Below are 54,052 nucleotides of genomic sequence, written 5' to 3'. Positions count from 1 at the left end.
ATCGCGCCGTCGCTGGCGGCGGGGGGCATGATGTCGTTCGCGTTGTCCCTGGATGACCTGGTGCTGGCGAGCTTCGTTTCCGGTCCTGGCTCGACCACGTTGCCGATGGAAGTGTTCTCGGCGGTGCGCCTGGGTGTGAAGCCGGAGATCAACGCCGTGGCGAGCCTGATCCTGTTGGCCGTGTCGCTGGTGACCTTCCTGGTCTGGTACTTCAGCCGCCGCGCCGAAGAAAGCCGCAAGCGGGCGATCCAGCAAGCCATCGAAGAAAGCGCCGCCGACTCCTGGAAACAACCAGAAGTACGCCGGGCTGAGACCGCGCCGGTCTAACCTGACACTGGCGCCAAATGGGGGAGCGAGCTTGCTCGCGAAGACGGAGGTACATCCAACATTCATGTTGGCTGATGCACCGCTTTCGCGAGCAGGCTCGCTCCCACAGGTTTTTTTGTTGCTCAACAATCCGTGAACCACCGCAGATCCGTTGTGGGAGCGAGCTTGCTCGCGATAGCGGTGGGGCGTGCTGGCTACGAATGCCAAGGCGAAGAGCGGATCACCTCCACGAAGTTCATCGGTTTGAACCCGGGTTCCTGATCCACCAGTACGTCGGTCTTCACATTGCCAAAGGTGGTCTGCGGACGATGCCGCAAACCGTCGGCGAAGGCGCAGATGATGCATTCCTTGAACCCTTCCCCGCGCGGATGAGCGTGCACCACGGCGTCGCGCTGCGCTGCCGGGAACGCGGTATAGTCCATTCCCAGCACGTCCATCTCCACTCCGGCCGTCACCAGCGTCACCGTGGGACGCAGATATTTGGGGACGCCCGGCGTAGTGTGCAGGGCAATCGACAGCCATACCTGCTCAATGTCGTCATCGCTCAACCCGTAGGGCTTGAGGAACGCTGAGGCCGCGTTCGCACCGTCCACTTCGAAGCGCTCGTTGTCGCTGCGATAACCCTCCACCAGACCCAGATCGTGGAACATCGCACCGACATACAGCAACTCCGGGTTATAGGCCAACTGCCGACGCTGGCCACTCAAGGCGCCGAACAGAAATACCCGGCGAGAGTGATGGTACAGCAGGTCGGACTCGATATCGCGGATGTACTCGGTGGTGGCGCGGGCGAGGGTGCTGTCGGGGATCTTGATGCCGGCGATGCTGTTCATGCTGTTCTCCTCTTGACGATGGGCCAGTGCGGCGCCGAGGGGTTCAGTCTGTTCGCCGCAAGGTACCGGAACAATGTTCCTATGGCTGCGATCTTTGCCAATAAGCCTGGGTTTCGTGCCAGATGGCTTCCGGGACGCGAATTGGCTAGGGTGCTGGAGTCGTTCTACTCGAAGGCAAGCGAGCACCATGCAGAAAATCGTCTCCGTCGTGGTATTCCCTGGCGTCCAGTCGCTGGACGTTACCGGGCCCATGGACGTGTTCAGCGAAGCCAATCGGTTCCTGGTCGCCGAGGATCACTATCGCCTTGAAGTGATCGGCGCCGAGCGAGGCGCGATGTCCTGTTCCAACGGTTTGTCCCTGAATGCCCATCGGCATTTCAGCGAGGCTTGGCAGGCCTATGACCTGCTGTTGGTCGCGGGCGGGCCGCAGTTGCCGTTCATGCACCTTGGCGCAGAATTCGATGCTTGGTTGCGGGAGGCCTGTGGTCGGGCCCGGCGCTTTGGGTCGATCTGCAATGGCGCTTTCATGCTGGCCCGGGCTGGATTGCTGGAGGGGCGAACTGTTACCACCCATTGGGGTGACGCCGCGGCGCTGGCGCAGCTGTGTCCCTCGACCCGGGTCGAAGCGGATCGTTTGTACGTGCAGGACCGCCAGCTCTACACCTCCGCCGGGGTCAGCGCTGGCATCGACCTGTCGTTGTTCCTGCTGGCCCAGGACCATGGCCCGGACGTTGCCCTGAGTGTCGCCAAGCGGCTGGTGGTGTTCACCCAGCGCGCGGGCGGGCAGTCGCAATTCAGCCCTTTTCTTGCACCCCATGCTGAGCCGACATCCACCGTGGCCCAGGTCCAGGCCTATGTACTGGCGCACCTGAACGGTGACCTGACCATCGCCGATCTGGCCAATGCCGCGAGCATGAGCCAGCGTAACTTCTCGCGGGTGTTCACCCGGGAAGCGAAGATCACGCCCGCGGAGTTCGTCGAGCAGGCCCGGGTGGACGCGGCGCGGGTGATGCTCGAAAGCACCCGCGCCCCGCTCAAGACCGTGGCTTGGCAATGCGGCTTTCGCGATGCCCAGCACATGCGCAGCGTATTCAATCGCAGGCTGGGCGTAACGCCGCAGCAATTCAGGCTGAATTTCGGCGCGCTGGCGTAAGTGTCAGCCTCTCACTTCTTCAACGCGTCATGGGCTTCCAGCGCTCGCAGGGAGTAGATGTACGCCGCGCCAGCGTTCAGCGACACCGCGGTGGCCAGGGTGGCGGCGATTTCTTCGCGGGTGGCGCCGGCCTTGATGGCGGCGTCGGTGTGCACGCCGATGCAGCCGTCACAGCGGGTGGTGATCGCCACGGCGATAGAGATCAGTTCACGGGTCTTGGCATCGAGTACGTTATTTTCGGCGGCGGCTTCATCCAGGGCCATGTAGGCCTTGACCATTTTCGGGTTGCTCTTGCCCAGGGCGCCAAAGGCACTTTTGATGGTGGGCAGCAGTTCGGACCAGTTGTTGAACATTGCGTGACTCCTGTGACGAGGGCGGGTTGTTGAACCCTTGTAGTCTTGACCATCCATGACGATCAAGTCTGTTGGCGATGAAAAATACCCCACAAACTCAGGGCGCGGCCCTGGCCGGCAACAGCTTCAGGGTCGCGCGGGTATTGGCCATCACTTCTTCCTCGACCAGGTGCGCCTGGTGATATACCCCTTCGATGTAAGCCTCTGCCTGGTCCTCGTAATGCTTGTCGAACGGCACGCCGCTCTGGCCGACCGGATTGATGGTGACGCTGTGGGCCGGGTCGGCGAAGTCTATGATGCGTCGGGTGGACGGGCCGTAGGTCACCGGCCAGGGCGCCGGGCCGATTTTGGCCGAGAGGTTGTTAGGCACTTCGTGGGTGCCCGGGGCAGCGAACGGACCGACATTGAAGATCCGGTCCAGCGGCTTTTGCAGGCCCAGCGGATGGCCGTGGGTCAGGGTGTGGGCCTTGCCCCACTGCCATTGCGTGGCATCGTCGCCGAGGGTGGCCTTCAGGTGCGCCAGGCTCTTGCTCCAGGCTTTTTTCACGGTGTCGGCCCGGGTTTGCGTACCCAGTGTCGAGCGGTCGTCCCACCATGGTGAGTCTGCCGCTGCCGCCAGGCGTGGAAGGGCCGCGTCGATCACCCGGGTCGACAGCGCGGTGTTGAAGAAGCCGTCACCCAGTTCATCGCGCAGGGCCGCGTCGGCCAGGTCGAACAAGAACTGGTTGAACAGCGTAGCGCTGGTGGAGTCCAGCGGATAATCGCCTTGCCATTGGGCCAACTGCTCCACCCACTTGCGCTCCTGCGGATCACTGACCACCTCACGCAGCACCGGCAGCAAAGGCGCGAGCAGACGCGGGCCGTAGGCGGTGGTGGTGCCCAGTTGCAGTTTCTGGGAGGTCTCGATGTCCCACTTCGCCTGCTTGTCGCTGAGCTGGAGGTTGAGTTGCTGGCCACGGTCGGGGAGGTTGTAGTAACCCGGGATCTCGATGCCACTGGCCGGCACCGGCTGGAAGTTGGCCGAGATAATGTAGCCTCGTGCCGGGTTCTCTTCCTGGGGGTTGCTGCTGAAAGGGTAGAAGCCTTCCTTTTCTGCTTCCGGACTGCTGCCATCGAGTATGAACCCGGGCTTCACGCCGGCCGGCCTCTTGGGCAATTGCGCCGCAGCCCACCAGCCGATATCGCCCTTGGCATTGGCCCAGACAACATTCAGCCCGGGTGCATGGATCTTGGCTGAGGCGCCACGAGCCTTGGCCAAAGTGTCGGCGCGGTTGAGCTGGTAGAAGGCTTCGAGGATCGGATTTCGACTTTCCAGGAAACCCCACCACATGGCGATCGGCGTCTTGCCGGCGTTAGCACCAAGGACATCGTTGACGATCGGGCCGTGGGGCGACTGGCGCAGCACCAGTGTCACTGGTGCCTGGCCCTTGACCGCGATCTGCTGTTCGCTGCGGGTCATGTCCACCCATTGGCCTCGATACCAGACCTGTTCGGGGTTGTCCGGGTTGACCTTCTCGGCGATCAGGTCGAGGTCGTCGTTCTGGAACATGGTGATGCTCCAGCCGAAATTCTTGTTCATGCCCAGCGTCGCAAAGGGCATCAGCGCCTGGTACTGCCCATAGAGTTCGAAAGCCGGCGCCGACAGGTGCGCCTCATACCACACCGAGGGCGTGGAAAAACGGATATGTGGGTCACCCGCCAGCAGCGGTTTGCCGCTGTGGGTACGGCTGCCGGCGAGCGCCCAGGCGTTGCTGCCTTCGAACTGCGGCAGGCCGTGATCGGCCAGGGCCTGCTCGCTCAAGCGGGCCAGGGCGTTGAGATCTTTCCAGTCGGCAGCGGCCAGTGGCAGGGCGCTCTTGCCGCCTTTGGCGAGCACGCCCAGGGGCTGCCAGTCGAGGTCGAAGATGTTCAGGTAATCAGCGCCCAATTGGTCGCGCACATAGGTCAGTAGCGGTTCGGTACGAAAGGCAGCGGCGAAACTGTAGGCCATGTAACCGGTAATGCTCACGGTATCTTCGGTGGTGAAGGGGCGCTTGGGAATGCCCAGCACATCGAACTCCAGCGGCCGGGTGTGGCTGTCCTGATAGCTGTTGATGCCGTCCAGGTAAGCCTGCATGGCGAGCCAGGCCGGGGATTGTGGGTCTTGTTCGGTGACATAGGTCGCGGCGCGCTCGCGGATACGCAGGCTGCGCATCAGCTTGTCGGTGTCGAGCAGCTTAGGCCCCAGCACCTCGGCCAGTTCGCCACGGGCGAGCCGACGCATCATCTCCATTTGAAACAACCGGTCCTGGGCATGGACATAGCCGAGGGCGCGGTACAGGTCGGTTTCGTTCTCGGCGCGGATATGCGGCACGCCGCGTTCGTCGTAGCGCACGGTCACCGAACCGTGCAGCCCTTGCAGTTGCACCATGCCCTGGCGGGTGGGCTGCTTGCTGTAGAGGTAGCCGCCCGCGACGATGATGGCGGTGACGACCAGTGACAGGAAGGCGAAGAGGGTGCGTTTCATGGAGATTCCTTATTGAGTGACAGCGACCCCATGGTCTCGCTGTTTATTCCCTGTTTAGCATGCCGCTGCTTACCTGCGCATCGCCCCTCGGAGGGATTTCCCCCGGCTGGCTATTCTTTGGCTGATGTGTCCTGGGTCCACGGGCAATAACACCCCACCGCCAGCGTATGGGTCGCATCGACCGCCCGGCCAACGCTCAATGCCTCGAGAATCGGCTCGATGAAGCTGTTGCTCGAGTTGCAGGTCAGGCCTTCGCTGTAGGGGCCGAAATACGCCAGTTTGCCGCTACGATCCCAGATCGCCACGGCCGGGCTGGCAGGAATCTGGCTCGAACCGGGGAGTACCGAGAGGGTTTTGAGATGGCTCAGCGTGGTCGGTAAGCGACCTTGGCTGCCGGCCTTTTGTACCGCATAAAATTCGACGCCTTGCGGTACATATTTATCGATCAACTCGGCCAGGTGTTGCTGATTGCCGACGTTGCACGGGCACGCCGGGTCCCAGAAATGCACCAGACGGATCGCGCCAGGGCCGGCTAGGTCAGCAGGCAGGCGCAGTGGGTCGCCGGAAAACACCGCCGTATGTTGGCTGAACGTGCGCAGAAAGCGCCCCTGGAACCAGTCGTAGGCGACCCACAGCATGGCGGCGCACCCGAGGGCAAGCAGGCTGGCAAGCAAGGTCGTGCGGTGGGGCGAACGCATGAAGTCGATCCTCTGGGGCCGGCTAGCTTGCCATGACTGTCGCGACAGATGAATATCGCAGGCCTATAAAGTCCGTTTCGCGCGCTGCGCTTTGCCTGGGAATATTGATGCCTGCCACTTTCAACCCCGATCACCTGCGTGCCAGCCTGCAACCCTTGGCACAGTGGCAACCTCTCTCGGAGCAAGCACAGACCTATCAGCGCTTCTATGGACTGGATTTCCCCCAACACCCATTGCGCAAGGGACTGGGGCGTTTCGAGATAGACGGGTATGAGGTGGTCGCCCAGGTCTGGTGGCCGGAAAAAGCCGTGGCGACGATGTTCGTGTTCCATGGTTACTACGATCACATGGGGCTGTACCGGCACTTGATCGAGTGGGCGCTGGAGCAGAAATTCGTGGTGATCGCCTGCGACCTGCCGGGCCATGGCCTGTCCAGCGGAGAACGCGCCAGCATCGGTGATTTCGCTGAGTACCAGGCAACGTTGCAAGGGCTGCTGAGGGAGGCCGCGACGCTGGACCTGCCGCAACCCTGGCATCTATGCGGACAAAGTACCGGCGGGGCCATCGTGGTCGATCATGTGCTCAACCAGGGCGCAAACAGCCCGGCCCAGGGCCAGGTCATTCTACTGTCGCCCTTGGTTCGGCCACGGGCCTGGGGCTGGTCGCGCCTGAGTTATTACCTGCTCAAACCCTTCGTGACCGGCATCGCCCGGCGTTTCAGCGAGAACTCCAACGATCCGCAATTCCTGTCGTTCCTGCAAGCCGACCCCCTGCAACCGCTGCGCCTGCCCACGGCGTGGGTGGGGGCGTTGGGACAATGGATCAAACGCATCGAAGCCGCCCCGAGCAGTCCGCGCCAGCCATTGATCGTGCAGGGGCAGGCGGACATGACGGTGGATTGGGGGCATAACCTGCAAGTGCTGCGCAGCAAATTCGCTCGGCCGCAGGTATTGATGCTGCCCGAGGGCCGGCATCACCTGGCGAATGAGACGCTGGCGATACGGCAGGAGATGTTTGGGTTTCTGACCGAGCGAATGAGTCGGGTTCAGCGGTGACTGATCAATTGCTTTCGCGAGCAAGCTCGCTCCCACATTGGACCGTCAGCGCTCGCGAAACCTGAGTTCACTCAATACCCTGTGGGAGCGAGCTTGCTCGCGATGGCGGTGTTATGGGCGCTGAAGATCTACTGCCCGAGATTCTGCCCCACCGCCAAGCCCGCCCGAATCGCCGCCAAGGCCGCCTGATAATACGCCTGGCCCTCGGTCGACTCGGCGAAGGTGGAAAACTCTTCCAGCTCGGTATCCGTCAGGTCACGGTAGACATACAACAGCGTGTTGTTCAGGTCGGTGCCGATCTGTTCCATCAGCCGCTGGCGCTGACCGTTGAGCATGCCCTGGGCCTGGCCACCGCCCAGCAGGCCGGGGATCATCGAACTCAGGCTGTCGGCCGCCACGCCGGCAATCGCCAGGCTGACTTCAGCACCGGCCTCGCGGGCGGGCAGGGCCTGGGCCAGGTGGCCGATGATCAACAGGCGGTTGTCGCTGGCTTGCATCTTCGGTAGGCCCTTGGCGTTTTTCGCCAATTGATCGCGGCGGGTTGCCAGCAGCTCGGCGGCCACGACTTTGCGGCCCAAGGGCGATTGGAAAAAGCTCAGGGCTGGCTGAGGGTCGCGAAGATTCTTGCGCATTTGCGCTTCGGCCCGCTGGTCCATGGCCTGGGGGGCGAAACGTTGATTGCTGTTGTTCACCAGTGCCTGGAACACCGCTGGTGGCAGGCTGTCCTGGTAGCGCTGCTGCGCGGCGCTCAAGGCGTCATTGAAATGCGCCCGCTGTTGCGGCCAGCCGGCGACCTTGTACAACTGGTCGTAGCTGTCTGCCCAGGCAGGCAATACGCAGAACATCAACAGTGAGAAAAGCAAACGACGCATAGGGACTCCTGTCAGCAGCCGACTATTCTCCGTGGGGTGTGGGGTCTTGTCGAGAATTCGTATCAAGTTCGTACGGCGGTGCTATCTGGCAGCAAAAAACCTGCTGAGCGTCGCTGTCGGTTTTGCAGGCACAGGAATACTATGCGCGCCATGCAAATACCTTCTGATCACCCGCTGCTGTTACGTATCGTCGACGACCTGGCCGAGCGCGGCTGGTCGCAGCAGAACATTTTCCTGCCGGATGCACTGACCCGCGCCCTGGCGGCCGAATGTCGCCAGCGTGCCGCCGAGGGCGAGCTGGCCCCGGCCGCGGTCGGGCGCGGGCCATTTTCGGAGATTCGTGAAGGCATTCGTGGTGATCGTATCCAGTGGATCGAACCCGGCCAGGCGCAAGCCTGCGACCGTTACCTGGGGTTGATGGACAGTCTGCGCGAAGCGATGAATCGCGGGTTGTTCCTGGGCCTGGAAGATTTCGAAAGCCATTTCGCCCTGTACCCGCCCGGTGCGTTCTACCTCAAGCACGTCGACCGCTTCCGCGATGACGACCGGCGCATGGTATCGGCGGTGCTGTATCTCAACGACGCCTGGCTGCCGGAACATGGCGGCCAGTTGCGCATGTACCTGGACGATGGCGTGGAACATGACGTGGTGCCCTCTGGTGGCTGCCTGGTGGTGTTCCTGTCGGGGCAAATACCCCATGAAGTCCTGCCCGCCACCCGCGATCGCCTGTCCTTGACGGGATGGTTCCGCCGCCGTGGCAACGAGTTGTTCTGAGCATGGAAAAAATTCTGGTCAGTCGCTGCCTGCTTGGGCACCGCGTGCGCTACGACGGCGGCGCCAGCGGGCCGTTCGACCAGCTGCAGCAATGGCTCGACGAAGGTCGTGTCGTGCCGTTGTGCCCGGAAGTCGCCGGCGGCCTGCCCACGCCTCGGGCGGCGGCGGAGATTCCCGGTGGGCAGGGCGGGCACGTACTCGACGGCCAGGCGGCGGTGATCACCACCGAGGGCGAGGATGTGAGTGCGCAGTTCCTGTCCGGTGCGAATCAAGCGCTGGAATTGGTGTGTGCCCATGGCATCCGGATCGCCGTGCTCAAGGCCAATAGCCCGTCGTGCGGCAACCTGCTGACCTATGACGGGACGTTCAGTGGCGTGAAAATCAGCGGCGAAGGCGTGACGGCGGCCTTGCTCAAGCGTCATGGGGTGAAGGTGTTCAGTGAGTTGGAGTTGCCGGAAGCTGCTGCGGTGCTCAGGGCCTTGATCGAGGAGTAACTACGGGGCAGCACTGCTCTCTTGTGGCGAGGGGATAAATCCCCTCGCCACAAGAGAGCACCATGTTCCCAAGCAGGTTTTGTGTCATCTAGAGCTGCTGCGCCAACTGCTCGATCTGCTCCTGCCGCTCCGCCTGGCTCAGCCGTTGCTGAGGATTCAGCGACGACCACTGCGGATACGCCCGGGCCTTGTTCAGGGCTTCGGGCAGTTTGCCTTCGCGCCAGGTCTTGTCCTGGGGCGTGGCGATGCGGATGCTGTCCATGGCCGCATGGCCGCGCAGGTTGAGGGCTTGCAGCAATTGGCGTTGGCGTAGGGCCAGGAGGCGCAGCACGCTGTCGTCCACCGTCAATTCCCGCTGACCCTTGAGTTTGCCCATCAGCCGGTTGCCATAGCTGCGGGCGGTTTGCAGGGTGCCGCCGACAATGGCCCCGGCCAGGGCGGCGGCACCGAGGGTCAGGCCACCCACCAGCAGATCCACACCGGCGCCGGCCGCCGCGCCCGCCGCGATCCCGCCACCGACCCGTACGCCCAATTGCTTGAGGGTTTCAGGGTTGAACAGGTCATCGCCCCAACGGCCATCGAGCAGCGGCAGGTCGCTGGCGGCCGCGTCCTGGGGACGGAAGGCGTAGAGCTTGAGCAGCGCATCGACGCAGCGCTGTTCACGCTGACGCACCGCGTTGCGCAGTTCGCTGATGGCTTGGCGTTCCAGTTCGGCATCGCTGGCCACGCTGCGTCGGCAGGCGGCGCAGTCGATCAGCAATTCTGCAACCAGTCGTGCCGCGCTCTGCTGGCGAGCCAGGCGTTGGGCCTGTTGATCGGCGACCAGGCGTTCCAATGGCCCGCGGGCGCTTTCCAGCAACAGCGCGAGGCTTTCATACAAGCGCCGCTCGCCGTCCTGGGGCGGGGCGACGCTGTCAAAACGCACCAGGGCGTGTAGCCCCAGCCGCGCCAGGGCCTCGCGCCAGTCAGGCTCGCGGTGGTTGGCGCTGCTGACGAAGTTCAATACCGGTAGCAGCGGTTTGCCGCAGCTGGCGAGGACTTCCAACTCATCGCGGTACTTGGCCAGCACCGGCTCGCGGGCATCGATCACATAGAGCCCGGCATCGCTGGCGAGCAGTTGCCGCAGCACCTTGGCTTCCTGTTCGAAGCGTTGCCGCGCCTCGCTGCCATCGAGGAACCGGGCCAGCCGTGCCGGGCCGTCCAGGCGTTCACCGGGCCGCTCCAGGCGCTCGAGATAATCGAGCAGGGCGATGGCGTCTTCCAGGCCCGGCGTGTCGTACAGCTCCAGCAGCGCTTCGCCATCCACCGACAGGCGCGCACCCTCGACGTGGCGGGTGGTGCTCGGGCGATGGGATACTTCGCCGAAGCCGACGTCCCGGGTCAAGGTACGCAGCAGGGACGTCTTGCCCACGTTGGTGTGGCCGACCACGGCCAGTTTCAGCGGCTTCATGGGCTCAGTCATGGCCAGTCTCCAGCCAATTCAACGGCGCGCAGTCGGCGAAGGGCAATTGCAACTGCTGCAGCGCGTTGTGCCAGTCGCCCAGGCGTTCGGCGTCCAGCGCTTCGCCAGGCGGCGCCTGCAACAACCAGACGCGGGTGGCACTGGCGCTGCGGGCCAGTTCGGTGATCAACGCCAGGCTGCCGCGGTCCGGTGAGCGCCGAGGGTCGCAGGCAATCGCCAGTCGCGCCGGGGGAAAACGTGACAGTTGTTCGAGGAGTTTGTGGCGCGACTCGCGGCTGTCGAGGACGCCGGCGTTTTTCACGGTGGTTGGCAGCTTCGGCGGCCAGGGTCGATCATCCAGTTCAATGGCCACCAGCAACGCGCCATCGCTTTCCATCGCGCTGACCGCACTTTCGATGTGATGCAGTTGCGCGGGCGCGGCGTCGTTGACGCCCAGGCGTTCGCTGCTGGGCATCAGCCGCTCGCGCAGTTGGGCATAACCCGGCAGGTTCAGGTCCAGGCGCAGCGTGGCCCGGCCGCGTTGCCAGCGCCACAGGCACAGCAGCGCCAAGCACAGGCGCGGCAGCACGCCATACACCAACAGCACGCCCACCAGCCAGGCGGCCCAGGCCTGGCGGGCGCTTTCGATATTCAGCGCGGTATCGCCACTGGCGCGGATCATCTCCTCAGTCGGCACGCTGAAACCCAACAGCGCGGGCAACGCGCCGAGGGCCTGGGTCATGGCGACGAAGGTTTCGCCACCGAGAATCGTGGTTTCCCAGACGAAGCCGTAGCGCCGGGTCGCCATCAGCATCAATACGATGACCAGCGCGCTGAGCATCGCCAGCAGCCACAAACCGTTGACCAGTGCGCCGAGGGCCCAGCGATTGAGCTTGTGCCGCTGCAGCAACAGCAGCAGGGCTGGCGCCAGTTGGGCGGCCTTGGCATCGCGGGCCAGTTTTTCGCTGAGCCACAACCACAGGCGCCCCAGGGCGGCGCCTTGCTCGCCAGTGAATATCAGGCCCAGCACCCAGCCGATTAGCAGGATCAGGTCCAGTCCCAAAAGACTGCCCAAGGCCCAGAACACATTGACCGGTGTTTGCCCGTCGCCGAGGGCGGCAAAGCCCAGGCCGGCGCCGCTGATGAGCGCGAGCACCGCCAGTAAGATCAGCGCCAGGCGCGCCCCTTGCAGCCAGTGGCGCAAGGCTTGGGTAAGGCCATCACGTTCGGCCAGCCAGCGGGCGCGGTGGTGGATGCGGCTGGATAAATCGCCGCCTGCCGCACGGGCCAGGCGATTGGCTTCCTGGTCCTCGAGCGGGCCGGCGTGTTCTTCACGCAGGCGTACCGTCTCGGTCAACCAGAGGTTCTGCAGTTCTGTCACGGGCGCTTCCGTTGCTCGAATGAGGGTTGAGCATAACCGCTGTGGCGCTTGTCGGGGTACGTTGCCAGGCGTCGAGCCTCTGGTATCCTCGCCGCCATGAAAAAAACTCTCCCCCTAAGCCTGATTGCAGCCCTCGGTGAAAACCGTGTGATCGGCGTCGACAACAGCATGCCCTGGCACTTGCCGGGGGATTTCAAATACTTCAAGGCCACCACCCTGGGCAAGCCGATCATCATGGGGCGCAAGACCTGGGACTCCCTCGGTCGACCGTTGCCCGGGCGGCTGAACATCGTGGTCAGCCGTCAGCCTGGCCTGGCGCTGGAGGGCGCGGAAGTTTTTTCCACGCTGCAGGCTGCGGTGGAACGTGCCGAAGCGTGGGCGTTGGAACAGGGCGTCGACGAGCTGATGTTGATCGGTGGTGCCCAGCTATACGCCCAGGCCCTGGAGCAGGCGGATCGCCTGTACCTGACCCGCGTGGCGCTGAGCCCGGAAGGGGATGCGTGGTTTCCGGCGTTTGATTCGAGCCAGTGGACATTGGTGTCGAACCAGCCGAACCCGGCCGAAGGGGACAAGCCGGCCTACAGCTTTGAGGTGTGGGAAAAGCGCTAAAAGCATCGCGAGCAAGCTCGCTCCCACATTGGGTTTTTGGTGAGCACAATATCTGCGATCACCGCTGACCACTGTGGGAGCGAGCTTGCTCGCGATGGCGATTTAGCAGGTACTCCCCATCAAGCGTGCACCAACTCCCCATGCTCCTCGGCATCGAGCAACGCCTTGTCGGTCTGCTGCATCACCTGGCTGGTAATTGCCCCAGCGGTGATCGAGCCGCTGACGTTCAACGCCGTACGGCCCATGTCGATCAGCGGCTCGACGGAAATCAGCAGTGCCACCAGCGAGACCGGCAAGCCCATGGCCGGCAGCACGATCAGTGCGGCAAACGTCGCGCCGCCACCGACACCGGCCACCCCGGCCGAACTTAACGTCACGATTGCCACCAGCGTCGCGATCCACACTGGATCCAGCGGGTTGATGCCCACCGTCGGTGCAACCATCACCGCCAGCATCGCCGGATAGAGGCCGGCGCAACCGTTCTGGCCGATGGTGGCGCCGAACGAGGCGGAGAAGCTGGCGATGGAGCGGGGGATGCCCAGGCGACTGGTCTGGGCTTCAATGCTCAACGGGATGGTCGCGGCGCTGGAGCGGCTGGTGAACGCGAAGGTCAGCACCGGCCAGATCTTGCGGAAAAAGCGCAACGGGTTGATTCCGGCCGCGGACACCAGCAAGCCATGCACCACGAACATCAGGCCCAGCCCCAGGTACGACACCACGACAAAGCTGCCGAGCTTGATGATGTCCTGCAGGTTGGAGCCAGCCACCACTTTGGTCATCAGGGCCAGCACGCCGTACGGGGTCAGCTTCATCACCAGGCGCACCAGGCGCGTCACCCAGCTTTGCAGGGTGTCGATGGCGTTGATCACTTTCTGGCCTTTCTCCACGTCATCCTTGTGCAACTGCAACGCCGCAACACCGAGGAACGCCGCAAAAATCACCACGCTGATGATCGAAGTCGGCTTGGCCCGAGCCAGGTCGGCAAAGGGGTTCTGCGGAATGAACGAGAGCAGCAATTGCGGAATGTTCAGATCGGCGACCTTGCCGGCGTAGTCGCTCTGGATCACTTGCAGGCGCGCCAGCTCCTGGGTGCCGGCCACCAGGCCTTCGGCGGTGAGGCCGAACAGGTTGGTCAGGCCGATGCCGATCAGGGCGGCAATGGCTGTGGTGAACAGCAGCGTGCCGATGGTCAGGAAGCTGATCTTGCCCAGGGACGAGGCGTTGTGCAGGCGGGCCACGGCGCTGAGGATCGAGGCGAAGACCAGCGGGATGACGATCATTTGCAGCAGTTGCACGTAACCGTTGCCCACCAGGTCGAACCAACCGATCGAGGCTTTGAGCACCGGGTTGCCGGCGCCATAAATCGTGTGCAGGGCAAGACCGAACAGCACGCCCAGCACCAGTGCCAGCAGCACTTTTTTGGCCAGGCTCCAGGTGCGGTGACGGGTTTGCGCCAGGCCGAACAGCAAGGCGAGGAATACCAGCAGATTGAGGATCAGCGGCAGATTCATCAAAGAGACTCCGATAAGACTTGTGCCAGTCGCTTGGAGCCGCGACTGCGAACCGGGGAGCCTAACAGCCTGATAACTAATGAATTAATACTAAAAAGGCATGTAGATTGTCGTTTATGGAATAAGGCGGCGGCGTTTACGGACATGTCGCTGGCGTTATCAGGACGCAAGCCGTCGCGGGTAGGCGAGGACTGTCACACGCATTTGTTAGCGTCGGGTTCTTTGAACCTGGGAGAAATGCCGATGAAGCTCGTACCTCGTTTTCTCGCTGTCGCCTTGAGCCTGGGCCTTGCCGGCCAAGTGCTCGCCACCGAACTCAAACACTGGCCGGCGGAACAGGCCAAGGCCCTGGACGCGATGATCGCGGCCAATGCCAACAAGGGTAACTACGCGGTGTTCGACATGGACAACACCAGTTACCGCTACGACCTTGAAGAGTCGTTGTTGCCGTTCATGGAGAACAAGGGCCTCATCACCCGTGAAACCCTGGACCCGTCCTTGAAACTGATGCCGTTCAAGGACACGGCCGACCACAAGGAAAGTCTGTTCAGCTATTACTACCGCCTGTGCGAAGTGGATGACATGGTCTGCTATCCATGGGTGGCCCAGGTGTTTTCCGGCTTTACCCTCAAAGAACTCAAGGGCTATGTCGACGAGCTGATGGCTTCTGGCAAACCGGTGCCGACCACGTATTACGATGGTGACAAGGTGGTCAACTACAACGTCAATCCGCCGAAAATCTTCACCGGCCAGGCCGAGCTGTACAACAAGCTGATGGAAAACGGCATCGAGGTCTATGTCATGACCGCGGCGTCGGAAGAGCTGGTGCGCATGGTCGCCGCCGATCCGAAGTACGGCTACAACCTCAAGCCGCAGAACATCATCGGTGTGACCACGCTGCTCAAGGACCGCAAGACCGGCGAATTGACCACCGCACGCAAGCAGATCACCGCTGGCAAATATGATGAGAAAGCCAACCTCGGCCTGGAATACACGCCTTATCTGTGGACCCCGGCGACCTGGATGGCCGGTAAGCATGCGGCGATCCTGACGTATATCGACGAATGGAAAAAACCGGTACTCGTGGCCGGCGACACCCCGAGCAGCGATGGCTACATGCTGTTCCACGATGTAGACGTGGCCAAAGGCGGCATCCACCTGTGGGTCAACCGCAAGGACAAGTACATGACCCAGATTAACGGCATGATGGCCAAGCACGCCGCTGCCCAGGCGAAGGAAGGACTGCCGGTGACGGCGGACAAGAACTGGGTGATCGTCAAGCCGGAAGACATTCAGTAAACCCGCACAAGAGGAAAAGCTGCAGGTACTGCTTTTGTGAGCGCTTCGCACTCAAGCGGGAGCAAGCTCCCTCGCCACGGAGATATTATTGACCCAATAAAAATGCCCCGCACTTGGCGGGGCATTTTTATTGCGGCTATCGACGCTTACAGGCCGTCGAGCATCGCCTTGTTCCGCACCGCGCCTTTGTCGGCGCTGGTGGCGAGCAGGGCATAGGCCTTGAGGGCGGTGGTGACTTTACGCGGACGCACTTCCACCGGTTTCCAGCCTTTCTTGTCCTGCTCGACGCGGCGCGCGGCCAGTTCTTCATCGCTGATCAACAAGTTGATCGAACGGTTCGGAATGTCGATCAGCACCTTGTCGCCATCGCGCACCAGGCCGATGGCACCGCCGGCAGCTGCTTCTGGCGAAGCGTGGCCGATGGACAGGCCCGAGGTGCCGCCGGAGAAACGACCGTCGGTGAGCAAGGCGCAGGCTTTGCCCAGGCCCTTGGACTTCAGGTAGGACGTGGGGTAGAGCATTTCCTGCATGCCCGGGCCGCCTTTCGGGCCTTCGTAGCGAATGATCACGATATCGCCAGCTTTCACTTCGTCGGCGAGGATCCCGCGCACGGCGCTGTCCTGGCTTTCGAAAATCTTGGCGTTGCCTTCAAACACGTGGATCGACTCGTCGACGCCGGCGGTTTTCACCACGCAACCGTCCAGGGCGATGTTGCCGTACAGCACGGCCAGGCCGCCTTCTTGGGAATACGCGTGCTCGACGCTGCGGATGCAGCCGTTTTCACGATCGTCGTCCAGGGTTTCCCAACGGGTCGACTGGCTGAACGCGGTTTGCGTCGGAATACCTGCCGGGCCGGCCTTGAAGAAGTGATGCACGGCTTCGTCGGTGGTCTGGGTGATGTCCCACTTGGCGATGCCTTCGGCCATGCTCTTGCTGTGCACGGTCGGCAGGTCGGTGTGCAACAGGCCGCCACGGGCCAGGGAACCGAGGATGCTGAAGATCCCGCCGGCGCGATGCACATCTTCCATGTGGTACTTCTGGATGTTCGGTGCGACCTTGCACAGTTGCGGTACGTGACGAGACAAACGGTCGATGTCGCGCAGGTCGAAATCGATCTCGGCTTCCTGGGCGGCCGCCAGCAAATGCAGGATGGTGTTGGTGGAACCGCCCATGGCGATGTCCAGGGTCATGGCGTTTTCGAACGCCTTGAAGTTGGCGATATTGCGCGGCAGCACCGACTCGTCGTTCTCACCGTAGTAGCGCTTGCACAGCTCGACGATGGTCCGGCCGGCCTGCAGGAACAGCTGTTCGCGGTCACTGTGGGTGGCGAGGGTCGAACCGTTGCCCGGCAAGGCCAGGCCCAGAGCTTCGGTCAGGCAGTTCATCGAGTTGGCGGTGAACATGCCGGAGCACGAACCGCAGGTCGGGCAGGCGCTGCGCTCGTACTCGGCAACCTTCTCGTCAGAGGCGCTGGAGTCGGCGGCGATGACCATGGCGTCCACCAGGTCCAGGCCGTGGCTGGCGAGCTTGGTCTTGCCGGCTTCCATCGGGCCGCCGGAAACGAAGATCACCGGGATGTTCAGGCGCAGGGCGGCCATGAGCATGCCTGGGGTGATCTTGTCGCAGTTGGAAATGCACACGATGGCGTCGGCGCAGTGGGCGTTGACCATGTATTCGACGGAGTCGGCGATGATCTCGCGGCTCGGCAGCGAATAGAGCATGCCGTCGTGGCCCATGGCGATGCCGTCATCCACGGCGATGGTGTTGAACTCTTTCGCAACGCCGCCGACGCGTTCGATTTCCCGGGCAACCAGTTGGCCGAGGTCCTTGAGATGAACGTGGCCCGGTACAAACTGGGTGAAGGAGTTGGCAATGGCGATGATCGGCTTCTTGAAGTCGTCATCCTTCATCCCCGTGGCGCGCCACAGTGCACGGGCGCCGGCCATGTTGCGGCCATGGGTGGATGTTTTCGAGCGGTAATCAGGCATGGAGCACTCCGGGCGGCTAATCAGGTACTTATCAGGTATCAATGGGGAAGTGAGCTTCTGTTGACGTCTGGAACACCCGGGTTTGGCCGTGTGTCCGGAAGTGGCCGATGACTTTGCAGGATCGCTGCGTGCCTCAGCATGAGCTCATAAACCCGCCGGGGATGAATGGCGATGAATGTCGCGATTCTACACCGCTGGCGCCAGGATGAAATGACGCAAAGCGCTGATCGGGCGCCAATGTCGCGCTTGGGATGACGACTGGCAGCGTTCAGCCGGGCAACAGGCCCCTGTGACGATGTCGCGCCAGGGTATTGAGCCCCAGCCCCAAGAGGCTGAGCATTATCAGGGAGAGGGCCAGGGTGATTTGCAGGTCAAGCGGCGTGAGGCTGATCGCGGCGCTGGTCAGCCCACCGATGATGAAGATCAGCACGCTGCCGGCCGAGGCGGACGTACCGGCTTGCTTGGGGAATATATTCATGGCCTGGGTGTGGGCTGCCGCCCGGGCAATGGTCGTTCCGGCGGTGCATACGATCATGGGCAGCAACAAGGTGGTGACCGACAGGCCGAGATGGCTGCTGAGCCCAAGCATCAAGGCCCCCGCGGCCAGGATCAGGCACAGGCCTGTGATGATTTGCGTCTGTGGGTCGATTCGAGTGCTCAGTACGGTCGCGACCGCTCCCCCGCCGATATAGGCCAATCCGTAGCCCAGCAGCGCCCACGAAAAGGCCTCGGGTGAGAGTTGCAGCTGGTCGATGAGTACCAGTGGTGAAATGACGATAAACGAGAAATGGCAGGAGAAGGCCAGCGCCGATGTCAACCAATAGGCCATGAAGCTGAAGTCACCGCAGACCTTTCGATAAGCCGCAATGAGCGCCAGACGCTTGGGTTGGTGACCTGCCGGAGAAGAGGGGAGTAAACGACTCGCGCGGATAAACACACCGACGGCCAGGGCAATGAACACCAGGAAGCTGCCGCGCCAGCCCATCCAGCTTTGCAGGCCGGTACCGGCCAGGGGCGACACGGAAATGAAAATACCGCCGCAGGTGACCAGGAAGATCCGCAGTCGCTGCTGTTCGCGGCCGGTGAACAGGTCCTGGATCAACGCCTGGGACAGCACGAAACAACCGCACCCCAAGGCCTGGACGACACGAAAGAAAACAAAGGCCCCGTAGCCGTTGGCGAGCACGCAACCAGTTGCGCCGAGGGCTGAAACGGTGATCCCGATCAACAGCAGGTTTTTTCGCCCCATGGCGTCGGAGAGCGGGCCGATCAGCAACTGCGAAAGGGCGATACCCACAGCGAACAGGCTGACAGACAGGGCGATATCGGACGATGGGTGCTGAAAGTGCTCGGACAGTGCAGGGAACGAGGGCAGCACCACATCGATCGGGAACACGCCGAGCAAGGTCAGGGCCAGCAGCAAACCGACCGCGGCGGGTTTGCGTGCCTCCGGCAGGTCTTTGGTGTCAGTCATCGATGAACCCCGCTTGAGAGAAAAGCCGTCGATTGTGTTCGCTGTCGAAGAAGCTCGCCTTGCGCATGGCTGCGAACGTCGATGCCGCCCCCGAGCGAATCCGTCGGGCATGAGCATCGGGTTGCCGGAGTCCGGCAATGATCCGCTGGGATGACTGCTCGTCGAAGCCGACGCTGGCGAGGCTGCGCATCAGCCAGGGCACGTCTGGTTCGAAATAAAGGCCGATGATTTCCAGCAGCATCCTTGCGGCCAGGTCGCGTTGGGTCGATGCCATGGCGGCCCATAGATACTGGAACACCTCGCTGAAGTAGCGACTGTGGCGTGCTTCGTCCTCAAGATGATTGCTCAGCATCCTGTACACCGTGGAAACCAGGCTTTCGCGGGTGATGGCCAGCAGTTCCTTGGCGATGATCGTTTCGGAGACGAACCCCAACAGGAACCACGCCAGGCTGCGATCAGCGGGGCTCGCGGCCTCGATCACACCCAACAGCCGGTCGATGCGCCTGGGGAACGGGCGGTCGCGGATGTCATACAGAGCGGCGATCTGCTCGGCCACTTCATTGGAGAACAGCGCGTGATAACCCTCGTCGGTATACAGCTGCAGGGCGGCGGTTTTCATTTGCCTGGGGATTGTCACGGCCAGGTCGCCGTGAACGATGATTTCCACGGCGCGATTGACGACCTGATGTTCGAGCACAGTGGTGTAGTCGAGGAAGTACACCAGGTGATTCGCCGCCAGGCGCTGGGCAATGGAGCGTCCCGCCCTGCCGATCAAGGGGTGCTCGATATAGGGAATGAAGGCCGGCGGAAACCAGTCTCGACTTGTCAGTTGCTGCTTCAGGTCGTCGGGCAGGCGATAGTCGTTTTTGCGCACGCGCACCGTGGCCTTGTTATCCCAGTCACCCAAGGTGTAACGAGGCGTTTGCAGAAACGTTGAGTCGCTCATGTCCCAGAATCCTGGCGATTGACCAACGCCATCAGCTCGTTGCAGTGCACCTGTCCGTCGCCATGGCCGCAGCCGACAAAAAACAGCGGTTGCTCGGGGGTATCCTCGAGACCAAGCAGACATTCCACTTGACGGTCGGCCAGCGCCCCGGTCAGCCAGGTATTGAGGCCCAGCGCGGTTGCAACCATCAGGAAGGCCTGGGAGACATGGCCTGTTTCGACAAAAGCCATCCGGTAGGCGCGGGAGTGTTCGTACTTCCACCAGAGTTTGTCGAAGCGCGAGGTGATGAACAGCCCGAAGGGCAGCGGATTGATGAAGTGCTGGCCGCACAACAATTGACCCAGGGGGGTATCCGGCAGCGGCCGGACCAGGCTCAAGGCATGTTCATCCGGGTGATAGGCGTAGACCCCCGCTTCCAGGCCAGTGACATTGCGTACGTACAGATAGCCTTCGCAGGCATTCAGACCGCCGCCCGAGGGGCTGCTGCGGCGCGCGCTCAGTGCATCGCGATGGTTGGTGGGCATATGAACGCACGAGCGTTCGTCCAGGTATCCCAGGGTCAGGTACAGGAGGGTGCTGACCTGTCCGATTGAAATGGCGTGTTCGCTGAAGGCGCGGGAAGTGCTCCGACTGACAAGCGTCTGCGCCAGCGAAACGTCCTGCAGGTCGACCAACGAACAGGGTGCGAGGGCAATCCGCTCGACGGGGTACGTTTTTAGCCTGGCGGGAGGCGTTGGTGACGAAAGTACATCGTTGCAGTGCTGTAGATACAGGGGGGCCCATTCATTCACATCTTGTGGAACGCGTTCGCAAGGAATGTTTTTTGTGCCGATGTGAAATATTCTCGACAGCTCATCCCATTTCCACTCAATAGGTTTTTTGGGGGCTACTACCAGTATATCGGCGTTTACAAAGTCGATATCAATCGGGTTGTCGGTGTCGAATTGTGACGGGTCACTTATAAGTTGCGCCAGTCGGCTTGAGTAATTAAGTTCGAGCTCGAATTGAGTATGGCGTTCATAGTTCCATACAACTTGGTGCGGCGGGCGCGCAAGTATGAAAAGGTTCGGGTTTATATACATGAAGATTGATTCCGCAGGGGCACGCGTCTGGATGGGGCCGAAGTGCCGGCACTTCCCCGACCCCGTCTGTTACTTACTGAGCGGCTTTTGGCGTAATCAGACCTGCCAGGTTGGCGATTTTGTTAACTTCCAGACGGATTGCTTTCATGGTGCGGCTCCTTTGTTTGAACAAGTGTTGTGTCTGCTGATAGTTGTCACTGCCTTGTGACAGCTCAATCATAGTTTGTAGTGGGTGCTTGGCAAGTGAGTGTTGAGTAGGAAAGCTCCAGTAATAATGTGGGAGAGTTCATACAAAATTAACCAATGTCGGTATTAACTTCGGCGCTCGGTAACTTTTCATACGCGCAAAAAAAATCGCAGCCTAGGCTGCGAGTCAAATCGGGTATCAATATGCGGGGCACAGAGCGGCAACTCCGGCCCCGCCAGGGCTCAGCTGTTGGGCAACAACCGGCAGGTAATGCTCTTGATGTAGCGGGTTTCGGCAATGGCCGGGTGCACCGGATGGTCCGGCCCCTGACCGCCGCGTTCGAGCAACTGAATGTTGCGGTCCAGATGGCGGGCGCTGGTCAGCAGGATGTTCTGCAGGTCGTCTTCGGGCAGGTGCATCGAGCACGACGCGCTGACCAGGATGCCGTCCTTGCTGAGCAGGCGCATGGCTTGCTCGTTGAGGCGGCGATAGGCGCCTTCGCCGTTCTTCAGGTCTTTCTTGCGTTTGATGAAGGCCGGCGGGTCGGCAACGATCACGTCGAAACGTTCTTCGCTGGCCTTGAGCTCCTTCAGGGCTTCGAACACGTCGCCTTCGATGCAGGTCAGTTTTTCGGCAAAGCCGTTCAACGCGGCATTGCGCTCGACGCCGTCGAGCGCGAAGGCCGAAGCGTCGACGCAGAACACTTCACTGGCACCGAACGCCGCCGCTTGCACGCCCCAGCCGCCAATGTAGCTGAACAGGTCCAGCACCCGCTTGCCCTTGGCGTACGGCGCCAGGCGTGCGCGGTTCATGCGGTGGTCGTAGAACCAGCCGGTTTTCTGACCTTCCATGACCGGTGCTTCGAACTTCACGCCGTTTTCTTCCAGGGCGACCCATTCCGGTACCAGGCCGAACACGGTCTCGACATAGCGGTTCAGGCCTTCGGCGTCGCGGGCGGCGGAGTCGTTCTTGAACAGGATGCCGCTGGGCTTGAGCACCTGGGTGAGGGCGGCGATCACGTCGTCTTTATGGGCTTCCATGGTGGCAGAAGCGATCTGCACCACCAGGATGTCGCCGAAACGGTCGACCACCAGGCCTGGCAACAGGTCGGAATCCCCATAGACCAAGCGATAGAACGGCTTGTCGAACAGCCGCTCGCGCAGGGACAACGCCACGTTGAGGCGATGCACTAGCAGGGATTTGTCCAGCGGCAGCTTCACGTCACGGGACAGCAGCCGGGCGCAGATCAGGTTGTTGGGGCTCATCGCAACGATGCCCAACGGCTTGCCGCCGGCGGCTTCGAGGATCGCCTGGTCGCCGGCCTTGAAACCGTGCAGTGGGGTGGCCGCCACATCGATTTCGTTACTGTAGACCCACAGGTGGCCGGCGCGCAGGCGACGGTCGGCGTTGGCTTTGAGGCGCAGGCTAGGCAGGGACATGACGTCGCTCCGGAAAAAAGAGCGGGAGTATACCGTGTTGCAGGGGTTGGCGGGCTTGAAGGACGATAGGTGGCCCGGCGGTATATCGGATCCATCTTTAAGGGTTAGAATCCTCGCCTGACCCGGAGTGTGTACTCATGTCCAAAGAGCTTTCCGCCGAACAGATCCAACAGTCCCTGCAAGGGATCAGTGTGCCGCCCCAGCCGCAGATCATGGTGGATCTGCAGATGGAGCAGTACATGCCCGACCCGGACCTGGAGACCATCGCCAAGCTGATCTCCCACGATCCCGGCCTTTCCGGTGCCTTGCTCAAGATCGTCAACTCGCCGTATTACGGCCTGCGCAACAAGATCACCTCGATCCAGCGCGCAGTGAACCTGCTGGGCAGTCGCTCGATCATCAACCTGATCAACGCGCAGTCGATCAAGGGCGAGCTGCACGATGACGCCATCGTCACCCTGAACCGCTTCTGGGACACCGCCCAGGACGTGGCGATGACCTGCCTGACCCTGGCCAAGCGCGTCGGCCTGGAGAATGGCGACGAAGCTTATGCGTTGGGGTTGTTCCATGATTGCGGCGTGCCGTTGATGCTCAAGCAGTTTCCCACCTACATGGGAGTGTTGGAGGAGGCCTACGCCAATGCCAGCGCCGAATGCCGGGTGGTGGACACCGAAAACCGCGTGTTCAACACCAACCATGCGGTGGTCGGTTATTACACCTCCAAATCCTGGCGTCTGCCGGATCACGTCAGCCAGGCCATCGCCAACCACCATAACGCCCTGGCGGTTTTCAGCGACGAGTCCTCGCGCAACAACAGTCAGCTGAAAAACCTGCTGGCGATCCTGAAAATGTCCGAGAACATCTGTGCCTCCCACCGGGTGCTCGGTAATCAGGCCGAAGATCACGAGTGGGACAGCGTCGGGGCCCTGGTGCTCGATTACATCGGTTTGTCGGAATACGACTTCCAGACCCAGAAACAGGAAATTCGCGACCTCGCCACTCGTTGAGTGCCGGGTTCGCCTGACTCGAGAATCCCATGCCAGAACTGCCGGAAGTCGAAACCACCCGCCGCGGAATCGCGCCACATCTTGAAGGACAGCGGGTCAGCCGTGTCGTGGTGCGCGATCGCCGCCTGCGCTGGCCGATTCCGGAAGACCTCGATGTGCGGCTCTCGGGCCAGCGCATCGTGCAGGTGGAGCGACGGGCCAAATACCTGCTGATCAACGCCGAAGTCGGCACCTTGATCAGCCATTTGGGTATGTCCGGCAACTTGCGACTGGTGGAAGTCGGCATGCCTGCCGCCAAGCACGAGCATGTGGACATCGAGCTGGAATCCGGCCTGGCCTTGCGCTACACCGACCCCCGGCGCTTTGGCGCGATGCTCTGGAGCCTCGACCCGCTCAACCATGAATTGCTGATTCGTCTCGGGCCTGAGCCGCTGACCGATCTGTTTGACGGCGAGCGCCTGTTCCAGCTTTCCCGCGGGCGCTCCATGGCGGTCAAGCCATTCATCATGGACAACGCGGTGGTGGTAGGCGTGGGCAATATCTATGCGACCGAAGCATTGTTTGCCGCCGGTATCGACCCGCGACGTGAAGCCGGGGGCATTTCCCGGGCCCGTTACCTGAAGCTGGCGATCGAGATCAAACGCATCCTCACCCATGCTATCGAGCGCGGCGGTACGACGCTGCGGGATTTCATCGGCGGCGATGGTCAGCCCGGTTATTTCCAGCAGGAACTGTTCGTATATGGCCGCGGCGGCGAACTGTGCAAGGTCTGTGGCACGGGGCTGCGGGAAGTTCGCCTGGGTCAGCGCGCCAGTGTCTGGTGTCCGCGCTGCCAGAGCTGATCTGTCCTACGGTCTATAGTCAGTAGTCATACTGCTGCTAAGCCGAAGGATCGCCCCATGAATCTGTTTCGACCTGTCGTCCTTGCGCTGCTGCTGAGTGTTGGTTTGCCTGTCCTGGCGAACAACGGTAGCGGCGACCCGCGCTACACCATCCAGAATCCACCCGCCTTCGCCATGATCGGCGACCTGCTGATCGCCCGTCCGCTGCTGCTCGCCGCCACTGTGATCGGTGCCGGGGCTTTTGTGGTGTCCCTGCCTTTTACCGCGCTGGGCGGTGGGGTTGGCGATGCGGGGAAAGCGTTGGTGGTGGACCCGGCGAAGGCCACGTTTGTGCGGTGCCTGGGGTGTGTTGGGGAGGGGTTTGAGGGGCAGGAGTGAGGTTTTGGCAGTTGGATCTTGGGTGCTGCTGATGGCCCCTTCGCGAGCAAGCCCGCTCCCACAAGGGATTTGCTTAAGACACAAATACTGTGGACATAGCCGATCGTGGGAGCGGGCTTGCTCGCGAAGAGGTCCGCACAAGCGCTACAGAGTCTTCTGGCTCAAGCCTTGCCAGTAATCTTGCGATATTTCGCCATCAACTGTTCTTCAGTTTCCGGATGGGCTTCATCCAGGGGGATGCAATCTACCGGGCAAACCTGCTGGCACTGGGGTTCGTCGTAGTGGCCGACGCACTGGGTGCACAGGTTCGGGTCGATGACGTAGATCTCTTCGCCTTGGGAAATGGCTTCGTTCGGGCACTCGGGCTCGCAGACGTCGCAATTGATGCAGTCGTCGGTGATGATCAGGGACATGCAGGCTCCTGCCGGGGCGTTGGGCCCGGGCATCTGAAAACGTATGTGCGCAATTGTGCCGCATTGGCGAGCGCAGTGCACGCGGGCGCGATGGACTGCGCTATGCCGGGCTGCGAATCGGATCGCAGCCAGCGGGTTATTTCTTGAAGCGCAGGGTCAGCGCATCGGCCACGGCCGGATGGACGAACTTGGTGATGTCACCGCCCAGGGCCGCGATTTCCCGCACCAGGGTCGAAGAAATGAAGGAGTAGCGCTCCGACGGTGTCAGGAACAGGCTTTCGACGTCCGGAGCCAACTGGCGGTTCATGTTGGCCAGTTGGAACTCGTACTCGAAGTCCGAAACCGCACGCAGGCCGCGCAGGAACACATTGGCGTTCTTCTCTTTGGCAAAGTGCGCCAGCAGCGTCGAGAAGCCGACCACCTCCACGTTGGGCAGGTGTTTGGTGACCTCGCGAGCCAATTCAACACGTTGCTCCAGCGGGAACAGTGGGTTTTTCTTCGGGCTGGCGGCGACGGCGATGATCACGTGGTCGAACAGGCGCGCGGCGCGTTCGACCAGATCGCCATGGCCCTTGGTAATAGGGTCGAAGGTACCTGGGTACAACACTCGGTTCATCGCGTCGTCCTGGCGGGTGTCCGTTGGGGAGTCGGATGGTATCGCAGCCTTCTCGGTCGGCCAAGTCGGCTGTTGGATAAGAAAGCACTATAGACGCTGCGAATAATCTGCATATTCATGATTTTTTCAGACGTTCGGCCAGGGAAGTCGCCAGTTGCGCGGTCAGGCCATACACCGACAATTGTGGATTGGCACCGATGCTGGTGGGGAACAGCGAGCCGTCATGGATCGAAAGATTGCTCAGTTGGTGATGACGACCAAGGCTGTCGGTAACGGCGCTTTTCGGATCTTCACCCATGGCGCAGCCACCCATCACGTGGGCGCTGCCCAGGCGTGTGCGATACAAGGCAAGGTCCAGGCCGTCGATCAGCGTGCGGGCTTGGGCCAGGGTTTTCACATAGCGCGCATCGCTGTGCATGGGCATGACCGCTTTGGCGCCGCCGGCGAACTGAATCTCGGCCATGCTGTGGAAGGCCCGGCGCAAGCCGTCCCAGGCATACGGTGAAACGTGATAGTCGAGCACGGGTGTGCCGTCGTCGCGCAACTCGACGCTGCCGCCGGGGCTGTCCGGATGAAACCCATCGCGCAGCAACGCCAGCATGGCGTGGGTGTGAGGCAGGTGCTCCATGTGCAGGGCGTTCTCGCTGCCAAAGCCGCCAAGCAACGTGGCGGCGAGGGCCGGGTGCAACGGCGGGACTTCAAGCTTGTAGGCCATTTTGCCCGCGGCACCGTCCTGCCATTGGAAATGATCCGAATAAATCGATTGTGGCGCGCCGTAGAACGGGTTGATGACCTCGTCGAATTGCCCGGCGGACATGTTCACCAGATGCAGGAAGGTGCGCTTGCCCAGGCGTTCGTGCGGGTCTGGCGCAGCGGAGCGCAGCAGCAGGGCGGGGCTGTTGATGCCGCCACCGGCCAGTACGTAATGCAGAGCCTTGACGGTGATGCGCCGCCCGGTCGGTGCCACGCAACGCTCGTCCATGGCCAGGCATTCCAGGCTGGTAATCCCATCGTTTTTGATGGTCAGACGCTCGGCTCGCGCCAGGTAAAGCAGTACGCCACCCTTGTCCAGCGTGGCCGGGATGGTGGTGACCAGCATCGACTGCTTGGCGTTGGTCGGGCAGCCCATGCCGCAATAGCCCAGGTTCCAGCAGCCGCGTACGTTGCGCGGGATAACGTGCCAGCTGTAGCCCAATTGTTCGCAACCTTTACGAATCACGTCGTTGTTGGCATTGGGTGGAATCAGCCATGGCGCCACACCCAGGCGTTGCTCCATCTGTTCGAACCAGGGCGCCATTTCAGCGGCGCTGTGGCCCTTGACGTTGTGCTCGGCGGCCCAGTGGTCAAGGGTTTGAGTGGGGGTGCGAAAGCTGGAAGTCCAGTTGATCAGCGTGGTGCCGCCGACCGCCCGGCCCTGGAGAATGGTAATGGCGCCGTCCTTGCTCATGCGCCCGAGGCCTTCCTGATACAGGCTGGTGTAGGCCTGGTCTTCAAGCATCTTGAAGTCGTTGCTGGTCTTGAGTGGGCCTTCCTCGATCAGCAGCACGCGGTACCCGGCAGCGCTGAGGATTTCGGCCGTGGTGCCGCCGCCAGCGCCGCTGCCGATGATTGCCACGTCCGCTTCCAGGGTCAGGTCCTGGGTCAACTGCGCGCCGTTGTGGGTGGTCCAGCCACGGGCCAGGCCTTCGCGGAAGAGATCGGGTACGGGCATGTTGGGGGTCTCTTATTGTTATGAGTATGTGATGTGGCGCCCTGTGGGAGCGGGCTTGCTCGCGAAAGCGGTGGGTCAGCTTGCATAAGTGTTGAATGTGTAACCGTATTCGCGAGCAAGCCCGCTCCCACAGGCATTGGATTTGGCTTTCAGACTGTTGGCGGTCCCGGATACCCGCAATGCGCCCAGGCCTCGGCCCGGCTGTACCACGCCATCATCACCATCTGCAGTAACGAGCTATGGCCTTGTCGCAGAAGGTCCAGTGAGCTGTTTTCCCACCGGTCGAGAAACCGGCGGATGTCGTCGGCGCTGGCGTTTTCCCACGCGCCCCAGACCCCGGTCAGTGGCCCACGGGTAATGCCCAGCGTGAGGACGTCGAACAGTTGGCGCGTGAGCTTGAGCATGGCCGGGGACAGGTGAGCCAGACCGGTGTCCAGGCTGCGCAGGGTGACGTCAGTGGCGGCGGGAATCTGTTCGACGGCCACGGCGCCGTCCAGCATCACGGGAATGACCGCGCGCAAAAGCGCCAAGTCGTTGTCACGCAGGGCCGCCAGGCCGCTGGCCGGATGGCTGGGTGAGCAACCGCTCAGGCTGGCTCCCAACCCGACGGTGGCCAGGAACGCGCTGGCGCCGAGGCTGAATTTCAGCAGGCCGCGCCGTGACAGGGCAGGTGTATCGGTCAGGCTTGGGTTCATTATTGTTATTACCCGGGAAGACACGCGTTAACGGACGAACAACTTCTGGATCAGTTTCTGCAGAGGTTTGCCGTAAGGTGGGTAAATCAGTTTCGCGGCGTTGAAGCGCTGTTTGGTCAGCACGCCTTTGGCCTTGCTAAAGGTCAGGAAGCCCTCGTGCCCGTGATAGTGGCCCATGCCTGAGGCACCGATGCCGCCGAACGGCATGTCGTCCTGGGCAACGTGCAACAGCGTGTCGTTCAAGCAGACACCGCCGGAGTGGGTTTCGTGGAGCACGCGATTCTGTTCGGCCTTGTTGTAGCCAAAGTAGTAGAGCGCTAGCGGGCGAGGTCGCTGGTTGATGTAGGCAAATGCCTGGTCCAGATGCTCATAAGGCACGATGGGCAGCAGCGGGCCGAAAATTTCATCCTGCATCACGGTCATGTCATCGTTGACGTTGAGTAACAGGCTATGGGGCATGCGCCGGCCCTGGCCTTGGTCGAACAACTCGATCAGCAGCGCGCCCTTGCTGGTGGCGTCGCTGATGTAGCCGTTGAGCCGTGCCAGTTGTCGTTCGTTGATGATCGCGGTGTAGTCCGGGTTGTCAGCCAAGGTCGGATAAAACCCGCGAACCGCCTGGCGATAGGCTTCTACGAATTCACCTACGCGGCTTTGCGGCACCAGCACGTAGTCCGGTGCCACGCAGGTCTGCCCGGCATTCAGGGTTTTGCCAAAGGCAATGCGCGCGGCGGCGTCCTTGAGGGGGACGTCGTCGGACACGATGGCTGGCGATTTCCCACCCAGCTCGAGGGTGACCGGGGTCAGGTTCTCGGCGGCGGCACGCATCACGTGCCTGCCGATGCTGGTGGCACCGGTGAACAACAGGTGATCGAAGGGCAACTTGGAAAATGCCATGCCGACCTCTGCCTCGCCGAGCACCACACAGACCAAGTCCTGGGGAAAGACTCGAGCCAGCAATTGTTTGAGCAGCAGCCCGGTCGCCGGGGTCGACTCGCTGAGCTTGAGCATCACCCGGTTGCCCGCCGACAACGCCCCCACCAACGGACCGACGGCCAGGAACAGCGGGTAATTCCACGGCACGATGACTCCGACCACACCCAATGGTTGATACACCACCTTGGCCGACGCCGGTTGAAAGGCCATGCCGACCTTGCGTCGGGAAGGTTTCATCCAACCCTTGAGGTGCCGGCTGGCGTAATGGATGCCGTGCAGGCTTGGCATCAGCTCGGCCAACAGCGTTTCGTCGGCGCTGCGGTGGCTGAAATCCTGGCTGATGGCATCGATCAACGCCTGTCGTTCGTTGCTCAACAGTTCCCGCAATGCCTTGAGCCATTGCCGGCGTTGGTCGGCCGGTGGCATCGGATGGGCGGCATAGGCCTGGCGCTGGGCATCGAAGAGCGACCGCAGCTCGCCCAATTGCTGTTGAGACTCGTGCAGGTAAGCAACGTCAGCAGGCATTGTCGGACACCGGATATTATTAGAGTGGGTGTTTTCTAGAGCTTATACTCTATAAAGTCAATGGCATCCGAGACGGCTTTGGGTTTTTCCTGTGACCGATAGGTCGTAAGATGCCGATCAATGCCTTCGTCGAATTAAAGCCCAAACCATGGCCCCACGAATGAAAACCAGCGAGCGCATCGTGCAAAACAGTCTGGAGCTGTTCAATCAGCAGGGCGAGCGCAGTGTCAGCACCAATCATATTGCCGCCTACATGGACATGTCCCCGGGCAACCTCTATTACCACTTCCCTAACAAGCAGGCGATCATCGCCGTGCTGTTCAGCGAATACGAAAACCTAGTGGACAGCTTCCTGCGTCCACCCCAGGGCCGGGCGTCCACGGTGGACGACAAGCGTTTCTACCTGCAGGAACTGCTGTCGGCGATGTGGCGCTACCGGTTCTTGCACCGGGACCTGGAACATCTGCTCGACAGCGACCCGGATCTTGCGGCCCGCTATCGCCGGTTTTCCCAGCGCTGCCTGATCCACGGTACCGCTATCTACGAGGGTTTCGTGGCGGCCGGTATCTTGAAGATGGATCGGGTGCAGATCGAGTCCCTGACGCTTAATGCCTGGATCATCCTCACGTCCTGGGTACGATTTCTGTGCACTACGCGCGAAAACTCCAACCATCTGAGTGAACAGGCCATCAAGCGTGGCGTCTATCAGGTGCTGGTGCTGGAAGCCGGTTTCGTGACCGATCAGGCCCGCGAAGCGGTGGATGCACTGTTCAAGGAATATTACGTCCCCCTGGCCCAGACCCTTGAGGAAGGGCAGTAGGATTGGACTCTCGACTCAGCCACAGGAGCTCAGCATGCCCATCGCGCAACTCATCAGCCCCCAAGCCCTCGAGCAGCACAGATCACAGCCCGGGTTGGTGATCCTCGATTGTCGTTTTGCCCTGGAGGACTCGGATTACGGTCAGCGCAGTTACGCCGAGGGCCATATCGCCGGTGCCTCGTTCGCGGACCTCGAGCGCGACTTGAGCGGGCCGGTGACCAAGGGCGTGACCGGTCGTCATCCGCTGCCGGAGCCCGAGGCCTTGGTCGAACGCCTGCAGGCCTGGGGCATCAGCAACGACAGCGACATCGTGCTGTATGACGACGGCCCCGGTGCCTATGCGGCTCGGGCCTGGTGGTTGCTGGCCTGGTTGGGTAAGCGCGATGGCGTGTTCATCCTCGACGGCGGCCTCAAGGCCTGGCATGCCGCTGGCCTGCCCTTGAGCCTCGATGCGCCGCAGAACCGTCGCGGGACCTTCAGCGGCGCGCCAGAAAGCGCCTTGCTGCTCAGTGCGCAAGCGCTGCAACAGCGCCTCGGCCAGCCTGACATGACCCTGCTCGATGCCCGGGCGTTGCCGCGTTTCAAGGGCGAAGTCGAACCGATTGATCCGGTGGCCGGGCATATTCCTGGCGCCCAATGCGCAGCCTTTACCGATAACCTGGGCACCGATGGGTGCTTCTTGCCGGCGGATCAACTCAAGCAGCGCTTTGCCGAAAAGCTCGGAGATCGTTCGCCCACTGAACTGGTCGCTTATTGCGGCTCCGGTGTGACGGCGTGCCATAACCTGTTCGCTTTGTGCCTGGCAGGGTATCCGTTGGGAAGGCTGTATGCCGGCTCGTGGAGTGAGTGGATCAATGATCCGCAGCGCGGGGTGGCGAAGGGCGAATAGCGCTCACGCTCTAAAACAATGTGGGAGATCGTGGTGAACATGAACCGCCACCTCGCCACGGTTCATCCCTGGCCCAAGCTGGCCAGCCACTGGGGAATCCGCCGCTCCAGGTAATACCCCGGGCACCGCAAGGTCCCGTCGACAAACCCCACATGCCCGCCCTGTGCGTGCAGTTCAAGTCGGGTCGAGGCCGACAACTCGCCGGGTTCGGGCAAACTGTGGGGAAACACGAAAGGATCGTCGGCGGCCTGGATGACCAGGGTCGGCGTGTTGATCGCGCCCATGAAATAACGACTGGAGGCGCGGCGATAATAATCCGCCGCATCCGAGAAACCGTGCAACGGCGCCGTTATCCGGCCATCGAAGTCCCAGAAGGTGCGCATGTTGTCCAGCGGCCCCAGCGCCGCCAGGGTCGCCAGCCCTTCATGGCGTCCGTCGTGCTGGAACTGGCGTTGCTTGTTGCGCACATAGGCCACCAACTGCCGCATGAAATGCGCCTGGTAGAACCTGGAAAATCCCTGTCCGATACGATCGGCGCACTGGTCGAGGCGAAACGGTACCGAGACCGCCACCGCCCCCTGTAACTGGCTGGCGCTGCCGGTTTCCCCCAGGTGCTTGAGCAGCACGTTGCCGCCCAGTGAGTAACCCACCGCAAACAGCGGCGCCAAGGGACGTCGGCTCCGAAGATGGGCGATAGTGGCGGCCAGGTCTTCGCTGACGCCGGAGTGATAGCTGCGGGGCAGCAGGTTCGGCTCGCCCGAGCAGCCGCGCCAGTTCAGCGCGACGCTGGCCCACCCCTGGCGACCGAGGGCTTGTTGCAGGCCGGCGACATAAGGCGAGTTGGAAGAACCGGTCAGCCCGTGAAGCACCAGCACCAGAGGCGCATTGGCGCTGTGGGGGCCATGCCAGTCGAGGTCGAGGAAATCGCCGTCGTCCAGCCAGAGGCGTTCGCGTTCGCGATCGATGTGGGTGGTCTTGCGCCACAGAGGGCCCCACAAGGTTTGCAAGTGCGGGTTGCCAAGCCCCAAGGCGGGGACGAAACGTTCAGATGCAGCGGACACTTTTATTATTCTCGATGCACTGGCCAGCCGTTCAGCCAACGTCCTCTGCCAAACGTTGCCACAACGCGTAATACACCCGTCCGGATTTCTGCTCGCGATGCAAACGCCAATTGCCGGGCAAGCCCAGGGTGGACGGGGCAGTCTCGCTTTCAGTGTAGACCCAGGCATCCTCGGCCAGCCACTGGCGATCCTCAAGCAAGGCACACACAGCAGGCAACAGATTCTGGTTGAAAGGCGGGTCGAGGAATACCAGGTCGAAGGGGGTCGCCGGTTGGCTGTCCAGGTAGCGCAGCGCATCAGCCGTCTGCACCTGGCCGACGGTGCAGCGCAGAGTGCCCAGGTGTTCTTTCAGGCTGGAGACCGCCAGGCTGCTGGCGTCCAGCGCCTGGCCCATGGCCGCGCCACGGGACAGCGCTTCGAGAAACAGCGCGCCGCTGCCGGCGAACGGGTCGAGCACCCGGGCGCCCGCCACGTAAGGCGCGAGCCAGTTGAACAGGGTTTCGCGCACCCGGTCCGGGGTCGGACGCAGGCCCGGGGCGTCAGGGAAGCTCAGGCGACGGCTGCGCCATTCACCGCCGATGATGCGCAATTGGTTCACACCGTTGTGGACGGGTTTCTTGCTGGAATTCGATGGGCGGGCCATTAGTGCTCCGGAACCCCGAGCGGCTGCTCGGCAGGTTTGTCAGTGGGGGCCGGCAGCGGCTTTTGCGGCACGCTCGGGCCGGCGGTGACGATGATCATTTTGTCCGTGCTCAGGTGTTTGTTCAGCGCGGCCCGGACCTGTTCGATCGTCAGCGCCTGGGATTGACGCATGAAGTCTTCCAGGTAGCTCAGCGGCAAGTCATAGAAACCCATCGCACCGAGCTGACCGACAATGTCGGCGTTGCTGGCGGTGGACAGCGGGAAACTGCCGGCCAGCTCACGTTTGGCGTCCTCGAGTTCTTTTTGGGTCGGGCCGTTCTTGAGGTAGTCGGCGAACACGTCCTGGACCAGTTTCAACGTACCTTCGCTCATCTCGGCGCGGGTTTGCAGGTTGATCATGAACGGGCCGCGGCCTTGCATCGGCGTGAAGCCGGAATACACGCCGTAGGTCAGGCCGCGTTTTTCCCGTACTTCGGTCATCAGCCGCGTGCCGAACCCACTGCCGCCGAGAATCTGGTTACCCAGGGACACCGCGGCATAGTCCGGATCGTCCCGGTCGATACCCAGTTGCGCGAGCATCAGGTTGGTTTGCTTGGACGGAAATTCAATATGAGTGACGCTCGCCTTCGGTTCCGCCGGCGCCGGGGTCTTCGCCAGGGCCGGGCCCTTGGGCAATGCCGCGGACACCTGGTTGGCAATCGCTTCTGCCTCGGCCCGGGACAGATCGCCGACCAGCGCAATCACCGCGTTGCCGGCGGCATAAGCCTTGGCATGGAAGGCGCGAGCCTGGGCCAGGGTGATCGGTGGAATGCTTTCTGCGCTGCCGTCACTGGAGTGGGCGTAAGGGTGCTCCCCGTACAGGCGCTTCATCAGTTCCAGGCCCGCCAGTTTGCCGGGGTTCTGCTTCTGATACTCGAAACCGGCCAGCAATTGGTTCTTGATCCGCCCGAAGGAGTCGGCAGGGAAGGTCGGTTTGCCGACGACTTCGGCGAACAGCTTCAGCGCCGGCTCACGCTTGTCCACCGCACTGAGGCTGCGCAGTGATGCCACGGCCATGTCCCGGTAGGCGCCGTTGCCGAAGTCCGCGCCGAGGCTTTCAAACCCTTGGGCAATGGCGCTGACATCCTTGCCGGCCACGCCTTCGTTGAGCATGGCGTTGGTCAGCAGCGCGAGGCCGGGTGCATCGCCGTCCTGGCTGCTGCCGGCGGCGAAGGTCAGGCGCAGGTCGAACATGGGTAATTCCCGGGCTTCGACGAACAACACCTTGGCGCCGTCAGCGGTTTTCCAGGTCTGCACGTCGAGTTGGCGGTGGCTGGGGGCCTTGCCGTCCAGTTCCGCCAGCGATTGCAACTTGTTGCCGGATTTGGCCTTGTCCAGCGCCTGGCTGGCAGTGACGCCAGTGGTGGGATACAGGTAGAAAGCCAGGGAACCGGCCAGGGCGATGAGCACCAGGCCAATCAGCACCCGACGCGGTGTTTTGCGCTCACTCATGAGCTTTCTCCTCGGGCAGGACATGCGCAACGCTCAGGCGCGAGCGGGTGAAATACAGCTGGGCTGCCTTCTGGATATCTTGCGGGGTCACGCTTTGCAGTTCGGCGAGTTCGGTGTCCATCAGCTTCCAGGACAACCCGACGGTTTCCAACTGGCCGATGGCGGTGGCCTGGCTGGTGATCGAATCACGCTCATACACCAGGCCGGCGATGACCTGGGCGCGCACGCGTTCCAGTTCTTCGGCAGTCGGAGGGGTGTTTTTCAACTGCTCAAGCAGGCGCCACAGACCGGCTTCGGCCTGGGCGAGGGTTTTGTTTTTCTGCGTATTGGGCGTCGCCGACAAGGTGAACAGCGTGTCGCCACGGGTGTAGGCGTCGTAGCTCGACGAACCGCCGGACACCAGCTCTTCGCCACGTTCCAGCTGTGTCGGGATGCGGCCGCTGTAGCCGCCGTCCAGCAACGCCGAAATCAGCCGCAGGGCATTGACCGAGCCTTTGTCCGTGGCGGTGGCGATGCTGGGCACATTAAAGGCCAGCATCAGGCTTGGCAGTTGGGTCTGCACATGCAAGGTGATCTGGCGCTCGCCCGGTTCGGCCAGCTCCAGGGGGATTTTCGCCACCGGCACATCGCGCCGGGCAATCGGGCCGAAGTAACGCTGGGCCAGGGTCTTGACCTCGTCCGGCGTCACGTCGCCGACCACCACCAGGGTTGCGTTGTTCGGGGTGTACCAGGATTCGTACCAGTGCCGCAGCTCTTCGACGGTCATCCGATCCAGGTCGGCCATCCAGCCGATGGTCGGCGTGTGGTAACCACTGGCCGGATAAGCCATGGCCTTGAAGCGCTCGAAGGCCTTGGACATCGGCTTGTCGTCGGTGCGCATGCGGCGTTCTTCCTTGATCACTTCGATCTCGCGGCTGAACTCCTCCGGCGGCAGGCGCAGGCTGGCCATGCGGTCGGCTTCCAGTTCGAAGGCCACGCCCAGGCGATCCCGGGCCAGTACCTGGTAGTAAGCGGTGAAGTCATCGCTGGTGAAGGCGTTTTCTTCGGCGCCAAGGTCGCGCAGGATCAGCGAAGCTTCGCCGGGGCCGACTTTCTCGCTGCCCTTGAACATCATGTGTTCCAGGGCGTGGGACAAGCCGGTCTGGCCCGGCGTTTCATAACTGGAGCCGACCTTGTACCAAACCTGGGACACCACCACTGGCGCACGATGGTCTTCGCGCACCACGACCTTCAGGCCGTTATCGAGGGTGAATTCATGGGTGGGTTGTGGGTCGGCAGCCAAGGCTGAAAAGGGCAGACAAACTGTGCTGAGCAGCAGGCCTGCAGCGCGGCGGGCAAGAGCATTCATTCGTGTTTAAACCTGTTGGACTGCCCGCTAGGTCTTAGCGTCGGCGGGCGAGAGGGTGCTAGGATACTGATCCGTTTTACTGGCGGCCACGCCTATCGGGTCTTTTATCGACCCCTGGCTGTTTGGGTTCTGCGCAGAAGTGTGGGATTTTCCCGTGGATCCCTGTGCTTTCGCCGATGATGCCGTACCAGTCCTTCGTAAAAATCGACTATGAGGTGTCCTGGAGACATTTCGACAATCTGTTGCGCGTGAACAAGCTGGATGAAACGCAGTCTGTTCAGCATCGAATATTTATCACCGAGGCGCCTCCGCGGCGCGTCGCTACCGTGAGATAGCCGTCCTCCATGTTTGGTTCCAACGACGACAAGAAGACCCCAGCTGCGGCTGGCGAGAAAAAAGGCCTGTTCGGATGGCTGCGCAAGAAGCCGCAGGAAACCGCCGACGAACAGCCACAACCGCTGCCTGAGCCTGCCGCCGAAACGGTGGAGGAGGAAGCCGCGCCAATCATCCTGCCGATTGCCGAGCCGGTCCTGCAACCGGTCGCGCCTGAGCCCGTGGCCGAACAGCCGCTGACCCCGCCCATCGAACCCACTCCCTGGCTGACCCTGCCGGTTGCAGAAGAGCCGGTGGCGCTGGTCGAAGACGAGCAAGCCGCGCATATCACCCCACCCATTCCGGCGGTGCCACAACCTGTCGTGGCGCCGATTGTCGAGGCCCCGCCGGTTGTCATTGCACCTGTCGCTTCGCAGCCCGCCCCTGAACCAGAACCCGCTCCGGTTGAAGCTTTGGCCCCAGTCGAGCCGGCCCGCACGGCTGAAGAGAATAAAGTCGGCTTCTTCGCCCGTCTCAAGCAAGGCCTGTCCAAGACCAGCGCCAGCATCGGCGAAGGCATGGCCAGCCTGTTCCTGGGCAAGAAAGTCATTGATGACGAATTGCTCGAAGACATCGAAACCCGCCTGCTGACCGCCGATGTCGGCGTCGAGGCGACCTCGGTGATCATCCAGAGCCTGACCCAAAAGGTTGCGCGCAAACAACTGACCGACGCCGACGCACTGTACAAATCCCTGCAGGGCGAGTTGACCAACATGCTCAAGCCGGTGGAACAACCACTGGTGATCACTTCGCAGAACAAGCCATTCGTGATTCTGGTGGTGGGCGTCAACGGCGCCGGCAAGACCACCACCATCGGCAAGCTGGCGAAGAAGCTGCAGCTCGAGGGCAAGAAGGTCATGCTGGCCGCCGGTGATACCTTCCGCGCCGCCGCCGTCGAACAACTGCAAGTGTGGGGCGAGCGCAACAAGATCCCGGTCATCGCCCAGCACACCGGCGCGGACTCCGCTTCGGTGATCTTCGACGCCGTGCAGGCCGCCAAGGCCCGTGGCATCGATGTGCTGATCGCCGACACGGCCGGTCGCCTGCACACCAAAGACAACCTGATGGAAGAGTTGAAGAAGGTTCGCCGGGTGATCGGCAAGCTCGATGCCGACGCGCCCCACGAAGTGCTGCTGGTGCTGGATGCCGGTACCGGCCAGAACGCCATTAACCAAGCCAAGCAGTTCAACCAGACCGTCGAACTGACCGGGCTGGCCCTGACCAAGCTCGACGGCACCGCCAAGGGCGGGGTGATTTTCGCCCTGGCCAAGCAGTTTGGCCTGCCGATTCGCTACATTGGCGTGGGCGAAGGCATTGATGATTTGCGCACCTTTGAAGCCGAGCCCTTTGTCCAGGCACTGTTTGCCGAGCGGGAGCACTCATGATTCGTTTCGAACAGGTCGGTAAACGCTATCCGAACGGTCACGTCGGCTTGCATGAGCTGAGCTTTCGGGTCCGTCGGGGCGAGTTTCTGTTTGTCACCGGCCATTCCGGCGCCGGTAAAAGTACTTTACTGCGCCTGCTGTTGGCGATGGAACGGCCCTCCACCGGCAAACTGCTGCTGGCCGGCCAGGACCTGAGCACCATCAGCAATGCGCAGATTCCCTACCTGCGGCGGCAGATCGGCGTGGTGTTCCAGAATCACCAGTTGCTGTTCGATCGCACCGTGTTCAATAACGTGGCGTTGCCGTTGCAGATCCTCGGGCTGTCCAAGGCCGAGATCGTCAAGCGCGTGGACTCGGCCCTGGAGCGCGTGGCCCTGTCGGACAAGACTGACCTGTACCCGGGCGACCTGTCCACCGGCCAGCAACAGCGCGTCGGCATCGCCCGCGCCATCGTCCATCGCCCGGCCTTGCTGTTGGCCGACGAACCCACCGGTAACCTCGACCCGCGTCTGGCGGCGGAAATCATGGGCGTATTCGAAGACATCAACCGTTTAGGCACCAGCGTGCTGATCGCCAGTCACGACCTGGCGTTGATCGCGCGGATGCGTCACCGCATGCTCACTTTGCAGCGCGGTCGATTGATCGGTGACGGGGAGGCTGGTGTATGAGTGCGACTCGCAGCCCGAAAGTGGCCGAACGCGTGGCCCCGAAAGCCTCCGACCCGCAGCCGCAAAAGAAAAAACGCGACGATGACGACGGCCCGGACTTTGCCACGCTGTTGCGCGCCTGGATCGAAAGCCATCGCGCCAGCCTGCTGGACAGCCTGCGGCGCCTGGGCAAGCAGCCCATCGGCAGCTTCTTTACCTGCATGGTGATGGCGGTAGCCCTGAGTTTGCCCATGGGCCTGTCATTATTGCTCAGTAATGTCGAGCGCCTGGGCGGCTCCTGGCAGCGTGCGGCGCAGATCTCCCTGTACCTGCAACTGGAGGCGACTCCGGCGGAAGGTCAGGCGCTGCGCGAGCAGATCAAAGCCATGCCGGGTGTAGCCGATGCCGAATACATCAGTCGCGATCAGGCGCTTGAAGAGTTCCAGCAGCAGTCCGGCCTGGGCGAAGCCCTCAAGGAACTGCCGGAAAACCCGCTGCCAGGCGTAGTGCTGGTGACGCCGAATGAAGTCGACAAGCCGACCCTTGAAGCATTAAGACAAAGACTTTCCGAACTGCCGAAGGTACAACAGGCGCAACTTGATCTAGTCTGGGTCGAGCGTCTGGCGGCGATCCTCAAGCTCGGCGACCGGTTTGTCTTCGGTCTGACGGTGCTTCTGGTTTCTGCATTACTTTTGGTGATAGGCAATACCATTCGTCTTCATATTGAAAACCGCCGCACCGAGATAGAAGTGATTAAACTCGTCGGCGGTACGGACAGTTATGTACGCAGGCCCTTCCTTTATATGGGCGCGCTGTATGGCTTTGGTGCCGGGATTCTGTCCTGGGGTGTATTGGCGTTCGGCCTGGACTGGCTGAACGATGCGGTAGTGGGGCTGGCCGGTTTGTACGGCAGTGATTTCGCACTGGCCGGTGTGCCAGCCGCCGATGGTCTGTCGCTCTTGCTTGGCGCAGTGCTGTTGGGTTATATCGGTGCATGGATTGCGGTAGCACGCCACTTGCGTGAGCTTGCACCAAAATAGGGTTTTTGCGCGTATTGACCTTTCAGTTTTTGTGGGAACTTGTCCTACGGTTCCCGGTCAATTTTCGCAGTGCTGAACTGCACGAGTTATGTGAGTCGGAGGTTTTTTCGTATGACCACTTCTTTGCAACCTGCTTATGCTCTGGTCCCGGGTGCGAACCTGGAGGCTTATGTGCACACGGTGAACAGCATTCCCTTGCTGACGCCTGAGCAGGAGCGTGAACTGGCCGAGAGTCTCTATTATGAGCAGGATCTTGAGGCGGCTCGGCAGATGGTGCTCGCCCACCTGCGTTTTGTCGTACATATCGCCCGCAGCTATTCTGGCTATGGGCTGGCCCAGGCCGACCTGATCCAGGAAGGCAACGTTGGCCTGATGAAGGCGGTCAAGCGTTTCAACCCGGAAATGGGTGTACGCCTGGTATCGTTCGCCGTGCACTGGATCAAGGCGGAAATCCATGAGTTCATCCTGCGCAACTGGCGCATCGTGAAAGTTGCGACCACCAAGGCCCAGCGCAAGCTGTTCTTCAACCTGCGCAGCCAGAAGAAGCGTCTGGCCTGGCTGAACAACGAAGAGGTCCATCGCGTGGCCGAGAGCCTCGGGGTAGAGCCTCGGGAAGTGCGCGAGATGGAAAGCCGCCTGACCGGCCATGACATGGCCTTCGACCCGGCCGCCGAAGCGGACGACGACAGCGCTTTCCAATCGCCGGCCAACTACCTGGAAGACCACCGGTACGACCCGGCGCGTCAACTGGAAGACGCCGACTGGAGCGACAACTCCAACACCAACCTGCACGAAGCCCTGGAAGTGCTGGACGAACGCAGCCGCGACATCCTCTACCAGCGCTGGCTGGCCGAGGAAAAAGCCACGCTGCACGACCTGGCGCAGAAGTACAACGTGTCGGCCGAGCGGATTCGTCAGCTTGAGAAGAGCGCGATGAACAAGCTCAAGGTGTCGATCGCCGCCTGACTGCGATAGCGGCCATAAAAAACGCCCCGATCAGTGATGATCGGGGCGTTTTTGTTTGTACGTTGCAATCCCCTGTGGGATCTTCAGTGTATGGGCTACTGCGCCCAAGGCGCTCGTCGCGAGTTATTAAGCTCCAGCAGATAACTGTCGCCCCCCAACTGGCTCATCTGCTGGCGAATCCAGCCCGCCCGCCGCAGCACATAGGGGCTCGGTCGGCTGGCGCTCCATTTTCGAGGGTTAGGCAATACCGCCGCCAGCAGGCTGGCCTGTTGCCGGGACAAGGCGTTGGCGTCAACCCGAAAGTGGTGCCGTGCTGCGGCTTCGGCGCCAAACACGCCGTCATCCCATTCGACGCTGTTGAGGTACACCTCAAGGATCCGCTGCTTGGGCCAGAACACTTCGATCAGTGCGGTGAACCAGGCCTCCAGCCCCTTGCGCAGCCAGCTGCGACCCGACCACAGGAACAGGTTCTTGGACACTTGCTGGCTGAGGGTACTGGCGCCGCGAATCGAACCGCCCTGCCCGTTGTGGGCAAGCGCGGCCTGGATCGCGCCGATGTCGAAGCCCCAGTGTTCGGGGAATTTCTGGTCTTCGCCGGCCATCACCGCGACCTTGAGGTTGTTGGAGATCCGCTCCCAAGGCTGCCAGGTGCGTTGCAGGTCGATGGGCTCGCCGCCGAACCAGGATTGAACCTTGCGCTCGATCATCAGCGCCGTGAACGGTGGCGGCACCACGCGAAACAACAGCACGAGCACAACGCTGCCGACGGCGAACCAGAGCAGGGCTTTTAGGAAACGTCGAAACAATGAACGCAGCATAGAGATGGCTTGGCCGAACCCGTCGAGCGGGCCATTATACAGACCCTGTCCACCGAGTCTGATTGGAGTTCTCATGCTGCGTAGCTTTCTGATGCTGGCTGCTTTTTTCGGCTTCACAGGCGTGGCACTCGGGGCGTTCGCCGCCCACGGCCTGAAAAACCGCCTGAGCGCCGATTACCTGGCGATTTTCCACACCGGTGTCACCTACCAACTGGTTCACACCCTGGCACTGCTGGGCGTCGCGCTGCTGGCCACGCACATCCCCGGGCGCATCGTCACCTGGGCCGGGATTTCATTTGTGGTCGGCATCCTGTTGTTCTCCGGCAGCCTGTACCTGCTGACCCTCACGGGCATCAGCAAGCTGGGCATCATCACGCCGTTTGGCGGCGTGGCGTTCCTGATCGGCTGGCTGTGCCTGGGGCTTGCCGCCTGGCGGCTGGGCTGACCGGACGGTCCCTTTCATGACGAATGGCTTGGGTCGCCCAGACTGATCGGGCTAGAATGCCAGCCCCTAAAAATGATGGCGGCATCCGGCATGCGCATTCAGTTGAACGGCGAACCCCTTGATCTGCCCGACGGTGAAACCGTCGCGGCCCTGCTGACCCGTCTGGAACTCACCGGACGCCGCGTCGCGGTGGAGCTCAATCTGGATATCGTCCCGCGCAGCCAGCACGCCGACACCACGTTGAACGACGGCGACAGCGTCGAAGTGGTCCACGCCATCGGCGGCGGCTAGTCCCTGCGGCTTTACAGTATTTCGCAAGAACCTCACCCCAACAGAGGATTTCCCATGAGCATCGTTCGTAGCGACAAGCCCTTCGTCCTGGCCGGTCGTACCTACCAGTCGCGCTTGCTGGTAGGCACCGGCAAATACCGTGACATGGAAGAAACCCGCCTGGCCATCGAAGCCTCGGGCGCCGAAATCGTGACTGTCGCCGTGCGCCGCACCAATATCGGCCAGAACCCGGGCGAACCGAACCTGCTGGATATCCTGCCACCGGATCGCTACACCATCCTGCCCAACACCGCCGGCTGCTTCGACGCCATCGAGGCCGTGCGCACCTGCCGCCTGGCCCGTGAGCTGCTCGATGGCCACAATCTGGTGAAGCTGGAGGTGCTGGCGGACCAGAAAACCCTGTTTCCCAACGTGATCGAAACCCTCAAGGCCGCCGAAACCCTGGTCAAGGAAGGCTTCGACGTGATGGTCTACACCAGCGATGACCCGATCATCGCCCGTCAATTGGCGGAAATCGGCTGCATCGCGGTGATGCCGCTGGCCGGCCTGATCGGCACGGGCCTGGGGATCTGCAACCCGTATAACCTGCAGATCATCCTCGAAGAAGCCAAGATCCCGGTGCTGGTGGATGCCGGTGTCGGTACCGCCTCCGACGCGACCATCGCCATGGAGCTGGGTTGTGAAGCGGTGCTGATGAACTCCGCCATCGCCCACGCCCAGCAGCCGATCCTGATGGCCGAAGCGATGAAACACGCGATTGTCGCCGGTCGCCTGGCGTACCTCGCCGGGCGCATGCCGAAAAAACTTTACGCCAGCGCCTCCTCGCCGCTGGATGGTCTGATCAAGTAAGAGCCATTGATGACTGAATCGAACGACACGCCTGTCCTGCCGGAAGAAGGCGAAGAGCGCCAACACCGGCGCATCAAGAGTTTTGTGATGCGCGCCGGGCGCATGACTGAAGGCCAGCAACGCGGCCTGGACCAGGGCACGCCGCTGTTCGTGCTGCCCCTGGCCGATGCGCCGGTGGATTTTGACCAGGTGTTCGGCCGCTCGGCTCCGCGCTCGCTGGAAATCGGCTTCGGCATGGGCCATTCGCTGCTGGAAATGGCCGCCGCCGCGCCGGAGCAGGATTTCATCGGCGTGGAAGTCCACCGTCCAGGCGTCGGTGCGCTGCTCAATGGCGTGCTGACCCAAGGGCTGACCAACCTGCGGGTCTACGATTGCGACGCTATCGAAGTGCTCAACCGCTGCGTGGCCGACAACAGCCTCGACCGGTTGATGCTGTTCTTCCCGGACCCATGGCACAAAAGCCGCCACCACAAGCGCCGTATCGTCCAGGCGTCGTTCGCTGAACTGGTGCGCAGCAAGTTGAAGGTCGGTGGTGTGCTGCACATGGCCACCGACTGGGAGCCCTACGCCGAATACATGCTGGAAGTGATGAACGTCGCCCCGGGCTATCGCAACCTGGCTGAAGACGGCAAGTGCGTACCACGCCCGGCCGAACGGCCGATCACCAAGTTCGAACGCCGTGGCGAACGGCTTGGGCATGGGGTTTGGGATTTGAAGTTCGAGAAGGTGGCGTAAGCATCACGCGGTAAAAACTGTGGGAGCAAGGCTTGCCCGCGATAGCAGCACCTCGGTACCAACTTCAACCCCGAGTTGCCTACATCGCGAGCAAGCTTTGCTCCCACATTTGTTTTGTGGTGTCTGTGGGATCAGCGCCGATCCGCCACCACACCAATCAACACCAGCACCACCAACAGCACTGGCGCCAGGCTGTAGTTGTTGAACTGGCTCAAGCCCCGAACGACCCACGGCGTGGCGTAGATCAGGGCCGCGCCGCTGCCGATCATGCACAGCAGGGCGATCAACGGAACGCGCAGGGCGCCGGCGATGCTGCCCAGGCGTTGTTCGACCCAGCCCTTGATGTCGGCGCCAAACAGCACCAGCAGGCAGCCCACCAATGCCAGGGAGATTTCCGACAGGTTGCTGCGGCTCCAGCGGGACACGGTGGCGAGCAGGTCGAGTACCAGATCCATTCGATTTCCTTGTTTGGGTAATTAGCTCAAAAATTTCTGCAGCAAGTCGTTGAGAAACAGCTGTCCACGCTCGGTGGCCGCCAGACGTGACGGTTCGACCTGCAACAAGCCGCTTTGTTCGGCCTCGCGCCGGCCTTCGGCCAGGCTTTGCAGGGGCAGCCCCGTGCGCTCCGGGTACAGCCGCGCTTCCACGCCTTCAGTCAGGCGCAGGGCATTCATCAAAAACTCAAAAGGCAGCTCTTCATTGGCCAGGGTTTTCTCGCCAGCCAGGAAACGTTTGGCCGGGTTGAGGTAGTCCTTGGGCAGGCGAGTCTTCCAGGTGCGTACGATGCGCCCGTCGGGATGGCTGAGCTTGCCGTGGGCGCCGGCACCGATGCCGATGAAGTCGCCGAAACTCCAGTAATTGAGGTTATGCCGCGCCGGTCGCCCGGGTTGGGCATAGGCCGAAACTTCGTATTGGGCGTAGCCATGCTCGGCCAGCAACGCTTGCCCGGCTTCCTGGATGTCCCACAGCGTGTCGTCTTCCGGCAATGTCGGCGGCTGGTTCCAGAACACCGTGTTCGGCTCCAGCGTCAGCTGGTACCAGGACAGGTGGGTCGGCTTCAAGGCGATGGCTTGGCGCAGATCGCTCAAGGCGTCGTCGAGGGACTGGTCGGGTAGGCCATGCATCAGGTCCAGGTTAAAGTTATCGAACCCGGCCTGACGGGCCATACCGGCGGCGCGCACCGCCTCGTCACCATTATGGATTCGGCCCAGGGCTTGGAGCTTGGCCTGCTGGAAGCTTTGGATGCCGATGGACAGGCGATTGATGCCCAGGGCCCGGTAAGCGACGAACTTTTCTTGCTCGAAGGTGCCGGGGTTGGCTTCCAGGGTGATTTCGATGTCATGGGCGAACGGTACGCGCCCCTCGACGCCCTTGAGCAGTCGGCCCAGAGCCTGGGCGCTGAACAGGCTGGGTGTGCCGCCGCCGAAAAAGATCGAGCTCAGCTCCCGGCCATACACGGCGTGCAGGTCCTGGTCGAGGTCGGCGAGCAAGGCGTCGACGTATTCCTCTTCCGGCAACTGCGGGCTGGCGGTGTGGGAGTTGAAATCGCAATACGGGCATTTGCGCACGCACCACGGGATGTGGATGTACAACGCCAGGGGCGGCAGCACCGGTAGTGGCGCCCGAGGGGTTTGCGCACCGCCATGAATCAGAGGTGCGGGGGACTCATCGATCATTGCAGGCCCAGGCGTTGACGCAGCAGCACCATGGCGCGGGCGCGGTGGCTCAGCTGGTTTTTTTCCACCGGGCCCAGCTCGGCACTGGAGCAGTTGCGCTCCGGCACCCAGAACAGCGGGTCATAGCCGAAACCGTGCTCGCCGCTGGCCTCGGTGAGAATACGCCCGTGCCACAAGCCTTCGCAGAGGATCGGCAGCGGATCGTCGGCATGACGGACCAGGGCCAGGACGCAAACGAACTGCGCGCCGCGCTCGGCTTCCGGCACGTCCTTGAGGGCTTCGAGCAGCTTGGTGTTGTTCGCTGCGTCGCCTTTGCCGTCCGCGTAGCGGGCCGAATAGATGCCCGGCGCGCCGCCGAGAAAATCCACCGCCAGCCCGGAATCGTCGGCCAGCGCCGGCAGGCCGGAGATGCGCGCGGCATTGCGGGCCTTGAGAATGGCGTTCTCGACGAACGACAGGCCGGTCTCTTCCGGTTCCACCTGGCTGAACTCACCAATCGAACGCAGCTGCACCGAGCCGCCGAGCATGGCCTGGAGTTCTTTGAGCTTGCCGGCGTTGTGGCTGGCCAATACGAGTTGGGTAAAGTTGATCATTGGCCCGGGAACAGTTCCTGGTTGAAGTTGATGGTGTTGAGCTTGTCGCCCACTTGCACTTTGATCTCGAAGGTCCGGGTTTCCTGCTGGGGTACCGGGTACTGGGCGATGTAGTAGATCGCGCCTTGTTCGGTCACTTGCTTGAATTTCAGTGGGACGCTCTGGCTGGTGAGGTCTTTGACCGTGCCGCTGACCTGGGCCATCAACGGTTTGCCGTCCTTGAGTACCGAGACGTTGATCACGCCCTGTTCCTTGCTGCGGATCAGTTCGGCGGCCTTGGCGATGTCCGGCGTCAGGAAGGTGGAATTGAAGGTGTTGTAGTGCACGGTGATGTCACCGAACACTTCCTTGCGTTCGCCCTTGATGACATCGGCGGCCATGGCGCCAACGCTCAGGCAGGCGGTGATGAGAAACAACGCTAGACGTTTCATGTCGTGCTCCTGGTTCGGCCGGGCTTCATACCGCGACCTGGTGATCGGCAAGGCCTGGGCTGCTGACCCGATAGATGCCTATTTCACCTAACAGATTAGGCCATAGCTTGCTGGCCCACCCATGGCGGTGTTGCTGGTCCACCGCCAGGCGATCAATGACCTTGGCCTCGCGTTCGCGGCACAGCGCTTCGAAATCCTCGAAGGTACAGAAGTGGATGTTCGGCGTGTTGTACCAGGTGTAGGGCAGGAAATCCGACACCGGCATGCGGCCCTTGCTCGCCAGGTACCAGCGGCAACGCCAATGCCCGAAATTGGGGAAGGTGATGATGCACTGGCGCCCGACCCGCAGCATTTCGTCGAGGATCTTGTCCGGGTAGTGCACCGCTTGCAGCGCCTGTGTCATGACCACGACGTCGAAGCTGTTGCTGGCGAAGTTGCCCAGGCCCTTGTCCAGGTCCTGCTCGATCACGTTGATGCCCTTGGCCACGCACTCGGCGATGTTGTCCGGGTCGTTCTCCAGGCCGTAGCCGGTGACTTGCTTGTTGTCCCGCAGCCAGGTCAGCAGTTCGCCGTTGCCGCAGCCCAGGTCGAGCACGCGGCTGCCAGCGGGGATCCATTCCTGGATGATGTCCAGATCGGCTCTCATGGCGTCCTCACAGGGTTATACGGTTCATGTAGTTGCCGAACGCCTGCAGGTAGCGCGGGATCGGGATCAAAAAGGCGTCGTGGCCCTGGGGCGCGTCGATCTCCAGGTAGCAGACGTCCTTGCGCGCGGCCATCAGTGCATCCACCAGTTCCCGCGAGCGCGCCGGGGAGAAGCGCCAGTCGGTGGTGAACGACATCACGCAGAACTTGGCCGTGGCGCCGGCGAAGGTTTTCGCCAGGTTATCGTCGAAGTTCGCTGCCGGATCGAAGTAGTCCAGTGCCTTGGTCATCAGCAGGTAGGTGTTGGCGTCGAAACGCCCGGAGAACTCTTCGCCCTGATAGCGCAGGTAGCTCTCGACCTGGAACTCGACGCTGTGGAAGTCGTAGTTGAGCTTTTCGCTCTTGAGGCCACGGCCGAATTTTTCGCCCATGGAGTCGTCGGACAGGTAGGTGATGTGCCCGACCATCCGCGCCAGCATCAGCCCGCGCTTGGGGATGACGCCGTGTTCCTGGAACGAACCGCCATGGAATTCGGGGTCAGTGAGAATCGCTTGGCGCGCCACTTCGTTGAAGGCGATGTTCTGCGCCGACAGCTTGGGCGCCGAGGCGATTGCCAGGCAATGGCGCACGCGGTCCGGGTAGGTGATGGTCCATTGCAGGGCCTGCATGCCGCCCAGGCTGCCGCCGATCACCGCTGCCCATTGGCCGATACCGAGGCGATCGGCCAGGCGCGCCTGGCTGTGGACCCAGTCTTCGACCGTCAGCACCGGGAAGTCGGCGCCGAAGGGCTTGCCGGTGTCCGGATTGAGGCTGCTGGGACCGGTGGACCCGTTGCAGCCGCCGAGGTTGTTCAGGCTGACCACGAAGAACTTGTTGGTGTCGATGGGCTTGCCGGGGCCGATGCAACTGTCCCACCAGCCGGGTTTTCGGTCGTCGACGCTGTGGTAGCCGGCGGCGTGGTGATGCCCCGACAAGGCGTGGCAAATCAGCACGGCGTTGCTCGCCGTGGCATTGAGCGTACCGTAGGTTTCGTAGATCAGGTCATAGGCTGGCAACGAACGGCCGCAGGCCAGGGCCAGGGGCTCGCTGAAATGCGCCATTTGCGGCGTCACCAGACCAACGGAATCGGGGGGAAAGGCAGCTGGCATCGACCCTGCTCGCGTTGAAATGAGGCGTAAGTCTAAAGACCGCTGTGGCTAGCGGCAAGCAACGGGCGGCGCTGATTGTCCGCCCGGCGCAAACCCCGTGGGAGCAAGGCTTGCCCGCGATGAGGACGATGCGGTCTTTCAGGGACCGAGGTGCCTGTTTCGCGAGCAAGCTTTGCTCCCACAGAGATCGGTGCTGACTGATCAGGCCGGTGTCGGGTCAGATCAGCAGGCGCAGGATTTCCGGCATCATGGTCATTGCCGCCAGGTTGTTGATCACCAGCATGTCGATCAGCTTGAGCACCATGAACGCCAGGATCGGCGAGATATCCAGGCCGCCGAGGTTCGGCACGATGCGGCGGAACGGCGCCAGGGCCGGCTCGCAGATCTGGTTCACCAGTTCCGCGCCCGGGTTATGGCTGCCCGGCGAGACCCAGGACAGGATCACGCTGACGATCAGGGCGAAGAAGAAAATCTTCAAGAACAGCGCGGTCACGCCAATGAGCGACCAGATCAGCAGTTGCAGCGGGTTGCCGGTGGTTCCGTAGGTCAGCAGCAGGGTCAGGGCCATCAGCGCCAGTTGCACGAGGATTGCCAATACCAGCGACGACATGTCCAGGCCGAACAGGCTCGGGATGATCCGGCGCAGCGGCTTGAGCAGCGGCTGGGTGGCCTTGACGATGAACTGGCAGAGCGGGTTGTAGAAGTTGGCGCGTACCAGTTGCAGCACGAAGCGCAGCAGCACGATCAGCAGGTACAGGCTGCCGAGGGTTTGCAGCACGTAGACCGCTGCAGTATTCAATCCAATCATGAATGGCTCCTTATTGGCCCAGTTGTTCGGCCATTTCGGCCGAGCGGTGCGCGGCGGCGCCGAGTGCTTTTTCCACCAGGGCTTCGAAGCCCCCGGCCTGGAACGATTTGATAGCCGCTTCGGTAGTGCCGGCCGGCGAGGTCACGCGGCGGCGCAACTCTGCCGCGTCGACGTCGCTGGACACCGCCATGTGCGCGGCGCCCAGAGCAGTCTGCAACGTCAGTTTGGCGGCGATGTCCCGCGGCAGGCCGAGTTTCTCGCCGGCGGCGGTCATGGCTTCGATCAGCAGGAAGAAATACGCTGGACCGGAGCCGGAGACGGCGGTGACGGCGTCCAGTTGTTGCTCGGTTTCCAGCCACAGCGCCAGGCCCACCGCCGACAGCAACTCTTCGGCCTGCTGGCGTTGTGCGGCGCTTACCTGTGCAGTGGCGAACAGCCCGCTGACGCCCTGGCGCAGCAGCGCCGGGGTGTTGGGCATGCAGCGCACGATCGGTTGCTCGCCCAGCCAGTTGCTCATGCTGGAGCAAGTAATGCCAGCGGCAATCGACACCACCAATTGATGGGGCTTGAGGCTCGGGCGCAGAGCTTCGCACACGGTTTTCATCGCTTGTGGCTTGACCGCCAGCACGATGACATCCACGCCGTCGATGGCCTGGGCGTTGTCGGCGAAGGTTTCGATGCCGTGCTCGGTGCTCACCCGGGTGCGGGTCTCTTCACCCGGATCGCTGGCGCGGATCTGCGCAGCGTCCAGGCCTTTGGCCCGCAGGCCGCCGATCAGGCTGGCGGCCATGTTGCCGGCGCCAATGAAGGCAATACGCGTGTTGCTCATGACAGGTCCTTGATTAGAGAGTGGGGTCAGCATGGCTTAGCTATAGTCGCGCGCGCCAAACAGGGCCGTACCGATGCGCACCCAAGTGGCACCCTGGGCAATAGCTGATTCGAGGTCATGGCTCATGCCCATGGACAGTGTGTCCAATGGCAGCTCCAGGCTGGCTTGCAGCTGTTGAACGGCGGCGAAGGCTGCGTCCTGGGCCGCACGATCATCGGTCGGCTCGGGAATCGCCATCAACCCGCGCAGCTTCAGGCGTGGCAGAGCGCTGATGGCGTTTGCCAGCGCAGGCAGGTCCGTGGGTGTGCAACCGGACTTGCTGGCTTCGCCGCTGACATTGACCTGGATACAGATGTTCAGCGGTGGCAGTTCGGCGGGGCGTTGCTCGGACAGGCGTTGTGCAACTTTCAAGCGATCCACGGAATGCACCCAATCGAAATGTTCGGCAATAGCGCGCGTCTTGTTCGATTGAATGGGGCCGATGAAGTGCCAGATCAAGGGCAGGTCAGTGAGTTCGACCTGTTTACCCAGGGCTTCTTGCAGATAGTTCTCGCCAAAGTCCCGCAGGCCGGCGGCATAGGCTTCGCGCAGGGCCTGGGCGGGCTTGGTCTTGCTCACGGCCAGCAGCTGGACGCTGTGTTCGGCGCGGTGGGAGGCCTGCTCCGCAGCGCGGATACGCGATCTAACCTGAGCGATGTTGTCTGCTATCGTGGACATAAAGAAGCGCCAGCGGTGAGGTTCGCGGCATTCTACTGGAATTGAGGAGCGCTATGGATATCACTGAGTTACTGGCGTTCAGCGCCAAGCAGGGCGCGTCGGACCTGCACCTGTCCGCCGGGTTGCCGCCGATGATCCGTGTCGATGGCGATGTACGGCGCATCAACCTGCCGGCGCTGGATCACAAGCAGGTTCATGAGCTGATCTACGACATCATGAACGACCGGCAACGGGTGGATTACGAGAAGTTTCTGGAAACCGATTTTTCCTTCGATGTGCCGGGCGTGGCGCGATTCCGGGTCAACGCCTTCAATCAGAATCGCGGTGCCGGGGCGGTGTTTCGCACCATCCCGTCAAAAGTCCTGACCATGGAAGACCTGGGGATGGGCGAAGTGTTTCGCAAAGTGACCGAAGCGCCCCGCGGGTTGGTGTTGGTGACCGGACCGACCGGGTCAGGCAAGTCCACGACCCTGGCGGCCATGATCGACCACTTGAACAGCCACAAGCACCATCACATCCTCACCATCGAAGACCCCATCGAATTCGTTCACGAACCGCGCAAATGCCTGATCAACCAGCGCGAAGTGCACCGCGACACCCAAAGCTTCTCCACGGCCCTGCGCTCGGCCTTGCGGGAAGACCCGGACGTGATTCTGGTGGGGGAGATGCGCGACCTGGAGACGATCCGCCTGGCCCTGACCGCCGCCGAAACCGGCCACCTGGTGTTCGGCACCCTGCACACCACGTCGGCGGCCAAGACCATCGACCGGGTGGTGGACGTGTTCCCGGGTGACGAGAAGTCCATGGTTCGCTCGATGTTGTCGGAATCGCTGCAGGCGGTGATTTCCCAGACGCTGGTCAAGAAGATCGGCGGCGGCCGAATCGCGGCCCATGAAATCATGCTGGGGACCTCGGCGATCCGGAACCTGATCCGCGAAGACAAAGTGGCGCAGATGTACTCGTCGATCCAGACCGGCGGCTCGCTGGGGATGCAGACGCTGGATATGTGTTTGAAGGATTTGCTGACCAAAGGCTTGATCAGCCGCGAACATGCCCGGGAGCGGGCGCGTACGCCGGATAACTTCTAGAGGGTGGTGCTTTTGCAGGCCTCATCGCGAGCAAGCTCGCTCCCACACTCGATCTTCAGTGACCACAGAAATTGTGTTCGCCGCAAATAAAATGTGGGAGCGAGCTTGCTCGCGATGAGGCACCCAGCAGCGACACAAATACCGGATCAGCGCTGAACCACCCGCAGCCCACCCGGTTCTTTCGGCAGAACCCGCTTGGCAACCACGTAATGGGTGTTCCAGTACGGTTTGTTCAAGGTGTCGATGCTCACCGACTTGCCACGGCGCGGGGCGTGGATGAAGCGGTCGTTGCCCAGGTAAATAGCCACATGGTTGACCCGGCGGCTCTTGAGCTTGAAGAAAATCAGGTCGCCGGGCTTGAGGTCCTTGCGATCGACTTTCTCGCCGTGACCGGAGGCCATCGCATTGGAAGTGCGTGGCAGGTCGAATGTGGCGTCGTTGAAGGCGTACTTCACCAATCCGCTGCAATCGAAACCTTTACTTGGGCTACTGCCGCCCCAACGATAAGGTGTGCCGAGTACATTCACGGCACGGCTCAGCACGTTGCTGCTCGCTTTGGTCGCCATGGGCGGAACCAGCTTGCTGTTAGTCGTGCTCAAGCGCTGGACGTTTTGCTTGTTCTTGCTCGCAGGAGCAGAAACATGGGATTTGGGGGTGTAGCCGTTGACGTTAGGAAGACGTTGCTCACGATTGGTGGCGTGGGCGGCCAGTGGCATTAATAGGCAAATGGTCAGCCATGTCTTGAAAAATGGACGCATTAGGCAGGGCTCTTAAAGGTTAGCGCGCAACTTTATAACAGCTTTTTTCGCGTTCCTGAGGCCGTTTGTCGATTCGAAACCCGGCGCCAACCCAGCATAATTGCGACAAATTGCTCCGATTGTCCGACAGAACCCCGACCCCACGGGGGTTTCCTTGGTTCAAAGCCGCTCAGGACCGCTTGTCGGCGAGACACAAAAAAGTCACAAAAAATCTGAACAAATTTATCTATCGAGGCAAAAGAGGCCATTCATGAACAGCTATCAGCAGGACGTGACCCGCGATACCCACAGCAAATTCATTGGCTACTTGCTGTGGATTTTCGGTTTTACCGGGGCTCACCGCTTCTATTACGGCAAGCCAGTCACCGGTACGATCTGGTTCTTCACCTTCGGCCTGTTGGGTATCGGCTGGCTGATCGACCTGTTCCTGATTCCGGCCATGGATCGCGAAGCGGACCTGCGTTTTACCCCTGGCCCTATTGAATACACCGTTGCGTGGATCTTGCTGACGTTTCTCGGTGTGCTGGGCGTGCATCGCATGTATCAGGGTAAATGGCTCAGTGGGATCCTTTACCTGCTGACTGGCGGGGTGTTTTTCCTGGGGGTGTTGTATGACTTCTGGACGCTGAACGATCAGGTTTCGATTCGTAATGCGCAGAAGCGGGGGGCTTTTCACTAAGTCAGCTAGACCGAGTCGCCTGCATTCGCGAGCAAGCCCGCTCCCACATTGGATCTGGGGTGTTCACACATCATGTGTTCACGGCGGATCCAATGTGGGAGCGGGCTTGCTCGCGAAGCAGGCGACGCGGCATCAGGCCTGGTGAGTAATCCGCCCATCCATCAGGGTGTAACGCACCACACCCGGCAGGCTGTGACCGAGGAACGGGCAATTGTCACCCTTGGAACGCCAGGCTTCACCGGCCACGGTGGACGCGGCGGGGTCGAACAGCACCAAATCCGCCGCCGCGCCAACTGCCAGTTTCCCGGCCGGCAATTGCAACGCCTGGGCCGGGCCGGCGCTCAGGCGTGCCAGCAAGGTTGGCAGGTCGAGCAAGCCGTCTTCGACCAATGTCAGGGCCAGCGGCAGCAGCAGTTCGACGCTGCTGATGCCCGGCTCGGTGGCGCCAAACGGTGCCAGCTTGGCATCGCGCTCGTGGGGTTGGTGATGGCTGGAGATGGCCGAGATCACCCCGGACTTCAGCGCTTCGCGCAAGCCATCGCGGTCGGCGCGGGTGCGCAGCGGCGGCTGGACGTGATAGACGCTGTTAAAGTCGATCAACGCTTCGTCGGTCAGGATCAGTTGATACAGCGCCACATCGGCGGTCACCGGCAGGCCGCGAGCCTGGGCCTGGGCGATCAGCGCCGCGCCGCGGGCACTGGTCAGTTGGCTGAAGTGCGCGCGCACGCCGCTTTGCTCTACCAACAGCAGGTCCCGGGCCAGGGCCACGGTCTCGGCGGTTTCCGGAATGCCCGGCAGGCCGAGGAAGCTGGCGGTCGGCCCTTCGTGGGCCAGGCCGCCTTCGGCCAGGTCGTGATCCTGAGAGTTGAAAATCACCGTCAGGTCGAAGGTCGCCGCGTATTCCAGGGCGCGGCACAGGGTGCGGGTGTTGCGGAAACTGTTCAGGCCGTTGCCGAACGCCACGCAGCCGGCGTCGCGCAGGGCAATGAGTTCTGCCAGTTGCTCGCCGTCGAGGCCTTTGCTCAGCGCGCCGATGGGGAAGACCTTGGTATTACCGGCCTCGCGGGCGCGGTCGAGGATCAGTTCGGCCACGGCCGAGGTGTCCAGCACCGGTTTGGTCTGCGGCGGACAGCACAGGCTGGTCACGCCACCGGCGGCGGCGGCCCGGGTCTCGCTGACGATGCTGCCTTTGCGGCTGTAACCGGGTTCGCGCAGGGCGACATTCAGGTCCACCAGGCCAGGGGCGGCCACCAGGCCTTGGGCGTCGAGGGTCTCGACCGCGACGAAACCGGCCGGTGCGGCGCCTAGGGCGACGATCTTGCAGGCATCGATATGGATA

56 protein-coding genes (2 of these 56 cut by a window edge) are annotated in these 54,052 nt (G+C 61.9%); 22 read left to right on the top strand and 34 right to left on the bottom strand.

The window, feature by feature from the left end; translation table 11 throughout:
- Window positions 1-327, top strand: the end of a protein-coding gene (locus tag ACWNZ1_RS10525; protein ID WP_135847663.1) for an ABC transporter permease subunit. The gene continues 561 nt to the left of window position 1, outside the view; only the last 327 of its 888 coding nucleotides appear in the window; its start codon lies beyond the left edge, outside the window; the stop codon is at window positions 325-327.
- A 194-nt stretch (window positions 328-521) separates the two neighbouring features.
- Here the strand turns inward: ACWNZ1_RS10525 and ACWNZ1_RS10520 are convergent, their stop codons facing one another.
- On the bottom strand, window positions 522-1,160 hold the full coding sequence (locus tag ACWNZ1_RS10520) for an HD domain-containing protein (protein WP_135847662.1): 639 nt from the start codon (window positions 1,158-1,160) through the stop codon (window positions 522-524).
- Window positions 1,161-1,347: 187 nt separating this feature from the next.
- Between ACWNZ1_RS10520 and ACWNZ1_RS10515 the strand changes: the two genes are divergently transcribed.
- Complete coding sequence (locus ACWNZ1_RS10515) at window positions 1,348-2,313, top strand: GlxA family transcriptional regulator (RefSeq protein WP_135847661.1); 966 nt, start codon at window positions 1,348-1,350, stop codon at window positions 2,311-2,313.
- Between the two features lie 11 nt (window positions 2,314-2,324).
- Here the strand turns inward: ACWNZ1_RS10515 and ACWNZ1_RS10510 are convergent, their stop codons facing one another.
- The 3 genes from ACWNZ1_RS10510 to ACWNZ1_RS10500 form a co-directional block, all read right to left on the bottom strand.
- Window positions 2,325-2,666 (bottom strand): carboxymuconolactone decarboxylase family protein, encoded by a 342-nt coding sequence (locus ACWNZ1_RS10510; protein ID WP_014340738.1) that lies wholly within the window; start codon window positions 2,664-2,666, stop codon window positions 2,325-2,327.
- A gap of 97 nt (window positions 2,667-2,763) precedes the next feature.
- Window positions 2,764-5,172, bottom strand: coding sequence for a penicillin acylase family protein (locus ACWNZ1_RS10505; protein WP_456027624.1), 2,409 nt, complete (start codon window positions 5,170-5,172; stop codon window positions 2,764-2,766).
- Window positions 5,173-5,282: 110 nt separating this feature from the next.
- A complete protein-coding gene (locus ACWNZ1_RS10500) occupies window positions 5,283-5,870 on the bottom strand; it encodes a DUF6436 domain-containing protein (protein ID WP_265072492.1) in 588 nt (195 codons plus the stop codon).
- 107 nt (window positions 5,871-5,977) lie between these two features.
- Here ACWNZ1_RS10500 and ACWNZ1_RS10495 point away from each other — a divergent pair, with 107 nt between their 5' ends.
- Window positions 5,978-6,925, top strand: coding sequence for a phospholipase BipL (locus ACWNZ1_RS10495; RefSeq protein WP_265072491.1), 948 nt, complete (start codon window positions 5,978-5,980; stop codon window positions 6,923-6,925).
- A 128-nt stretch (window positions 6,926-7,053) separates the two neighbouring features.
- On the opposite strand, the gene ACWNZ1_RS10490 is transcribed toward ACWNZ1_RS10495, so the two are convergent.
- Window positions 7,054-7,797: a DUF2059 domain-containing protein gene (locus ACWNZ1_RS10490; protein WP_135847657.1), complete on the bottom strand. Its 744-nt coding sequence runs from the start codon at window positions 7,795-7,797 to the stop codon at window positions 7,054-7,056.
- Window positions 7,798-7,938: 141 nt separating this feature from the next.
- On the opposite strand from ACWNZ1_RS10490, the gene ACWNZ1_RS10485 reads away from it, so the two are divergent.
- Both ACWNZ1_RS10485 and ACWNZ1_RS10480 read left to right on the top strand, forming a co-directional pair.
- A complete protein-coding gene (locus ACWNZ1_RS10485; protein WP_135847656.1) occupies window positions 7,939-8,571 on the top strand; it encodes a 2OG-Fe(II) oxygenase in 633 nt (210 codons plus the stop codon).
- Window positions 8,572-8,573: 2 nt separating this feature from the next.
- Window positions 8,574-9,065: a DUF523 domain-containing protein gene (locus tag ACWNZ1_RS10480; RefSeq protein WP_135847655.1), complete on the top strand. Its 492-nt coding sequence runs from the start codon at window positions 8,574-8,576 to the stop codon at window positions 9,063-9,065.
- 88 nt (window positions 9,066-9,153) lie between these two features.
- On the opposite strand, the gene ACWNZ1_RS10475 is transcribed toward ACWNZ1_RS10480, so the two are convergent.
- Window positions 9,154-10,527, bottom strand: coding sequence for a DUF3482 domain-containing protein (locus ACWNZ1_RS10475; RefSeq protein ID WP_135847654.1), 1,374 nt, complete (start codon window positions 10,525-10,527; stop codon window positions 9,154-9,156).
- Window positions 10,520-11,887 (bottom strand): DUF2868 domain-containing protein, encoded by a 1,368-nt coding sequence (locus ACWNZ1_RS10470; RefSeq protein ID WP_256453895.1) that lies wholly within the window; start codon window positions 11,885-11,887, stop codon window positions 10,520-10,522. The genes ACWNZ1_RS10475 and ACWNZ1_RS10470 overlap by 8 nt, the downstream gene beginning before the upstream one ends.
- Before the next feature lie 96 nt (window positions 11,888-11,983).
- Between ACWNZ1_RS10470 and ACWNZ1_RS10465 the strand changes: the two genes are divergently transcribed.
- Window positions 11,984-12,496 carry a dihydrofolate reductase gene (locus ACWNZ1_RS10465; protein WP_135847652.1) on the top strand — a complete coding sequence of 171 codons (513 nt, stop codon included), beginning with the start codon at window positions 11,984-11,986 and terminating at the stop codon, window positions 12,494-12,496.
- 119 nt (window positions 12,497-12,615) lie between these two features.
- Here ACWNZ1_RS10465 and ACWNZ1_RS10460 read toward each other — a convergent pair whose 3' ends face one another.
- Complete coding sequence (locus ACWNZ1_RS10460) at window positions 12,616-14,007, bottom strand: L-cystine transporter (protein WP_256453894.1); 1,392 nt, start codon at window positions 14,005-14,007, stop codon at window positions 12,616-12,618.
- 243 nt (window positions 14,008-14,250) lie between these two features.
- Between ACWNZ1_RS10460 and ACWNZ1_RS10455 the strand changes: the two genes are divergently transcribed.
- Window positions 14,251-15,306, top strand: coding sequence for an HAD family hydrolase (locus tag ACWNZ1_RS10455; RefSeq protein WP_135847650.1), 1,056 nt, complete (start codon window positions 14,251-14,253; stop codon window positions 15,304-15,306).
- Window positions 15,307-15,452: 146 nt separating this feature from the next.
- On the opposite strand, the gene ilvD is transcribed toward ACWNZ1_RS10455, so the two are convergent.
- The 5 genes from ilvD to ACWNZ1_RS10430 form a co-directional block, all read right to left on the bottom strand.
- Window positions 15,453-17,294 carry a dihydroxy-acid dehydratase gene (gene ilvD, locus ACWNZ1_RS10450; RefSeq protein ID WP_135847649.1) on the bottom strand — a complete coding sequence of 614 codons (1,842 nt, stop codon included), beginning with the start codon at window positions 17,292-17,294 and terminating at the stop codon, window positions 15,453-15,455.
- Window positions 17,295-17,562: 268 nt separating this feature from the next.
- Window positions 17,563-18,768 (bottom strand): MFS transporter, encoded by a 1,206-nt coding sequence (locus tag ACWNZ1_RS10445; RefSeq protein WP_280944519.1) that lies wholly within the window; start codon window positions 18,766-18,768, stop codon window positions 17,563-17,565.
- Window positions 18,761-19,714, bottom strand: a complete 954-nt coding sequence (locus ACWNZ1_RS10440) for a diiron oxygenase (RefSeq protein WP_456027623.1) — start codon at window positions 19,712-19,714, stop codon at window positions 18,761-18,763. Before ACWNZ1_RS10440 ends, ACWNZ1_RS10445 begins: the two co-directional genes overlap by 8 nt.
- The gene (locus ACWNZ1_RS10435) at window positions 19,711-20,796 is read right to left on the bottom strand and encodes a SagB family peptide dehydrogenase (protein WP_256453891.1); all 1,086 of its coding nucleotides are present in this window, start codon (window positions 20,794-20,796) and stop codon (window positions 19,711-19,713) included. Before ACWNZ1_RS10435 ends, ACWNZ1_RS10440 begins: the two co-directional genes overlap by 4 nt.
- Before the next feature lie 429 nt (window positions 20,797-21,225).
- The gene (locus ACWNZ1_RS10430) at window positions 21,226-22,422 is read right to left on the bottom strand and encodes a class I SAM-dependent rRNA methyltransferase (RefSeq protein ID WP_003206543.1); all 1,197 of its coding nucleotides are present in this window, start codon (window positions 22,420-22,422) and stop codon (window positions 21,226-21,228) included.
- 191 nt (window positions 22,423-22,613) lie between these two features.
- On the opposite strand from ACWNZ1_RS10430, the gene ACWNZ1_RS10425 reads away from it, so the two are divergent.
- From ACWNZ1_RS10425 to ACWNZ1_RS10415, 3 genes are read left to right on the top strand one after another with little or no spacing between them, the layout of a single operon-like run.
- Window positions 22,614-23,429 carry an HDOD domain-containing protein gene (locus tag ACWNZ1_RS10425; RefSeq protein WP_178084343.1) on the top strand — a complete coding sequence of 272 codons (816 nt, stop codon included), beginning with the start codon at window positions 22,614-22,616 and terminating at the stop codon, window positions 23,427-23,429.
- A 29-nt stretch (window positions 23,430-23,458) separates the two neighbouring features.
- Window positions 23,459-24,271, top strand: coding sequence for a bifunctional DNA-formamidopyrimidine glycosylase/DNA-(apurinic or apyrimidinic site) lyase (gene mutM, locus ACWNZ1_RS10420; RefSeq protein ID WP_135847644.1), 813 nt, complete (start codon window positions 23,459-23,461; stop codon window positions 24,269-24,271).
- 57 nt (window positions 24,272-24,328) lie between these two features.
- Window positions 24,329-24,649: a multidrug transporter gene (locus ACWNZ1_RS10415; protein ID WP_135847643.1), complete on the top strand. Its 321-nt coding sequence runs from the start codon at window positions 24,329-24,331 to the stop codon at window positions 24,647-24,649.
- A gap of 161 nt (window positions 24,650-24,810) precedes the next feature.
- Here the strand turns inward: ACWNZ1_RS10415 and ACWNZ1_RS10410 are convergent, their stop codons facing one another.
- The 5 genes from ACWNZ1_RS10410 to ACWNZ1_RS10390 all read right to left on the bottom strand — a co-directional run bounded on the left by ACWNZ1_RS10410 (window position 24,811) and on the right by ACWNZ1_RS10390 (window position 29,542).
- Entirely contained in the window at window positions 24,811-25,062 is a 252-nt protein-coding gene (locus tag ACWNZ1_RS10410; RefSeq protein ID WP_003206534.1) for a YfhL family 4Fe-4S dicluster ferredoxin, read from the bottom strand.
- Window positions 25,063-25,198: 136 nt separating this feature from the next.
- Window positions 25,199-25,678, bottom strand: coding sequence for a pantetheine-phosphate adenylyltransferase (coaD, locus tag ACWNZ1_RS10405; RefSeq protein WP_003177462.1), 480 nt, complete (start codon window positions 25,676-25,678; stop codon window positions 25,199-25,201).
- 115 nt (window positions 25,679-25,793) lie between these two features.
- Window positions 25,794-27,389, bottom strand: a complete 1,596-nt coding sequence (locus ACWNZ1_RS10400; RefSeq protein WP_456027622.1) for a GMC family oxidoreductase N-terminal domain-containing protein — start codon at window positions 27,387-27,389, stop codon at window positions 25,794-25,796.
- Window positions 27,390-27,538: 149 nt separating this feature from the next.
- Window positions 27,539-28,084 carry a twin-arginine translocation pathway signal protein gene (locus tag ACWNZ1_RS10395; protein WP_256453889.1) on the bottom strand — a complete coding sequence of 182 codons (546 nt, stop codon included), beginning with the start codon at window positions 28,082-28,084 and terminating at the stop codon, window positions 27,539-27,541.
- A 27-nt stretch (window positions 28,085-28,111) separates the two neighbouring features.
- Window positions 28,112-29,542: a coniferyl aldehyde dehydrogenase gene (locus ACWNZ1_RS10390; RefSeq protein ID WP_135847640.1), complete on the bottom strand. Its 1,431-nt coding sequence runs from the start codon at window positions 29,540-29,542 to the stop codon at window positions 28,112-28,114.
- A 148-nt stretch (window positions 29,543-29,690) separates the two neighbouring features.
- Between ACWNZ1_RS10390 and ACWNZ1_RS10385 the strand changes: the two genes are divergently transcribed.
- Window positions 29,691-30,362, top strand: coding sequence for a TetR/AcrR family transcriptional regulator (locus tag ACWNZ1_RS10385; RefSeq protein ID WP_135847639.1), 672 nt, complete (start codon window positions 29,691-29,693; stop codon window positions 30,360-30,362).
- A 34-nt stretch (window positions 30,363-30,396) separates the two neighbouring features.
- The gene (locus ACWNZ1_RS10380; RefSeq protein ID WP_135847638.1) at window positions 30,397-31,251 is read left to right on the top strand and encodes a sulfurtransferase; all 855 of its coding nucleotides are present in this window, start codon (window positions 30,397-30,399) and stop codon (window positions 31,249-31,251) included.
- Window positions 31,252-31,313: 62 nt separating this feature from the next.
- Here the strand turns inward: ACWNZ1_RS10380 and ACWNZ1_RS10375 are convergent, their stop codons facing one another.
- The 4 genes from ACWNZ1_RS10375 to ACWNZ1_RS10360 are packed head-to-tail and all read right to left on the bottom strand — an operon-like array spanning window position 31,314 to window position 35,793.
- Window positions 31,314-32,312: a hydrolase gene (locus tag ACWNZ1_RS10375; protein ID WP_135847637.1), complete on the bottom strand. Its 999-nt coding sequence runs from the start codon at window positions 32,310-32,312 to the stop codon at window positions 31,314-31,316.
- Window positions 32,313-32,343: 31 nt separating this feature from the next.
- Entirely contained in the window at window positions 32,344-32,955 is a 612-nt protein-coding gene (gene rsmD, locus ACWNZ1_RS10370; RefSeq protein ID WP_135847636.1) for a 16S rRNA (guanine(966)-N(2))-methyltransferase RsmD, read from the bottom strand.
- Window positions 32,955-34,445, bottom strand: coding sequence for a M16 family metallopeptidase (locus ACWNZ1_RS10365; RefSeq protein ID WP_456027621.1), 1,491 nt, complete (start codon window positions 34,443-34,445; stop codon window positions 32,955-32,957). Before ACWNZ1_RS10365 ends, rsmD begins: the two co-directional genes overlap by 1 nt.
- Entirely contained in the window at window positions 34,438-35,793 is a 1,356-nt protein-coding gene (locus ACWNZ1_RS10360; protein ID WP_135847634.1) for a M16 family metallopeptidase, read from the bottom strand. The genes ACWNZ1_RS10365 and ACWNZ1_RS10360 overlap by 8 nt, the downstream gene beginning before the upstream one ends.
- Before the next feature lie 344 nt (window positions 35,794-36,137).
- On the opposite strand from ACWNZ1_RS10360, the gene ftsY reads away from it, so the two are divergent.
- From ftsY to rpoH, 4 genes are all read left to right on the top strand, one after another.
- On the top strand, window positions 36,138-37,550 hold the full coding sequence (ftsY, locus tag ACWNZ1_RS10355) for a signal recognition particle-docking protein FtsY (protein ID WP_135847633.1): 1,413 nt from the start codon (window positions 36,138-36,140) through the stop codon (window positions 37,548-37,550).
- Window positions 37,547-38,218 carry a cell division ATP-binding protein FtsE gene (gene ftsE / locus ACWNZ1_RS10350; protein ID WP_025215982.1) on the top strand — a complete coding sequence of 224 codons (672 nt, stop codon included), beginning with the start codon at window positions 37,547-37,549 and terminating at the stop codon, window positions 38,216-38,218. Before ftsY ends, ftsE begins: the two co-directional genes overlap by 4 nt.
- Window positions 38,215-39,237 (top strand): permease-like cell division protein FtsX, encoded by a 1,023-nt coding sequence (ftsX, locus tag ACWNZ1_RS10345; protein WP_135847632.1) that lies wholly within the window; start codon window positions 38,215-38,217, stop codon window positions 39,235-39,237. The genes ftsE and ftsX overlap by 4 nt, the downstream gene beginning before the upstream one ends.
- A 111-nt stretch (window positions 39,238-39,348) precedes the next feature.
- Entirely contained in the window at window positions 39,349-40,203 is an 855-nt protein-coding gene (gene rpoH / locus ACWNZ1_RS10340; protein ID WP_003177476.1) for an RNA polymerase sigma factor RpoH, read from the top strand.
- A 95-nt stretch (window positions 40,204-40,298) separates the two neighbouring features.
- On the opposite strand, the gene mtgA is transcribed toward rpoH, so the two are convergent.
- The gene (mtgA, locus tag ACWNZ1_RS10335; RefSeq protein ID WP_256453884.1) at window positions 40,299-41,021 is read right to left on the bottom strand and encodes a monofunctional biosynthetic peptidoglycan transglycosylase; all 723 of its coding nucleotides are present in this window, start codon (window positions 41,019-41,021) and stop codon (window positions 40,299-40,301) included.
- Between the two features lie 73 nt (window positions 41,022-41,094).
- On the opposite strand from mtgA, the gene ACWNZ1_RS10330 reads away from it, so the two are divergent.
- From ACWNZ1_RS10330 to trmB, 4 genes are all read left to right on the top strand, one after another.
- Window positions 41,095-41,466, top strand: coding sequence for a DUF423 domain-containing protein (locus tag ACWNZ1_RS10330; RefSeq protein ID WP_041023985.1), 372 nt, complete (start codon window positions 41,095-41,097; stop codon window positions 41,464-41,466).
- 90 nt (window positions 41,467-41,556) lie between these two features.
- Complete coding sequence (thiS, locus tag ACWNZ1_RS10325; protein ID WP_160893822.1) at window positions 41,557-41,757, top strand: sulfur carrier protein ThiS; 201 nt, start codon at window positions 41,557-41,559, stop codon at window positions 41,755-41,757.
- Window positions 41,758-41,811: 54 nt separating this feature from the next.
- Window positions 41,812-42,606, top strand: coding sequence for a thiazole synthase (locus ACWNZ1_RS10320; RefSeq protein WP_003177480.1), 795 nt, complete (start codon window positions 41,812-41,814; stop codon window positions 42,604-42,606).
- Window positions 42,607-42,615: 9 nt separating this feature from the next.
- A complete protein-coding gene (gene trmB / locus ACWNZ1_RS10315; RefSeq protein WP_135847630.1) occupies window positions 42,616-43,341 on the top strand; it encodes a tRNA (guanosine(46)-N7)-methyltransferase TrmB in 726 nt (241 codons plus the stop codon).
- A 131-nt stretch (window positions 43,342-43,472) separates the two neighbouring features.
- Here trmB and ACWNZ1_RS10310 read toward each other — a convergent pair whose 3' ends face one another.
- The 9 genes from ACWNZ1_RS10310 to ACWNZ1_RS10270 form a co-directional block, all read right to left on the bottom strand.
- Window positions 43,473-43,796, bottom strand: coding sequence for a DUF3392 domain-containing protein (locus ACWNZ1_RS10310; protein ID WP_003177482.1), 324 nt, complete (start codon window positions 43,794-43,796; stop codon window positions 43,473-43,475).
- Window positions 43,797-43,817: 21 nt separating this feature from the next.
- Complete coding sequence (gene hemW, locus ACWNZ1_RS10305; RefSeq protein ID WP_256453883.1) at window positions 43,818-45,017, bottom strand: radical SAM family heme chaperone HemW; 1,200 nt, start codon at window positions 45,015-45,017, stop codon at window positions 43,818-43,820.
- Complete coding sequence (rdgB, locus tag ACWNZ1_RS10300) at window positions 45,014-45,610, bottom strand: RdgB/HAM1 family non-canonical purine NTP pyrophosphatase (RefSeq protein ID WP_135847628.1); 597 nt, start codon at window positions 45,608-45,610, stop codon at window positions 45,014-45,016. Before rdgB ends, hemW begins: the two co-directional genes overlap by 4 nt.
- Entirely contained in the window at window positions 45,607-46,041 is a 435-nt protein-coding gene (locus ACWNZ1_RS10295; protein ID WP_135847627.1) for a DUF4426 domain-containing protein, read from the bottom strand. Before ACWNZ1_RS10295 ends, rdgB begins: the two co-directional genes overlap by 4 nt.
- A 25-nt stretch (window positions 46,042-46,066) precedes the next feature.
- Window positions 46,067-46,687 carry a methionine biosynthesis protein MetW gene (metW, locus tag ACWNZ1_RS10290; RefSeq protein WP_122567402.1) on the bottom strand — a complete coding sequence of 207 codons (621 nt, stop codon included), beginning with the start codon at window positions 46,685-46,687 and terminating at the stop codon, window positions 46,067-46,069.
- Window positions 46,688-46,694: 7 nt separating this feature from the next.
- Window positions 46,695-47,834: a homoserine O-succinyltransferase MetX gene (gene metX, locus ACWNZ1_RS10285; RefSeq protein ID WP_135847626.1), complete on the bottom strand. Its 1,140-nt coding sequence runs from the start codon at window positions 47,832-47,834 to the stop codon at window positions 46,695-46,697.
- Window positions 47,835-48,051: 217 nt separating this feature from the next.
- Entirely contained in the window at window positions 48,052-48,642 is a 591-nt protein-coding gene (locus ACWNZ1_RS10280) for a YggT family protein (RefSeq protein ID WP_135847625.1), read from the bottom strand.
- A gap of 10 nt (window positions 48,643-48,652) precedes the next feature.
- Window positions 48,653-49,471, bottom strand: coding sequence for a pyrroline-5-carboxylate reductase (gene proC, locus ACWNZ1_RS10275; protein ID WP_135847624.1), 819 nt, complete (start codon window positions 49,469-49,471; stop codon window positions 48,653-48,655).
- Window positions 49,472-49,507: 36 nt separating this feature from the next.
- Complete coding sequence (locus tag ACWNZ1_RS10270) at window positions 49,508-50,188, bottom strand: YggS family pyridoxal phosphate-dependent enzyme (protein ID WP_256453881.1); 681 nt, start codon at window positions 50,186-50,188, stop codon at window positions 49,508-49,510.
- Window positions 50,189-50,241: 53 nt separating this feature from the next.
- Here ACWNZ1_RS10270 and ACWNZ1_RS10265 point away from each other — a divergent pair, with 53 nt between their 5' ends.
- Entirely contained in the window at window positions 50,242-51,276 is a 1,035-nt protein-coding gene (locus tag ACWNZ1_RS10265) for a type IV pilus twitching motility protein PilT (RefSeq protein WP_135847622.1), read from the top strand.
- Window positions 51,277-51,422: 146 nt separating this feature from the next.
- Here ACWNZ1_RS10265 and ACWNZ1_RS10260 read toward each other — a convergent pair whose 3' ends face one another.
- The gene (locus ACWNZ1_RS10260) at window positions 51,423-52,034 is read right to left on the bottom strand and encodes a C40 family peptidase (protein ID WP_135847621.1); all 612 of its coding nucleotides are present in this window, start codon (window positions 52,032-52,034) and stop codon (window positions 51,423-51,425) included.
- A 250-nt stretch (window positions 52,035-52,284) separates the two neighbouring features.
- On the opposite strand from ACWNZ1_RS10260, the gene ACWNZ1_RS10255 reads away from it, so the two are divergent.
- Entirely contained in the window at window positions 52,285-52,713 is a 429-nt protein-coding gene (locus ACWNZ1_RS10255) for an NINE protein (RefSeq protein WP_135847620.1), read from the top strand.
- A 132-nt stretch (window positions 52,714-52,845) separates the two neighbouring features.
- On the opposite strand, the gene ACWNZ1_RS10250 is transcribed toward ACWNZ1_RS10255, so the two are convergent.
- Window positions 52,846-54,052: the 3' portion of a dihydroorotase gene (locus tag ACWNZ1_RS10250; RefSeq protein ID WP_256453880.1), read on the bottom strand. 65 nt of this gene lie beyond the right edge of the window; 1,207 of the gene's 1,272 nt are visible here — the last part of the coding sequence; the start codon falls outside the window, past its right edge — the gene reads right to left on this strand; its stop codon occupies window positions 52,846-52,848.

The sequence above is a fragment of the Pseudomonas sp. CFBP 5748 genome (genome assembly GCF_053850495.1).
The sequence above is the reverse complement of the archived record's forward strand: the minus strand, read 5'-3'. Positions and strand labels throughout refer to the sequence as shown.

What these genes read in the sequence shown, in the direction of transcription:
- ACWNZ1_RS10260 (WP_135847621.1), bottom strand. Translation starts at nt 52,034, where the DNA reads ATGCGTCCATTTTTCAAGACATGGCTGACCATTTGCCTATTAATGCCA.
- ACWNZ1_RS10330 (WP_041023985.1), top strand. Translation starts at nt 41,095, where the DNA reads ATGCTGCGTAGCTTTCTGATGCTGGCTGCTTTTTTCGGCTTCACAGGC.
- mutM (WP_135847644.1), top strand. Translation starts at nt 23,459, where the DNA reads ATGCCAGAACTGCCGGAAGTCGAAACCACCCGCCGCGGAATCGCGCCA.
- ACWNZ1_RS10430 (WP_003206543.1), bottom strand. Translation starts at nt 22,422, where the DNA reads ATGTCCCTGCCTAGCCTGCGCCTCAAAGCCAACGCCGACCGTCGCCTG.
- ACWNZ1_RS10265 (WP_135847622.1), top strand. Translation starts at nt 50,242, where the DNA reads ATGGATATCACTGAGTTACTGGCGTTCAGCGCCAAGCAGGGCGCGTCG.
- trmB (WP_135847630.1), top strand. Translation starts at nt 42,616, where the DNA reads ATGACTGAATCGAACGACACGCCTGTCCTGCCGGAAGAAGGCGAAGAG.
- ACWNZ1_RS10455 (WP_135847650.1), top strand. Translation starts at nt 14,251, where the DNA reads ATGAAGCTCGTACCTCGTTTTCTCGCTGTCGCCTTGAGCCTGGGCCTT.
- ftsE (WP_025215982.1), top strand. Translation starts at nt 37,547, where the DNA reads ATGATTCGTTTCGAACAGGTCGGTAAACGCTATCCGAACGGTCACGTC.
- ACWNZ1_RS10485 (WP_135847656.1), top strand. Translation starts at nt 7,939, where the DNA reads ATGCGCGCCATGCAAATACCTTCTGATCACCCGCTGCTGTTACGTATC.
- ACWNZ1_RS10320 (WP_003177480.1), top strand. Translation starts at nt 41,812, where the DNA reads ATGAGCATCGTTCGTAGCGACAAGCCCTTCGTCCTGGCCGGTCGTACC.
- ftsX (WP_135847632.1), top strand. Translation starts at nt 38,215, where the DNA reads ATGAGTGCGACTCGCAGCCCGAAAGTGGCCGAACGCGTGGCCCCGAAA.
- ACWNZ1_RS10415 (WP_135847643.1), top strand. Translation starts at nt 24,329, where the DNA reads ATGAATCTGTTTCGACCTGTCGTCCTTGCGCTGCTGCTGAGTGTTGGT.
- ACWNZ1_RS10435 (WP_256453891.1), bottom strand. Translation starts at nt 20,796, where the DNA reads ATGTATATAAACCCGAACCTTTTCATACTTGCGCGCCCGCCGCACCAA.
- ACWNZ1_RS10520 (WP_135847662.1), bottom strand. Translation starts at nt 1,160, where the DNA reads ATGAACAGCATCGCCGGCATCAAGATCCCCGACAGCACCCTCGCCCGC.
- ACWNZ1_RS10270 (WP_256453881.1), bottom strand. Translation starts at nt 50,188, where the DNA reads ATGTCCACGATAGCAGACAACATCGCTCAGGTTAGATCGCGTATCCGC.
- ACWNZ1_RS10490 (WP_135847657.1), bottom strand. Translation starts at nt 7,797, where the DNA reads ATGCGTCGTTTGCTTTTCTCACTGTTGATGTTCTGCGTATTGCCTGCC.
- metX (WP_135847626.1), bottom strand. Translation starts at nt 47,834, where the DNA reads ATGCCAGCTGCCTTTCCCCCCGATTCCGTTGGTCTGGTGACGCCGCAA.
- ftsY (WP_135847633.1), top strand. Translation starts at nt 36,138, where the DNA reads ATGTTTGGTTCCAACGACGACAAGAAGACCCCAGCTGCGGCTGGCGAG.
- ACWNZ1_RS10365 (WP_456027621.1), bottom strand. Translation starts at nt 34,445, where the DNA reads ATGAGTGAGCGCAAAACACCGCGTCGGGTGCTGATTGGCCTGGTGCTC.
- ACWNZ1_RS10465 (WP_135847652.1), top strand. Translation starts at nt 11,984, where the DNA reads ATGAAAAAAACTCTCCCCCTAAGCCTGATTGCAGCCCTCGGTGAAAAC.
- proC (WP_135847624.1), bottom strand. Translation starts at nt 49,471, where the DNA reads ATGAGCAACACGCGTATTGCCTTCATTGGCGCCGGCAACATGGCCGCC.
- ACWNZ1_RS10280 (WP_135847625.1), bottom strand. Translation starts at nt 48,642, where the DNA reads ATGATTGGATTGAATACTGCAGCGGTCTACGTGCTGCAAACCCTCGGC.
- ACWNZ1_RS10390 (WP_135847640.1), bottom strand. Translation starts at nt 29,542, where the DNA reads ATGCCTGCTGACGTTGCTTACCTGCACGAGTCTCAACAGCAATTGGGC.
- ACWNZ1_RS10310 (WP_003177482.1), bottom strand. Translation starts at nt 43,796, where the DNA reads ATGGATCTGGTACTCGACCTGCTCGCCACCGTGTCCCGCTGGAGCCGC.
- ACWNZ1_RS10360 (WP_135847634.1), bottom strand. Translation starts at nt 35,793, where the DNA reads ATGAATGCTCTTGCCCGCCGCGCTGCAGGCCTGCTGCTCAGCACAGTT.
- ACWNZ1_RS10395 (WP_256453889.1), bottom strand. Translation starts at nt 28,084, where the DNA reads ATGAACCCAAGCCTGACCGATACACCTGCCCTGTCACGGCGCGGCCTG.
- ACWNZ1_RS10380 (WP_135847638.1), top strand. Translation starts at nt 30,397, where the DNA reads ATGCCCATCGCGCAACTCATCAGCCCCCAAGCCCTCGAGCAGCACAGA.
- ACWNZ1_RS10475 (WP_135847654.1), bottom strand. Translation starts at nt 10,527, where the DNA reads ATGACTGAGCCCATGAAGCCGCTGAAACTGGCCGTGGTCGGCCACACC.
- rsmD (WP_135847636.1), bottom strand. Translation starts at nt 32,955, where the DNA reads ATGGCCCGCCCATCGAATTCCAGCAAGAAACCCGTCCACAACGGTGTG.
- ACWNZ1_RS10410 (WP_003206534.1), bottom strand. Translation starts at nt 25,062, where the DNA reads ATGTCCCTGATCATCACCGACGACTGCATCAATTGCGACGTCTGCGAG.
- ACWNZ1_RS10400 (WP_456027622.1), bottom strand. Translation starts at nt 27,389, where the DNA reads ATGCCCGTACCCGATCTCTTCCGCGAAGGCCTGGCCCGTGGCTGGACC.
- ACWNZ1_RS10510 (WP_014340738.1), bottom strand. Translation starts at nt 2,666, where the DNA reads ATGTTCAACAACTGGTCCGAACTGCTGCCCACCATCAAAAGTGCCTTT.
- ACWNZ1_RS10505 (WP_456027624.1), bottom strand. Translation starts at nt 5,172, where the DNA reads ATGAAACGCACCCTCTTCGCCTTCCTGTCACTGGTCGTCACCGCCATC.
- ACWNZ1_RS10255 (WP_135847620.1), top strand. Translation starts at nt 52,285, where the DNA reads ATGAACAGCTATCAGCAGGACGTGACCCGCGATACCCACAGCAAATTC.
- ACWNZ1_RS10460 (WP_256453894.1), bottom strand. Translation starts at nt 14,007, where the DNA reads ATGAATCTGCCGCTGATCCTCAATCTGCTGGTATTCCTCGCCTTGCTG.
- ilvD (WP_135847649.1), bottom strand. Translation starts at nt 17,294, where the DNA reads ATGCCTGATTACCGCTCGAAAACATCCACCCATGGCCGCAACATGGCC.
- rdgB (WP_135847628.1), bottom strand. Translation starts at nt 45,610, where the DNA reads ATGATCAACTTTACCCAACTCGTATTGGCCAGCCACAACGCCGGCAAG.
- thiS (WP_160893822.1), top strand. Translation starts at nt 41,557, where the DNA reads ATGCGCATTCAGTTGAACGGCGAACCCCTTGATCTGCCCGACGGTGAA.
- metW (WP_122567402.1), bottom strand. Translation starts at nt 46,687, where the DNA reads ATGAGAGCCGATCTGGACATCATCCAGGAATGGATCCCCGCTGGCAGC.
- hemW (WP_256453883.1), bottom strand. Translation starts at nt 45,017, where the DNA reads ATGATCGATGAGTCCCCCGCACCTCTGATTCATGGCGGTGCGCAAACC.
- ACWNZ1_RS10445 (WP_280944519.1), bottom strand. Translation starts at nt 18,768, where the DNA reads ATGACTGACACCAAAGACCTGCCGGAGGCACGCAAACCCGCCGCGGTC.
- mtgA (WP_256453884.1), bottom strand. Translation starts at nt 41,021, where the DNA reads ATGCTGCGTTCATTGTTTCGACGTTTCCTAAAAGCCCTGCTCTGGTTC.
- ACWNZ1_RS10495 (WP_265072491.1), top strand. Translation starts at nt 5,978, where the DNA reads ATGCCTGCCACTTTCAACCCCGATCACCTGCGTGCCAGCCTGCAACCC.
- ACWNZ1_RS10480 (WP_135847655.1), top strand. Translation starts at nt 8,574, where the DNA reads ATGGAAAAAATTCTGGTCAGTCGCTGCCTGCTTGGGCACCGCGTGCGC.
- ACWNZ1_RS10385 (WP_135847639.1), top strand. Translation starts at nt 29,691, where the DNA reads ATGGCCCCACGAATGAAAACCAGCGAGCGCATCGTGCAAAACAGTCTG.
- ACWNZ1_RS10440 (WP_456027623.1), bottom strand. Translation starts at nt 19,714, where the DNA reads ATGAGCGACTCAACGTTTCTGCAAACGCCTCGTTACACCTTGGGTGAC.
- coaD (WP_003177462.1), bottom strand. Translation starts at nt 25,678, where the DNA reads ATGAACCGAGTGTTGTACCCAGGTACCTTCGACCCTATTACCAAGGGC.
- ACWNZ1_RS10500 (WP_265072492.1), bottom strand. Translation starts at nt 5,870, where the DNA reads ATGCGTTCGCCCCACCGCACGACCTTGCTTGCCAGCCTGCTTGCCCTC.
- ACWNZ1_RS10295 (WP_135847627.1), bottom strand. Translation starts at nt 46,041, where the DNA reads ATGAAACGTCTAGCGTTGTTTCTCATCACCGCCTGCCTGAGCGTTGGC.
- ACWNZ1_RS10515 (WP_135847661.1), top strand. Translation starts at nt 1,348, where the DNA reads ATGCAGAAAATCGTCTCCGTCGTGGTATTCCCTGGCGTCCAGTCGCTG.
- rpoH (WP_003177476.1), top strand. Translation starts at nt 39,349, where the DNA reads ATGACCACTTCTTTGCAACCTGCTTATGCTCTGGTCCCGGGTGCGAAC.